Consider the following 57,671-nt stretch of genomic DNA (forward strand, 5'->3'; position numbering starts at 1 on the left):
CGCAGCCCGGCCCACAGCTCCCCGCTCACCGGGGCGTCGCTGATCCAGAACGCGGGCCGCGGGTAGGACTGCTGCGGCGCGTAGCCGGGGTCGGGCCACACGGGCTCCCCGGGCGGGAGTGCGACCCCGAGCACCCGCCCGGTCCCGCCGTCGGCGAACAACTGCCCCAGTTCCGGCGGCAGGCTCTCCCGCTCACGCTCGTGCATCCCAACCGTTCCGTCGACCGCCCTCCGCCGGATCTCGGCGCGTTCGAGATGTTAGTCGCGACCGCTCCGTGAGGGGAGGACCAGTGGCCTGATCCGGGCGATGAAGACTGGATTGCGGCAAACTAAGGGCATGAAGTGGACCTTCACGCATGATCCATCGAATTTACGGACTCCATGCTCCAGTGGCTGGAACGCGATCCGGTGCTGAACACCGTGCCCCTGACGGTCCTCCACCGGTTACGCCTCGGGCAGTTCAGCGACGGCGCGCTGCTGGGCCGGCTCACGGACGACGGCGTCGTCGCGGGCGTGGCCATCCGGACCCCGCCCTATCCGCTCCTGCTCGGCGCCATCCCCGAAGGTTCCGCGAAGGCGCTGGCGGAGACCCTGCGCGACCACGACCTGCCGGGAGTGAACGGCCCGCTGGCCCAGGCCGACGCCTTCGCCGCGAGCTGGCACCGGCCGGAGACGGGCAGGATGTCGCAACGCCTGTACTTCCTGGACACGCTCACGGCGCCGGCGGCCGAGGGCGAGGCCAGGGTCGCGGTCGCCGGCGACATCGCGTTCGTCGTCGAGTGGTACTCCGCGTTCCTCGCCGAGGCGGAGCCCGCCAACGCGGGCGACGACCCCACGAGCCAGGTGACCGTCCGGATCCGCGCGGGCGAGATCCTCCTGTGGGAGGCGGACGGCCGCCCGGTCGCCGTGGCCGCGTTCTCCACGCCGCTCGCCGGAATGTCGCGGATCGGCCCGGTCTACACCCTGCCGAACGCCCGCGGCAAGGGGTACGGCTCCGCGGTGACCCACGCCGCCAGCCGTGCCGCCCAGCGAGCCGGGGCCGGGCGGGTGCTGCTCCTCACCGACCTGGCCAACCCGACCTCGAACTCGATCTACCAGGCGATCGGCTACCGCCCGGTCTCCGACTACGCCTCCGTCAGGTTCTGATCCCCCGCCGGGGACGCACCGCATGTCCGATCACCGACACGCGCCGGTGCTGAAGTCGGTGACCTCCCAGGCGGCGCCCGGGTACGGCGACATGAAGTGTGACAACAGGTCGATCGCGTAGTCCTGCACCTGGCTGCCCGGGTCGATCAGGCTCACCATCTGCGGCCCGTCCTTGCCGTACAGGGTGATCGCGTTGGTGCCCCTGGCCGCCGCCAGGCCGGGTTTGGTGCTGATCGTCAGACAGCCCTCGGCGGGGCCGGCCTTGACCGGCCGCTTGGTGCTGATCGGGCGCATCCGGCCGTCGTAGCGGCGGAACTCCAGCGACTTCGCCGGGCCGAGCTTCAACGTGTCGCTGTAGGCGTCGGGGCCGATCTTCCGGTCGAGTTTGACGTTGAGGTTCACGTCGGGTTTCAGGTCGATGCCCGAGGCCCCGAGGTCGATGTGGTCGTAGGCGCCCTCGAAGCCGGGCGAGACGAAGCCGAGCGCCTTGGGCGCGTCCATCTCGAACGGGATCTTGCCGGGCCGGATCTTCATCCAGGAGACGCCGTGGATGCCGAGCGCCAGATTCTTGATCGTGCTCCGCCGGAAGCCGAAATGCCCGTCGAGCTGGAAGGCGAACAGCCCGGTGGTGTAGGGGAGGTCCGCGCGCGAGTAGATCTTCTGAGGCTTGATCGGCTCGACGGTCAGGCCGGCGTGGAGCTGGAGCAGCTTGGTCGGCACCGGCCGTGACACCAGGTCCGCCGACAGGTCCGGGTTGATCTTGATGGTGGTGTCGGAGGCGAGGTCGGTGACGCCGAAGGAGGCGTCCAGCAGCCTGCCCTCCTTGGGGCGGTAGAACTGCTCGATCAGCGCGCCCTGGACCGCGAACAGACCGTCGAGGGTGTTCTCCCCGCCGGCCGCCCGGTAGCCGAACGTCGGCACCCGCAGGCCCGTCCCGGCGGCGTCGGCGCCGACGTCGAACTTCGCCGGCACGTCGGTGAACCGCACCAGCCCGGTGCCCGCCGCCCGGTCGCGCGGGATGACGGTCACCTTGGCCAGCAGTTCGTCGATGACCGCGGAGTTCTGGACGCCGATCCTGGTCTTGTTGCCGTAGGTGCCGTTGATCGCGACCGCCGCCGGGACCGGGTGCACGGCGACCTGGCCGCGGACGGCGCCGACCGGGGTCATCGCCTCCGCCTGGGCGTCCAGCGAGGTGATCGTCGTGGCCGGGTCGATCCGGTAGTTCGCCTTGACCACCGCCGCGGCGCGGCCGTCGGGGTCCTTGCCGTCGCCCACCTCGAACGGGCCGAACGTCATGGCGGTGATCGACTCGGGCAGGCCGTCCAGCGTCGCCGACACCTTGATCGGCACCGGCGCGAGAATCCTGCTGTCGAGGTAGACCCCGAGCTTCTTGTCCTTCGGGCGGAAGCCGGCGAAGGCGAACGTCTTCTTGGCCAGGTCCACCGTGACCTTGGTGGGCAGGCCGGTGAGGCTGATGAAACCGCGCACACCGAAACAGCCGCGATGGTCGGTGCAGAACGGCCCGGCGTCCCCGGCGCACCCGGGGGAACCCGCCTTGCAGCCGCTGTCGACCATGGACAGCCCGCTGGCGAACGCGGGGGTGTCGCGGGAGCCCTGCAGCGCCGCCGTCTTGCCGAGCCACACCTTGGCCTTCAGGTCGAGGTGCGCGCCGCCGGTGTCGTAGGTGATCGGCCCGCCCTTGGCGACCGAGACCGCGATCTTGCCGGGGACCGGGCCGAGCGTGCCGAGGGCGCCGAAGCGCAGGTCGCCCGCGAGGGAGACGTCGGTGTCCAGGGCGATGGTCTGCTTGCCGCTCTGGAAGTCGGCCGTGAAGTCGGTGCCGCTGCCGCTGAACTCCACGTTGGACAGGCCGTCGATCCGGACGCTGGCGTCCATGTCCTTGGTGGACTCGCGGTAGTGCGCGGCGAGGTGCGGCCCGGTCGGCGCCTGCGCGCCGTCGTGGTTGGTGACGGCGAGTTGCGCGGAGCCGATCGGGCCGGAGACGCCGCGGAAGCGGTAGGACCCCCGGTTCCAGCTGGCGTCGAAGTGCGCGGGGACGCCGGTCACCTTCGCGGCCACCCGGAAGTCACGGCCCTCGGACCTGATCCTGGCCAGCGCGGAGACGGCGGTGACCGGTTCGTCGGCGGTCCAGTCGAGACTCCTGGCCGCGAGGTCGGCCACGACGGCGACGCGCCGCCGTACGTCCTGCAAGGAGAGGTCCAGGTCCTGGCCTGACTTGGGGTCGATCCTGGTGACGTGGGCCCGGTTGACGTAGAGGCCGAACTTCTTGAGGCCCGATCCGGCCGTCACCCGGGCCTCGGTCTTCTCGCCCATCTTCCACGAGGCCCCGACCGTCGACCGGACGCCGTGCATGGTGCCGTCGATCGTGGGACCGGTCCGGGTGTTGGCGTACGCCGCCCGCAGCCTCTCGATCACCCCGCTCGCGGTGTACTCCGCCTTCTTCGCGGCCGGGTCCACGTCGACCTGCACCTTGGCGGGCGTGTTGGAGATCTCCATCCGGGTGAGGTGCGTGCCGTCGATGCTCGCCGCGCCGAGGAAGGACTGGCCGCTCGAATCGAGACGGAGTACGGCACGCGGCTTGGCGCCGTAGGTCACGTCGAACCCGGCGAGCCCGGACAGGCGGCCGGAGACGCCGAGCCGGCCGCCGTCCTTGATCATCGTCACGTGCCCGCCGTCGGGGACGGACACGGCTCCCTCGTTGCGCTGGAGCGTGGCCTCGAACCTGCCGATCTCCGAGCTGGTCCGGTGCGTCACCTTGTGCGTGACGGTGTCGTTGACGAGTTCGACGCGGCCGGGCAGGTCGGTCAGCTTCGCCGAGAGGACCGTCTTGGCCGCCGCCCGGTCGAAGTAGACGACGTCCACGGCCTTGGCGTGCGGGGCGCCGGTCTCCACGGTCAGCCCCTGTTTGGCTCCGGCCGTCTGGTAGCGGGCATGGAACCGGGTGGGCAGCCCGCTGAGCGTGAAGGCGGCCACCTTGGCCAGTTGTCTTCCCTGGTAGACGTAGTTGTGCAGGTCGGCCTTGGGGATCGGGTCGGCGCCGGTGAGCCGGATGTCGGCCGCGCCGTTCTTCGCCGGGCGGGTCAGCTTCGCGGTGAGACTGGCCCGCAGTCCCTCGACGACCATGTGGGTGACCTGGCTCGTGGCCCGCTTGCTGGTGAGCACTATCGCGTCGAGCCGGGCCGCATGGGAGGCCGTGATCTTCAGCGTGCTCTCCAGCTTGGCCGTGTCGAACTTGACGTCGGCGGTGAACTTCTGGGGCACCGGTGACTGGCGGAGGCTGACAAGGGTCGGCGAGGTGGCTTGGCCGTTCGTGATGGTGGCCAGGCTCGCGACCGTGGCGATCGACCCGCCAGGTTCTGACCTGCGCACACTCGCCTTGACGTCCACGACGCCGTCAACGGCCTTGCCCACGGTGAAGACGCCCCAGTCGGTGCCGGACAGCGACGTGCCGCGCCGGTGGCCGTCGAACCCGATCGCCATCCGCCGGGAACCCGGCAGGTCGTACTCCGCCCAGACCTGCGCCTTCAGCGGGCCGTCGCGCCGCTCGCTCCCCGGCAGCCGGGAGACGGTCAGCCCGACCCCGGCGGACAGCGCGCCCGACTTGCTCGTCAGGCCCTTCATGTCCTTGACCACGGGGACCACGTCGCCCATCACGTCCGGGGTGCCGTCGCCGGTGACGTCGGCCGCCATGGGTTTGAGCAGCGGCTGGGGGATCGAGCACGACGCCTTGAGGGTGGGCGACTCGGCGCACAGCCGGTAGGTCAGCAGCGGGATGCCGCGCGGGCTCGCCCGGTAGAGCGCCTGCAGGTCCACGCCGGAGAGCCGTTTGACCCCGTCGGCCACCTTGCCGATCTGGTCGGTCAGCGGTTTGGACACGGTGAGGACATCGGCCTCGCCGGTGGGCGGCAGGAGTTCACTGGCGTCGGGGCCGTCGAGCCCCTGGGACTTCAGCCTGGCCTTCGCGGTGTCCGCGATCCGGTTGATCAGCGTCGGGCCGGCCGGGATGGTCACCTGCGGAGCCTCCGGCCCCACCTGGCGTGCCTCGACGGGCTGGGCCGCCAGCGACGGGGCACGCGGCACCTCGACCGTGCCGGCAGGCGGAGCCTGCACCTTCGGCACCGGGACGATCTTCGGTTTCGGCGCGACCACCGGCGCTGCCCAACCGGCGCTCGTGTCGCTCGTGTCGGCCTGTGCTCCCGACGGCACGACCGCCATGGCGCATGCGATGGACGCGGCAGCAATGACACGCGGCAGCACGTGTCGTTGGAGACGCGACATGTATTGCTTCCCCCCGGTGGTCGGATCGACGGCGACCGGCAATCACAGAAAGGGAGAGCCTTCTACAGGACCGCGGCCTAGTCAATGTGAGACTGACATCACGTCACGACGATCATGATTGACAAAGGCGCCGAATCGAAACCCCCGGCCGTACGGCGACGCCCCGGGCAGGTCCAGTGGATCACCTCGACCGCAACGCCCGACAAGTCCATGCTAGTTACGATAAATCCGGGCAGCCGAAACCCCCCAACCACCCCACCCACGTACGGCCCGCACACCCCGAAACAGCGCCCTGAGCAGCCGCTCCATCAATTTCCCGAAAACGGAATCCCCTTGACGAAGCCGCCCGCCACCCCATTGCGGCCACATTCCCGGCACCTTTCCGAAACGGCCGGCCGAGCGCAGGAAAGGCATTAAAGAAAGCACCGCCAAGGCCGGCGGCACGCCATTTCCCGGCCACCGGGGACCCGGTCGCCGCGCCACCGGGAACAAAACAACCTTCTTCCCGGATGCTGAGACTGCGGATGGTCACCCCTTGGTCACCCACCGATACGGTACTGATCATTCTCGTTTTGAGCAAGATCGGAGGTATCGTGGAGGCATGCCGACCCGCGCCCGTGCCCGTCTCGTCCAGACCGCCGTGGACCTCTTCTACGCCGAGGGGATCCGCGCCGTCGGCGTGGAGCGGCTGCTCGCCGTCTCCGGGGTTGGCCGAGCGTCCTTCTACCGGCACTTCAGCAGCAAGGACGACCTGGTCATGGCCGTCCTGCGGGACCGCGACGAAGACTGGCGGCGGTGGCTGACCGAGGAGGTCACCGCGCGGGGCGGCGCTCCGCTGACGGCCTTCGACGCGCTCGCCGCGCGGTTCGAGCGCGACGACTTCCGCGGCTGCGCCTTCGCCAACGCCATGGCGGAGATCGCCGACCCGGCCAGTCCCGTCCACCAGGTCGCCGCCCACCACTCCCGCCAGGTCGCCGCCTACCTGGAGAGCCTCCTCACCGCCGCCGGCCACACCGACCCGGCCGCCCTCGCCCGCCAGTTCGTCCTGCTGATCGACGGGGCCAACGTCGGCGCTCTCCGCGAACACAGCGCCGAGCCCGCCCGCCGCGCCAGAGCCGTCGCCGCCGCCCTGCTCGCCCAGCCGGACTCGGGCCGGAACCGCTAGGACCCGATCCCGCCTGCTCCCTCCGCTCCCCCGCCGAGCCGCCCTCCCGCGCCCAGCGGGGACGTGATCTCCGGTTCGAGGCCGAGGTCGTGCAGGACCGCGAGCGCGCGTTTCCGCCACCAGTCCGAGCCGAGCCGCTCGAAGATCGCGAGAGCCTGCCGCACACTGCGCCGCGCCTCGTCCGGCTGCCCGGCTGCGGCCTGCACCCCGCCGACGATCGACAGGACGCGCCCCTCCGCGTGCGGCTGCCTGAGCTCCCTGGCCATGATGAGGGCCCGGCCGAGGTAGGCGGCGGCCCGGGCGTCGCCCGTCGCGACGAAGCACTCGGCGAGGCCCGTCAGTACGTGGAGCTGGCCGATCCGGTCCTCGGTCTTCGCCAGCAGGTCCAGCGCGTCGGAGAACGCCCCGGTCGCCGCCGCGTACTCCTTCCCCGCGAAGGCCACCTGGCCGAGCCGGTGCAGCGTCATCGCCCGCATCAGACCGGTGCCGATCTCATCGCAGATCGCCAGCGACCGCCGGACGCAGGCGTGCGCACCGGGCAGATCTCCCCTTTCCAGATGGAGCTGGGCCAGATCCCGCAGGGCGTCGGCCTCGGCCGCCCGGTCGCCCACGGCGCGGAGGTCCTCGATCGCCGCCTCATAGCGGACCAGCGACCGTCGCACATCTCCTGAAATGCGGTCCTGGTTCGCCAGGCTGCACAGGGTGAGGGCGTATCCGTGCCGGTCGCCGAGTTCGTCGAAGATCTCGGCCGCTCGCCCGACCAGGTCACGGCACTCGCTGTACAGGTTCTGGATGCAGTGCATGACTCCGAGCCTGCGGAGCAGCGCGGCCTCGCCCCGGCGGTTGCCCGCGGTCCTGATGGCGGCCAGCGCCCGCACATGGCTCGACCGCCACTCGTCGGCGTAGTTCCTGGCCTCGAAGAGCGTGCTGGCGGTGACGGCGAGATCCCAGCAGAGTTCGTCGAGGCCGTGGTCGGCCGCCAGTGAGACGGCGGCGAGCAGGGTGGCGCGCTCGCTGTCGAGCCATTCCAGGGAGTCGTCGCCGAGCAGGCCGTCGACCACCGGGGCGTCGATCGGCCAGCGCGCGCCCTCGCCGTGCAGGATCCCGAACGCGCCGCCGTACAACCTGTTGTGGGCCTCCTCCGTGAGGAACAGGGCCGCGCCGACGACCCGCGTGAGCATCGCGGTGCGCCACTCCTCGGAGTCCTCGGCGAGCACGCGTTCCCTGGCGAAGGCCCTGATCAGGTTGTGACAGACGTATCGCTGGTCCCTGATCTCCAGGAAGTGGGCGTCGAGGAGTTGTTCGACGATCTCGGCGGCGCAGCGAAGGTCGCGGTCGAGGATCGCGGCGGCCGACCACAGGGGGATCTCCGAGATGGTGAGCAGGCCGATGCCGCGCAGCAGCTCCCTGGCCTCGCCGCTCAGCCCGCGATATCCGACCTCGAGGCTGGTGCGTACTTCGAGGTCCGCGTAGGAGAGCTCGTCGAGCATCAGGCGGGCGTCTCCCAGCCTGGCGGCCACCGTCTCGATCTCCAGGTTGAGTCTGGCGGCCAGGCGCGCCCCCGCGACACGCATGGCCAGGGGCAGCCCGCCGCACTGCGCGACCAGTTCGCGCGCCGCGACGGTCTCCCTGGCGACGCGCTCCGGGCCCACCTCCTGAGCCAGCAGTTCGAGCGCCGCGTCGGGGGCCAGGGCGTCGAGCCTGATCACCGACGACTCGGGGATGCCGGCCGGTCGCCGCCTGCTGGTGATGAGGACCGCGCAGGGCCCGCCGCCCGGAAGCAGCGGACGGATCTGCTCGCTCGAACCCGCGTTGTCGAGCACCACGAGCACCGCGCGATCGGCGACGATCGACCGGAACAGGGTGGCGCGCTCGTCGAGCGACGGCGGGACGGCGCTGCCGTCCACGCCGAGGGCCCGCAGGAACCTGCTGAGCACGCTGCCGGGATCCAGGCCGGTTCCCTCGTCGCCCCGCAGGTCGATGTAGAGGTGGCCGTCGCCGTAGGTCTCCGACATCGCGTGCGCCGCGTGCACCGCGAGCTCGGTCTTGCCCACGCCCGACCGCCCGGTGATGACGGCGAGGGGCAGCAACGAGGAGCCGAGCGGACGGTCCAGGATGGCCGGGATCCGGGCGAGTTCGGCGTCCCTGCCGTTGATCGCGGACACGACGGGCGGAAGCTGCCGGGGAGCCTGGAACGCCGGTCCCGCGGGCACGCTCAGCGAGGCGCGCCCGGGCGTCTCCAGCTCCTTGAGCCCGCTGTCCTGGTTGAGTACGGCACGCTCGAGCTTGCGGAGTTCGTCGTCCGGTTCGAGGCCCGTCGTCTCGGCCAGCATCGATCGGAAGTCACGGTAGGCGGCGAGCGCCTCGGCCTGCCGGCCCGCGCGGTACAGGGCCAGCATGAGGAACCCGCGCAGTCGTTCCCGCAGCGGATACTCGTCGATGAGCGGAAGCAGTTCGCCGATCAGGCGCTGGTGACGGCCCAGCGAGAGTTCGAGTTCGATGCACTGCTCCTGGGCGAGCAGCCGGTGCTCGTCCAGGTGCGGCGCGTTCGCCCGCACGAAACCGCTGTCCACGTCCTGGAGCGCGGCCCCCTGCCAGAGGGCCAGCGCGGCGCGCAGGTCCTGCACCGCCCGCACGGGGTCGCCGGCGCGCGCGGCGTCGGCCGCGCTCGCCCGGAGATCGTCGAATCGGAGGGAGTCGAGCTCGTCGGGCCCCACCCGGAGCATGTAGCCGGAGGAGTGGGTGACCAGCGTGCGATTCGGCTGTTCGGTGTCGAGCAGCGCACGACGGAGCTGCACGACGCAGATCTGGATCTGGTTGTGAGCGGTCTGGGGAACGTTCTCTCCCCAGACGGCCCGCATGAGCGTGGTGATGGGCACGACCCTGTTGGCCTCCAGCAGCAGCGTCGCCAGGACGATGCGCTGGCGGCGCCCCCCGAGAGGGATCTGTGCGCCACGGTTCTCCACTGCGAGTGGACCGAGAATTCGAAACTCCATTTCATCCCCGTACATCTTCAATCGAATCCCTGTTGGGACGCTGCCCCCGTACGGCACTCCCCAGCACCGCACCATACGTATGGATAAAATAGCCCAAACAGCCGATTCGGGAAAGCTTTCCTACCCTGTAGGGCAACAGAGTTCCCAGCGACATGGCCCCTGACCTCGTACGTTATCGATTTCATAAGCCGCGAAAGCGAGTATAAATCGTTTCGATATCGCCCTAATATAAGCTGCTTCAGTTCGTATACTTAAATAGGAGACTTGATGCGAAGAATAGTCATCACGATCGGGATCATCGCGGTCTTCCTCTGGGGCCAGGCTTCGGCGGCCCAGGCGGTCCTCGAGGACGACCCGTGTCCCACCAAATTCGAGCACTCCTGCGACATGCCATGGACCGGGGACCCGCCCCCGCCCGGCGTCTAGGGGGTCAGGAGGCCGGGCGGCGTTCCATCGCGGCGGACGCCTTCGCCCGCAACGCCTCGGCCCCGATGTCCGTGAAGATGGCGTGCGCCGCCGTCAGATGACCGGCGGCGCTCGCGTCACCGCGCTCCGCGTACAGGAGCCCGATCGTGAGCCGCGCGCGTGCCTCGATCAGGCGCTCCCCGATGGCGTGCGCGAGAAGCTGGGCGGAGACCAGCGTCGACTCCGCGGCCGCCACGTGGCCGAGGGCCAGCCTGGCCTCGCCGAGCCCCTGCAGGACGTACGCCCTGCCGATCCGATCTCCCATGGCCCGCACGATGTCCAGGGCACGCTCGTAGTTCTCGACGGCCGCGCCGGGATCGCCCTGCTTCATCGCCATGTCGGCCATCCGGTTGAGCGCCTGGGCCTCGCCCCGCCGGATGCCGATCTCTCTGAAGATCCGCAGCGCCCGCTCCAGCAGCGGCCGGGCCCGGTCGGGGCGATCCCGCTCGACGTGGATGCCGGCCATGCCGATGAGCACGTGGGCCTCAGCCGCGCGGTCGCCCGCCGCCCTGAGTAACGGGACCGACTGCTCGTACCGCTCGAGTCCGGCCTCGAGATCGCCGTGCATCCGATCGACGATCGCGATGTGCCGCAGGGCGAGCGCCCGGCCGTGGTCGTCGCCGACCTCTTCGAAGGCGGCGATCGCACCGGTCAGGTGCACCCGGGCCTCGGTGTAGCGCTGCTGGAAGACCCCGGCCGAACCCAGCGCGTAGAGCATGGCCCCCTCGCCCCGGCGGTCGCCCGCCTCCGCGCAGACCCGTACGCCGAGCTCGCCCGCAGCTCGCCAGTCGTCGAAGTAGCCGTAGTTCTCGAACAGGGTGAGCGCCGTCATCGAGAGTTCCCAGCACAGCTCGGAAAGACCCAGGCGGGCCGACTGGCGGATGGCCGCGAGCAGCACGTGGCGCTCACCGTCGAACCAGGCCAGGGGATCGTCGCCGAGCACCCGAGGATCCGTGCTCCGGCGCGGCGCCGTACCGCGCAGGACGGTGAAGTCGCCGCCGTACAACCGCCGGTGGACATGCTCGCCGAGGTAGAGGACGGTGGCGCAGGCCCGGGTGATCGCGAGCGTCAGCTCGGAGCCGTCGGCATCGGTGTGCTCGGCCGTCTCGGCGCTCTCGGCCGTCTCGGCCGTCTCGGCGGCGAAGGCGCGTACGAGGTCGTGCCAGCCGTACCCGCTTCCCCGTCGCTCCAGGAGTGAGGCCCGGACCAGCTCGCCGAAGGCGTCCTCGGCCTCGGCGGGTTCCAGGTCCAGGATCGCCGCTCCCAGCCAGGTGGCCATCAGGGAGCAGCCGAACACGCCCAGGCCGTGGAACAGCATCCGGGCCCGCGGGCTCAGGTCCCGGTAGCCGATGGCCAGGCTCGCGCGCACGGCGAGATCGTCGTAGGTCAGCTCGTCGAGGACCGTGCGGGTGCTTTCCAAGCGCTCGACCATGGCCCGCACGCTCCAGTGCGGTTTCGCGGCCAGCCGCGCGCCGGCGACGCGCAGGGCCAGCGGCAGCCCGGCACACTGCGCCGCGAGCGCCGCCGCCGCCTCCGGCTCCGCGCCGACCCGGTCGGCTCCCACGTCATGGGCGAGGAACCGGACCGCGTTCTCCCCGTCGAGCGGGTCGAGCCGGACGACGGCCTCCCGCTCCAGCCCGGGCGGCTCGTGACGGCTGGTGATGAGCACGCCGGCCTCCGCCGCGGGCGGCAGCAACAGGGAGAGCAGATCGTCCGAGCCCGCGTTGTCGAGCACGATCAGGATCCGGCGGTCGGCGGCGATGGACCGGAACACGCTTGCCCGGTCGGCGAGCGAGTGCGGCACGGTCATCCCGAGGGCGCGCAGGAACCGGCCGAGCACCTCCGCGGGCTGCGCGTCCCCCCGCAGGTCCATGTAGAGCTGGCCGTCGCCGTACATCCCGGCGAGCCGATGCGCCGCGTGCAGCGCGAGCGCGGTCTTGCCGACGCCCGACCTGCCGACCACGGCGGCCGTCCGTACGCCCCCGGCGAGCAGGCGGTGGACGAGCCCGCTCTCCTCCGTCCTGCCGACCAGGGGCGAGATGAGCGCGGGAAGCTGGTGGGGGACCGCCGTCACCGGCCCGTGCGACGGGGCCGTCAGGGTCACCGGCCGCCGGGGTTTGAGGCTCTCCTCCTGGCCGACGATCGCGTGCCTCAGCCGGCGCAGTTCCTCGCCCGGCACCTCGTCCAGCTCCGTCAGGAGGGTCCGGTGGTAGGCGTCGTAGACCTCCAGCGCCTCGGCCTGCCGCCCGCAACGGTAGAGGGCCAGCATGAGCTGGCCGTGCGGCCGTTCGCGCAACGGGTCGGCCGCGACGACGCGCCGCAGTTCGCCGATGACGTGCTGGTGCTCGCCCAGGAACAGCTCGGCCTCGACGCACTGCTCGACGGCCGAGGCGCGGCGCTCGTCGAGGTGCGCGGCCAGTGATCGGACCAGCTCGCTGTCGATCCCCGCCAGCGCCGGCCCTCGCCACAACGCCAGGCCGGCGCGGAAGGCCCGGACCGCCCGCCGCAGCGCCCCCTCCCTGGTGGCCGCCAGGGCTTCGCCCACATGCTCGTCGAAGGCGGCGAGGTCGAGCGTCCACTCCCCCGGCATGATCGCGTAGCCCTGACCTCGGGTCACCAGCAGCCGGTGTGGCTGCTCGGTGTCTCCCAGTTTCCGGCGGAGCTGGGAGACGCAGATCTGCACCTGGTTGCGCGCGGTTCCGGGAGCCTGTTCACCCCAGACGGCCCGCGCCAGCCTTTCCCGTGGCACCTGGCGCCCCGCCTCCAGGAGCAGCACCGCGAGGATCGTGCGCTGCCGCTGCCCGTGGAGGTGTACGGCCTGCCCGTCCCGCTCGGCGGCCAACGGCCCGAGGACTCCGAACTCCATGGACCGCTCCCCGCTCAACGACACACCCTCCGGGCGTGCGTACGCCAAGGAATCATAGATCAAACCGGGCCCGCGGCCGCCCGCCGAGCACCGCCGGACCCTGGCGGCCGCGACGGCGGGCGCCGCGCGCTCTCGCGATCAGGCCGGTCACCCGCATGGCCGACGACGAGTTGCCGGAGCCGGGCCGCGGAGTCACGGCTCCGCGACCCGGTGTCCTGTCACAGCAGTTGGAGCCGGACCGGACCGGTAGTGCTAGCCGCAGTGCTCCAGCGGGCTGTCATAGACGGAGGAGCCGGCCTTGCCGCCCCAGCGGACGCACTTGCCGGCCGCCGAGGCTCGGACGGGCCCGGCGTAGTAGGAGAAGTTACCCGAATCGGTGATCCGGGTCTGGCCTTCCACCTCCAGGTAGGCGGAGACGGCGGTCGCGGTGCCCAGCGAGGTGCTCTTCATGGTCGCCACGCAGTTGCTGGTGCCGTTGTAGAGCAGGTAGACCGTGCCCGAGGAACCCAGCGCCGCCGAGTCGATCACGTCGTAGCCGGTGCCGCAGACCTGCTCGGGGGTGTGCGGGTTGCCGCTGCCGGAGCCCGTGACGAACTGCATGTACTTGGACCAGTTCCAGTTCGGCCCCGGGTCGGTGTGGGTGGCGCCGGGCACCTGGTTGTGGCCGACGATGTGGGTTCGGTCCTTGGGGATTCCGTACCGGTCGGCGATGTTGCGGGTGAGCGCCGCCGAGGACCGGTACATCGCGTCGGTGAACCACGAGGCGTTGGCGACGTAGCCCTCGTGCTCGATGCCGACCGAGCGCCGGTTGTAGTCACCCGCGTGCCAGGCCCGGTCCTTCTCGCGGACCATCTGGGTGACGTCTCCGTCGGAGGAGCGCACGACGTAGTGGGAGGAGACCTTCGCGGCCGGGTTCTGGAACCAGGAGATCGTGCCCGCGTAGGACCCCTGGGCGACGTGGATGACGATCCGGTCGATCCGGTCGCTGCCGGGCCGGCTGGAGACGGCGTAGTTGCTGGTGCTCGCCGGCACCCAGTGCGCGGACGGGTAGTCGACGGCCGCCGCGGCGAACTTGGAGTCGATGTCCCGCGTCTTCTCGTACTTCCCGCGGTCCGGCTGTACGGCGCGCGCCCCCACGGTGACCGTCTCGCCCGCCGGGGTCACGGCCTTGATGCCCGTGTTGATCATCTCGTAGACGGTGTCGGCGTACAGCCGGGCCACCTCGGCGGAGGACGCGCCGCCGTACGCGGCCACGGCTTCGTACCACCGGGCGGTGTCGGCGCGGGCTGCCGCGTCGAGGCCGAGCCGGTCCGCGTGCGCCCGCAGTACGGCGGCGCCGCCCGCGATGTTGGCGGCGTCGTCGGACTTGAGCGCGGACACCGGCGTGCCGGTCAGCTCGGCGGCCCGCTCCAGGGAGCCGTTGGCCGGGCTGCTGACGAGGTGCAGCATGCCGTAGCCGCCGCTCGCGCTGGGCTTGCCGCCGTGGCCGTCGAGGTGCGTCTCGGCGTAGGCCAGGGCGACCAGTAGGTCTCGGGGGACCTCCTGGCCGGCGGCGGCCTTGGCGAAGGCGGCGGCCACCGGTCCCGCGGACACGGCCGCGGCGGCCGCCGGGGATGTCGCGGGCGCGGCGCTCGCCGGGCCGCCCGCCAGGCAAACCACGACAGTGAGGGAGCCGGCCAGCAGCGCTGCCGCGCGACGGGGCCGGTGCGTACGGTCTGCCATCAATCCTCCTGGGGAGTGTCCGGAAATACGGAAGGACGGCTGCACCGTAAATTGAGATTTCAATCTTTGTAAACCATATTGACAAGAATCGATCTATAACCGAAAATCCCGGGTTTCGCGGTAACAGACGGTCAGGTGGCGGCGGACAGCTGGTGCTGGAGGGCGGAGGCCTGGTGCAGGTAGCCCTTGGCGAGGTCGGCGTCGCCGGCGGCGTGATGGAGTTCGCCGAGCAACCGGACGGCGCCGGCCTCGCCCATCCGGTCACCGAGGTGCTTGAAGATCGTGAGGGAACGTTTGAGCTGGGCGGAGGCCCGGCGCAGGTCACCGCGGACGGCCTGGAGGCGGCCCAGGTCGCGCAGCGCGTACGCGGCGCAGTGGCTGTCGCCGAGGTCCTCGAAGATGTCGAGGGCCAGCCCCTGGAAACGCATCGCCCCGTCGACGTTGGCGCCCAGGTCGTGCAGCCGGCCGACCTGAATGGAGACACACCCCTCGCGGTGCCGGTCGCCCAGCTCTCTGGCCAGGCGCAACGCCTCCGCGAGCCAGTGGGCGGCGGCGGGCAGATCACCGGAGTCCAGGCAGACCCGGCCGAGCGCCTGCCGGGCGAACGCCTCGCCGACCGGGTCACCGAGATCCAGGAACATCGCCAGAGCCTCGGTGAACCGTCCCAGCGCGCGGGTATGGTCACCGCTGAACTGGTTCACCGCGCCCAGTCCGCAGACCGCGACGGCCTCGCCCCGCCGGTCGCCCACCTCGCGGAAGATCATGTGGGACCGGGTGAACATCTCCGCCGCCTCGCCGTACGCGTCCTGGTAGAGGCTGACCTGGGCCAGGCCGCGTAACAGCGCCGCCTCGCCGCGCCGGTCGCCCGCCGCGCGCACCGCGTCCAACGCGATCCGGTGGGTGGTGCGCCAGTCGTCGTAGTGGGAGCGCAGATCGAAGTAGGGGACCAGGGAGGCGGCCAGCTCCCACGCGGCGCCCGGCAGTCCGGCCGCCGCGGCCAGCCGTACGGCCTCGGACAGGGTGTCGCGCTCGACGTCGAACCAGGTCAGGGGGTCGGCGGTCAGGCCGGTGAGGACCTCCTGTGACGGGATCCAGCGGGGCGCCGCCGTCGCCGTCAGGCTGAAGACCCGGGTCGGCAGCCGCTCCGTGGCGTGCTCGGCGACCGCGAGCCAGGCGCCGAAGACACGCGCCAGCGCCTGGCCGTCGGCGGGCCCCGCCCGCTCCCGCGCGCCGAATCCGATCAGCTCGGACAACCGGTAGCGCGGCTGCCCGGCGAGGTCGCTCCCGGCGAGCTGCACCAGGTTGGCGTCCACCAGCGTGTCGACCACCTGGTCGGCCCGGTCCCGGTTCAGCGCCGCGTCCACCACCCAGCCGGGGAAGGACTCCGCGCCCAGCAGCCCGAGCGTGCGCAGGGCCGCCGCCGCGTCCCCCGGCAGTTGCCGGTAACTCAGCTCGAAGCTCGCCCGAACCTCCAGGTCACCGACCCGTAACTCGCCGAGCCGGTGCGACTCGTCGCGGAGCCGCCGTTCCAGCACCCGCAGCGGCCAGTCGGGCCGCGCGGCCAGCCTGGCGCCGGCGATCCGCACCGCCAGCGGCAGATGTCCGCAGGCCCGCAGGATGGCGGCGGTCGCCTCGCCCTCCGCCGTCATCCGGCCAGCGCCCACGATCCGGCCGAACAGCTCCGCGGCCTCGCCCGGCGGCAGCACGTCCAGCCCGACGTGCACCGCGCCGGGCAGTTCGGTGATCCGCCGCCTGCTGGTCACCAGCACCGGGCAGCCGTCACCGGGCAGCAGCGGGCGCACCTGCGCGGCGCTCGCGGCGTCGTCGAGCAGCAAGAGCATCCGCCGCTCGGCGAGCAGCGAACGGTACATGACCGCACGCTCGCGCATCCCGTACGGCACGGCTCGCACGCCCAGCGCGCGCAGCACCTCGGCCAGCAGTTCCGCGGGCTGCGGCGGAGCGGCCGAAGTGCCGCCGAGGTCGAGGAAGAGCTGACCGTCCGGGCACTCGGCCCGTACGGCGTGGGCGCAGTGGACGGCCAGCGCCGACTTCCCCACACCGGGCCCGCCGGTCACCACGACGACGGGCGGTCCCTGGCCCGACAAGGTGCCGGTGAGCAGGGCGACCTCGGCCTTCCTGCCCGTGAAGTCGGGGATGTCGGGCGGGAGTTGGTGGGGTGACGGGACGGGCCCGTCCGCCGAAGGCGCCCCATGGTGGTGTGCCGTGCCGGGGGCCGGGTCGCCGGCGAGCACCGCCGCGTGGGCCTGGCGGAGTCCCGCGCCGGGTTCGATACCCAGCTCTCCGATTAATCGCTCCCTGATCGTGGCGTAGGCGGACAGCGCCTCGGCCTGCCGTCCGTCGCGGTGCAGGGCGGCCATCAGGCGTTGCCACAGACCCTCCCGGAACGGATGGTCCACCAGCAGGCCGCGCGCCTCGGCGACGGCCTCGGCCTGCTGGCCGCACGCCGTACGCAGGTCGAGGAGGTGTTCGGCGGCGGTGAGCCTGGCCTCGCGCAGTGGTTCGAGCCGGGCGTCCCAGAGCGGGCTGCCCGGCAGGTCGGAGAGGGGGTCGCCGCGCCACAGGGCGAGCGCGCGGCGGAGCAGTTCGAGGGGTTCGCCGCCGGGCTGGGCACCGCGGGCCCGGACGGTGAGCTCTTCGAAGATCAGGAGGTCGAGGTCGCCGGGCTGAAGCTCGATCATGTAGCCGGAGCGGCCGGCGTGCAGCCGGGTCCCCGCGTCGCCGAGGGCGCGGCGCAGGGAGCTCACGTAGGTGCGCACGTTGGCGGCGGCCGAGCGCGGCTGGCGGGCCGGCCACAAGGCCTCGACCAGGAGTTCGGCTCCGACCATGCGGTTGGCGTGGAGGAGCAGGGTGGCGAGGAGCATACGCGGCTTGGTCCCGCCCAGGTGCCCGGTGGACCGGACGTCCAGCGGGCCGAGCACGTTGAATGTTGGCCGATCAGCCGTCATGCCCGCTTCTTTCGTCAGAGAGGCATCTGAACTGTTTATCGGGATTTCTCAGCGTCAGGCTATTTGTATCGGTTTTGGACAGGTTTTATGCAGGTTTTCCGGACGCTGGTCGGCACGAGGGACAGCGAAAGGATCCGTATGAAACTCAGAAGTCTCGTCACGGCGGGGTGGGCCCTGCTGTTCAGCCTCGCGGGCGCCGTCGCCCTCGCTCCAGGAGCGAGCGCCCTCTCCCAGGGAGCGAGCGCGGCGGCGGCACCCGCCTTCCAGCTCCCCTTCCCCTGCAACCAGAGCTGGACCGGCAACTCCAGCGGCAGCAGTGCGCACACCTCGTATGAGATCGACTTCAACCGGGGCAGCACCGCCGACGCCGATCTGGGCGACGCCGTCGTCGCCGCCGCGGCCGGCACCGTGGTCATCTCCGCCCACCAGGGCTCGACCAACGGCTTCGGCAACCTCGTCAAGATCGACCACGGCGGCGGCTACTCGACCTACTACGCCCACCTGCGCGTGCGTTCGGTGACCGCCGGCACCGTGGTCGCCCAGGGCCGCAAGATCGGCGAGGTCGGCAACACCAGCCGGCCGGGCAACAACATCAGCCCGCACCTGCACTTCGAGGTGCGGACCAACGACGTCTCCTACCCGGCCAACGTCAGGAAGGCCGTGTTCAACGGGACCACGTTCGGCTACCCGAACCAGACCCTGACCTCACGGAACTGCGGCGGCGGCGCGACCAACCCGCACACCCCCGAGCAGGTCTGCGGCACCGGCTACGACGTGATCGACTCGGCGGCGCTGGGTTCCTCGGGCACGGTCTACCTGCTCTACAACGGCACCAGCAACTGCGTGGCGACCATGAAGAGCACCTCGCTGGGCACCGCGACCGCCGTCTCCGCCTACCTGGAGGTGGAAGGCCAGACCCGGATCACCGATTCGGGTAACTTCTCCTACTACGCCGGGCCCGTCCGAGCCTCGGCGGCCGGCAAGTGCGTCCGCTGGGGCGGCAAGGCCGGAACCTCCGTCTACGACAGCCCACTGGAACACTGCGGCTGAGACGATCGAAGGCCGCGCCCTGCCGGGGCGCGGCCTGAATTAATGTGGGACCACGATCAGTACGCCAAGGGGGATCGTGGGCGACCTGCAGCGGCTCCGTGAGCTGAACTCCCTCGCCAGCCTGCGCGTGCTCAGGGGCGAGGAACCACTGACCCTGAGCGAGCTGGCCCGGCGGACCGGCATGTCCAGGGCGTCGATCGGCGACGTGGTGGCCGGGCTGCTCACCCGTGGCTGGGTCGACGAGCTGGAGCCCGCGCCGGGCGGCATGGGCCGTCCGGCCAGGCGCTACCGGTTCAGGGCGGACGCCGGCCACGTCCTCGGCCTCGACATCGGCAAGCACGAGGTGCTCGCCGGGCTCGCCGATCTGGAGGGCGCGGTGGTCGCCACCGCCCGCGAGCCGATGCCCGCCGTACAACCCGGCGGCCTGCCCGGCGCCCGGTCCAACGACGACCGGCTCGCCGTCGTCGACGCCGCGGTCACCGCCTGCCTGTCGAGAGCGGAACTCGCCGCCTCCGACATCTGGGCCGTGGGCGTGGGCAGCACCGGGGTGGTCGACCGGCACGGGCACGTCGTGCTGGCCGCCGCGCTGCCCGGCTGGTCGGAGGTCGACCTGGCCGGCCACCTGCGAGCGCGGTTCGACTGCCCCGTGCTGGTCGAGAACAACAGCAACCTGGGCGCGCTCGCCGAACACCGGGTGGGCGTGGCCCGCGGCGCTCTCGACGTCGTCTTCCTGCACGCCGGTCTCAGCTCGGGCGCCGGTCTGATCATCGGCGGCCGGCTGCACCACGGGTTCAGCGGCGCGACGGGCGAGGTGGGCGCGCTGGAGGCGGTCCGCTGGAAGTCGATGACCGGACATCTGGCGACGTATCCCGTGCCCGAGGGCACTCCCCCCGACCGGATCGCGGGAGAGGTGTTCGCCGCCGCGCGCGCCGGTGACAGCGAGGCCGTCGCGGCGGTCGGGCGTTACGCCGCCGACCTGGCCGTGGGCACCGCCGCCATGGTCCTCACCCTCGATCCCGAACTGGTCGTCCTCGGCGGCGGCTACTCACGCGCCGGCGACGTGCTGCTCGGCCCGCTCCGGCAGGCCCTCACCCCGCTCTGCCTGCGCCCGCCGGAGATCCGGGTCTCGTCCCTGGGCGAGGAGTGCGTGGTCGTCGGGGCCGCCCACCTGGCCCTGGACCACCTGGAACGCGAGATGCTCTCCCCCACCGGCCCACTCGCCGACCCGGTGGCCCCCCGCGAGGCGGGCTGAACCCTCCCGCGTCCGTGAGCCGCGCCGTTCTCGTCTACATCGAGGCACGGGCCGGCCCCCCGGCACCCGGTGGGGTGCGCACGCGCGGTCGCCGCGTCAGCCGGTCGGATGGTCCTCCAGCAGGCGGGCCAGGGCCGCATGCTGGTGTGGCGGCAGGGCGGGATCAGCAGCGGCGTACGCGCGCCTGGCCAGCTCGGCCGCCGCGGCGGCTCGGCCGAGGAGCGCCAGGGCACGGGCGGCGTAGTACAACACGGTGGCGTCGTCGGAGTGCGGCCCGCCGGGGCCGGCGCTGTGGGCCGGAGCATGGGTTTCCAGAGACTCGGCGGAGAGGACCTCCGTCAGGGTGGCGGCGGCCGCCTCAGTTAGGCCGAGGTTGGCCAGAGCGAGCGCGCGGGCGGCGCGAGTGGTCGGGCGCGGGGGGCGGCGCAGGCGGTCGAGATCGCGTAGCGCGGACGCGGGGTCACCGATGTCGGCCCGGATCTCACCGCGCAGCCGTAGTGCCTCCTCCAGCATGCTCTCGGCGGCGAGCACCCCGTCGAGCACCGCCATCGCGGCTTGGGGATGGCCGCTACCGAGCAGGGACACGGCGAGCTCGGTCTGCACGGTGAGGTCGTTGGGCACCCGCTGAACAGCCGACCGGAGCTGCTCGACGGCGGCCTGGGCGCGGCCGCGGCGCAGGAGCAGGCGGGCGATCGCGGCCAGTAACCGCCCCACGGCGGGGGCGTCCTGGAGCGCGCCGTACAGGTCGGCGGCAGCGTGGTAGCGCTCCTCCGCACGCTCCCACTCACCACGATCGTGGGCGATGTTGCCCAGGAAGGACTGCGTCTCCGCGCGCAGCCGCAGCTCGTCGTCGCGGCAGATGCCTAGAGCCTCCTGGGCGCGCTGCTCGGCCAGGTCGAGTTGTCCGTCCGCAAGAGCCAGGGAGGCCGCACGCAGATAGTCGTGCGCATCGGCCTGGTGGGGGGCCAGGCGTGCACCGGGGGCGTCGGCCTCGCCGAGCAGGATCGGCTGGATCAGGCGATCGTGCTGGAGCTCGCACCAGCGCGACCCCGAGCGCATCTCGGTCTTCAGGATGTGGCGGTCGATGAGTGCGTGCACGACCGGATTGGGCATGCCCGCGGTGCTGCTCATGCCCTCGTAGGCGGTGTCGCGCCGGCCCATCTCGGTGATGAAGGTCTCGCGCAGCCAGGACCAGAGCCTGGCGGCGGGCACGCCGTACGCCTCGGACACCTCGGCGAGGGCGCGTTCGCAGAACGCGGCCAGCGTGTGGTCGACATCGGCGTGGCGGGCGATGTGCTCCCTGGTGATGACGCGCACACCGGCGGGCAGCGACTCCCAGAGGGTGGAGCAGATGACCTGGAGCTGGGTCGGTTCCACCTCGTCCGTGCTGATCGTGCTCCGCTCTCCGAGGGCGCTGGTGACCGTGATGGTGCTCAGATCGCGCACCAGGCTGCTGGCGGCGCCCGGCGCGAAGGAGCGCCCGGTGCCGGCGAGTGGGCCGCTGACGGCCTCCAGCCCGGCGGCCGGACTGAGCATGGCGAGTTTGAAGCGGGCGCGGAGACCACGGCCGAGCAGGCCCTCGTAGGGCAGCACCTCGGCGATGTAGTCCTGCCTGACCGACACCAGCAGACGGACGTCGGGGCACTCCTGCAGAGCATCGGCGAGCTCACGGATGAACGGGTGGCGGTAGCGCTCACGGTGCCTGAAGTCGCTGAAGATCTCCTCGAACTGATCAATCGCCACCAGCACGGGAACCGGGTCGCCGTAGCGGTCGAGGCGCATGGCACGGCGGCGCAGAAAGTCGGCGATGGTCAGGCCGGAGAGCTGGATGGGCGACTCCGCCGGCGACCACGACGACAACAGCGCGAAAGTATAGGGGTTGTGCTCGGGAAGCGCGGCCGTCGGGAAGGCGGATCCGTGCGAGACCCGGCCGGTCGGCAGCACGTCGTAGCGCGCGGGGTCGATCGCGGGCAGCACTCCGGCGTGCAGCACGGAGGTCTTGCCCACCCCCGACGGGCCGAACAACACGGTCAGCAGGTTTCCCGACCACAACGTGGAGATCTCCTGCGACTCCCGTGTCCGGCCGAAGAACCGGGCCCGGTCGTCCGCCGAGAAGGAGCGGAGTCCCACGTAGGGTCGCGCTTGCTCTTCATCGGGCGTGGTCGGGGGAATCAAGGGACCGCCGTTGATTAGGGGACCGACACGTGGATCACTTTCGGATCCGACCTTCATCATTTTAGATGCTGGACAAGCGAAAGGTCATGCAATCACCACCGCCTCCATGGCCGAAATTCCGGGGTCCTGGAACCATCATTATGGACCGGCTGAAAAACATGAAGAATCATTTCTCCATTCCGTGGCCGGGCGAGTGCGTATGCTCGGGCCATGCCTCGTAGGGTCCGGGCCGCCACACGTCCGGCAGGCCCGCGGCTGTTGTCCATGTGGGCCGCGTTCAGCCTCGCCACCCTGGCGTCCGCGGCGGCCCTGACCGGTGTCATCCTGGTCGGTGTGCGGGTTCTCGGCGTCACCGCCGTCAAACCCGAGGCCCAACTCTCGGGCGCCACCATGTTCGACCTGCTGAAGATCGCCTTCGCGGTGGTGGCGGGGGCCGGCGGCCTGGTCGCACTGGTCACCACCTACCGGAGGCAGCGGGTCAGCGAGGCGGCGGAGTCACGCGAGGCGACCGCACTGTTCAATGAGCGGTTCTCCACGGTGACCGACAAACTCGGCCACGACAGGGCGGCGGTACGACTGGCGGGCGTGCACGGCCTGGCCGGGCTCGCTGACGACGCGCCGAACCACGAACTTCGCCAGACATGCATCGACGTGCTGTGCGCCTACCTTCGTATGCCGCAGGAGCATGACGAGGACGGCGCGAGCGGGCGGTCCGACCGGCAGGTGCGGCACACGGTGATCCGGTGCATCGCGGCGCACCTGCGAACGGGCGCGGCCGTGCCGTGGCGGAAGCACGATTTCGACTTCACCGAGGCGGTGTTCGACGGCGGTGATCTCTCCGCCGTGGTCTTCGATGGCGCGGTCGGCTTCACACGCGCCGAGTTCCGGTCAGGACGGACGAGTTTCGAGGGAGCGATTTTCCGGGGTCCTCGCACCGATTTCGACGGTGCCGGGTTCGGCGGCGGGGATGTCCGATTCGACGGGGCGACTTTCTCCGGCGGCCGAGTGACGTTCATCGGCTCGGATTTCCGCCATGGACGCGTTTCCTTTGCCGGTGCGAAATTCGTCGGAGACTTCGTCTCCTTCGACGGCGCGTCCTTCTCCGGAGCGGAGGTGGACTTCCGTGCCGCGACGGGGACTCCCCCGGCCGGCGTGGTCACGGTAGGACGGTCAAGCCCTGACGTGAGCCTCCCCCGGGAGTGGCTCACGCCTGGCGGCTGAGCCGTTTGCGCAGATCGTCCTGAAGCCTCCGCACCTCCTTGGCGACCACGTGGTCGGGGGCGAGCGCGGCGGCCGACTCGGCGGCCTGCAGCGCTTGAGGGTAGTCAGCGATGGCGTCGAGGGCTTTGGCGCACTCCAGCAGCGCCTCGAAGCTGTCCGGATCGATGGCGAGGCTGCGCCGGTAGGCGGCCAGGGCCTCCTGCGGCCTGCCCGCTTCGGCCAGACACGCACCCAGCGCCCTTATCGGGGTGGGGTCGTCCGGGCTCAGCTCCACAGCCCGAGTGTGCAGACGGACGGCCTCGCCGTACCGGTCGGACCCGGCTTGCGCGCGGCCGACCGCGTCGTGCCGGGCCACGCCGGCGGCGAGTGTGCCGAGCGCGGTGAGCATACCGCTCTGCCGGAATTTGTCGCCGGCCGCCTCAGCCTGGCCGAGCGCGATCCGATAGTGCCGTGCCGCCTGGTCGTCAACGCCCTCCACCTCGGCCATCAGGCCGAGCAGGGCGTGCAGGTCGCCGGCAGCGACGGTCTCCGGCACGATGTCCAGTCCCAGTTCGCACCGGTGCCTGGCCGCCTCGACGGCACCCTGCAGCCAGGCGTCCTCGGCGGCGAGAAGATGCCGGTCCATCGGGTGTGACACGCCCTGCTCGGCCGCCGCGGCCCGCTGCGCCGGCGCCACCAGAAGGCTGTGGTTGAGGCCGTACCACAGGCAGCCGAGATGGTGGTGGGCCGCGAGCACCTGGTGGTGAACGAGCGCGGTGAGGATGCGGTTGGGCATACCGCGCGTCGCCGCGGGGCCCCTGAGCGCGTAGCGAGCTCCGCCGCCCTGGTCGACGAAGGCGGCCGCGATCCAGCGCCGCAACGTCGCGGCGGGCATCGACAGGTCGGCGGCGGCCGCCTCGGTCCTGCGCCGGTACCAGGCGTAAAGGTCCGTTCTCGCCTCGCCGATCCGGGGCAGGTGGTGCGCCTCGATCTGCCGCAGATTGCCCGGCAGTTGATCCCAGCACGTGACGCAGACGGTCTGCAGCCGCATCGGCTCGACGGTGTCGGTCGGCACGGGCGCGAGGGAGCCCAGGCTGTCGTCGTAGTAGATCGTCGACAACTCGGTGGCGAGTCGCTCGTCGAGGCCGGTGGCGAAGAACCGGCCGTGTCCGTCGAGCGGCCCGACGATCGCCTCACGCGCCTCGTCACGGGTGAGCGGCAGCAGTCGCTGGCGCTCGTAGTGACGCTTGAGCAGGTCCTTCTCGTACGCGAGCAGGTCGGCCAGGTGCTCCTCGCGCAGCAGAATCAGCACGTGCAACTCGGGCAACTCGTCGAGGGCCGTGAAGAGCTGGTCGAGGAAGACCCCGCGCTGCTTCCAGTGGCTCGGGTAAGCGGTGAACAGTTCCTCGAACTGGTCGATGGCCGCGAGTATGGTGACGTTGTCGCCGTACTTGTCCTTGGGGCGCGAGACGCCGCGCAGGTAGTCGGTCAGCGTGAGATTGCGGAGCTGGGCCGCGGACTTCTTCGGGCACCAGTACGACAGCAGCGAGCAGGCGTGCACGTTGCCGAGTCCCTGCGCCGGGGCGGCGGCGCCGGGACCAAGGGCCACCCGTCCGACGGGCAGCAGCTCGACCGAGTCCACGTCGATCGCCGGGATGATCCCGGCGTGCAGCAACGAGGACTTCCCCGATCCGGCGGGGCCGTACACCGCCACTATCCGGCTGGCGGTCCACTTGTCGCGGATGTCGAGGATCATTCTGCGGGCTCGCCCGCAGAAGACCGAGCGGTCGCGCCAGCCGTACGGCCGCGGGCCGATGTACGGCTGGGCGCGGCCGGCGGGGAGGGTCACCTGTGGCCCTCCGTCCGAGCCCGAAGCTCGTCGCAGAATTCCGCGGCGGTTCCCCAGAATATTGATATGCGAAGGTCGCTGAGATAGTGCGCGAAATAGCGCTCCATGCTCGTTCGAGCCTCTGGCGAGGAGTTCGCGGCGGGCACGAAGACACCCACGTTGCGTCGTCTGCGCAGCTGAAGCGGGGCGTTCAACAGGCCGCGTAACAAGAACTTGAAAGTCCAGTCGCTCACGTTGTACCCGATGAACAGCAGCGGCTTGTCGATCAGGGCACGGCGGACACTCGCGGGTAACAGGCCGGTCCCCCCGGCGGCGCGGTCCTCGGTCACTCTGACCAGGAACTCGATGTAGTCGTCCTCGGTCAGCACGAGCGACTTCGGCGAACTCAGGTGGCCGTGCAGATGGTAGACGAGCGGCCGGTCGGCCCCTGGATCGCTGTCGTCGTCGCCGGCCCGCCAGGCCGCGCTCTCGAAAGGGAATACGATGTCCTCGTACCACCGGCAGACGTCCTGCCGAACACTTTTCCCGGCGGCCTCCAACGCCTTTACCATGAAATTGTCATAGTTTGTCGTCAGGTAGACGGATATAGGATAATTCGCCAGCGTTTCGTGAATACCCAGCGCATTCGCGGCGTCCGGCGAAGACTCGTCCTGCAGACTCAGGCTGACACCTTCCTTGATGAAGGTGGTGTCGTGCTGAGCAGCCGCGTACTGCATGACCCGGGCGAGGTTGTTCTTGTCCGCGAACGGATAGTCATAGGTGATGGCCCACCTGGCGGCGAGTTCGCCACCGGTGGGCAACAGACCCGCGGTCGAACCCGCCCCGATGAGCGGTGTGCAGTCACCGTTCCGCAACTGATCGATGAGCCGATGCCAGTCGCTCTCATCCATCGCGGGCTCCATATAGGGAAAGAGGTGTCCCCGATTATCCGCTGCTGGGAAGCGGTTCGGGAATAGTCACCGGCGGTGGGATCGCCGCGTACCGGGACGACGGGACAGGTACGCAGGAGCCCCTGGCCGAACCCCCGGTGGCCTGGGCGTTGTCAGTCGTTCGCGCCGGGGTCCGGCACGCGGTCGACGCTCTGGTTGAAGCCGGCGATGGGCTCCGTATCGCCCCGGCTCGGATCGAGCAGGCGGCGAAGCCCCAAGGCGAGGCTGGAGTCGTCGATCAAGGCAAGATCGCGAAGCGAAAGCCCGGAGATGTCGATGAGAATGTCGGCCTCGGTAGGATCATCTCTCATGCGAGCGGCTCCTTATCGCCATCATCGTGATTTCCGACCGGCCGCCGAAGTCGGACGCCAAGCACAGCCGTCTGACGCTGAGCCCGAATATCCGTGGTCGGCCAACCCCGCCTAACCGTTTCTTTACGGATACCCGGAATTAGGGATTAGTGTAACCCCGCCACCTTCCTCCAGGCTACCTTTTTCCGCATTCCCTGAGAAATAAAAGGCTAGATGTCCTCTATGCATGCCCCCATGCCGGTCAACCTTTAGGATGTCGGTACAGGGGGGCTGTGTCACGAGGAAACGCGGAGGCGGAATGTGACCGTTTCACAGTCGGCCGAGTCGGCGCGGCCACCCGGAAGGGCGCCCGTGGTCTGGGGAAAGATCCCCACCAGGAACGTGAACTTCACGGGCCGACAAAGACTCTTCGAACGATTGCGCGAGAGCATCGCCACCGACGTGACCGCCGTGCTGCCACACGCCCTGCACGGCATGGGCGGCGTCGGCAAGACCCAGGTGGCGATCGAGTACGCCCATCGCTACCGCGACGAGTACGACGTCGTCTGGTGGATCTCCGCCGACCAGTCCCTCCTGGTGAAGTCCTCGCTGGCCGCGCTCGCCAAACCGCTCGGCCTGCCCGACGCCGGTACGGCGGGCGTCGAGGACGCCGCGAGCGCCGTGCTCGATGCTCTCCGCCGCGGCGAGCCGTACGCGCGGTGGCTGCTCATCTTCGACAATGCCGACCAACCCGAGGACATCACCGACATCATTCCGCACGGTCCCGGCCATGTGCTCATCACCTCGCGCAACCATCGCTGGCAGGCCGTCGTGGACACGGTCGCGGTCGACGTCTTCAGCCGCGAGGAGAGCCTGAAGTTCCTGCACAAACGGGTGTCGAAGGCCATCGACCTCGACGACGCGACCAGGCTGGCCCAGGAGTTGGGCGATCTCCCCCTGGCCCTGGAGCAGGCCGGCGCCCTCCAGGCTGAGACCGGCATGTCCGTGGACGAGTACCTCCGGTTGCTGTCCGAGCGGGCCGACCAACTCCTGGCCGAGAGCAAGCCGATGGAGTATCCGCTGTCCATGACCGCGGCCTGGGCGCTGTCCGTCTCCCGGCTCACCGACCGGCTGCCCGAGGCCGTCGAACTGCTGCGTTGCTGCGCGTTCTTCGGCCCCGACCCCATCCCGCGCGACGTCTTCCTGCCGGGTGTCAAGGTGATGAGCCCTGGCCTGCGCGCCATCCTGTCAAACCCGATCCTGCTCAGCCGGGCCATCAAGGAACTCGGGCGTTTCGCCCTCGCCCGAATCGACGGCACCGCGCGAACCATCCAGGTGCACCGGCTGATCCAGGCCCTGCTGCGCGCCGAGTTGCCCTTCGAGGAGCAGGAGTTGTACCGGCACGAGGTGCACCTGCTACTCGCCGGCGCCTCTCTCGGAGACCCGAACGACGCGGTGGCCTGGCCGAAGTACACCGAGTTGCTGCCCCACATCACGCCCGCCGGGGTCGCCCAGTGCAACGACGCCTCGGTGCGTTTGCTGGGCCACAACATCGTCTACTACCTCTACCGGTCGGGCAGCTACCAGCTCTCCCATTCCTTCCTCAACGCCTTCCTGCAAAAGTGGACCGAGGACTCCGGGGCCGACCACCTCGACGTGCTGATCGCCCGCCGCCACCTCGGCAGCGTCCTGCGCGAGATGGGCGACTACGCCGCCGCCTATGAGATCGACCGGGCGAACCTCGACAGGATGAACGAGGTGCTCGGCCCCGACCACGAACAGACGCTGGTCCTGTCCCAAGGGCTGGCGGCCGACCTGCGGGCCAAGGGCGACTTCCAGGCCGCCCGCGAACTCGACGAGGAGCTCTGCCTCCGGCACGAGACGGTCTTCGGCAGGGCGCACGGCGAGACTCTTCGCGCCATGCACAACCTCGCCATCGACCACGGCCTCAACAGCGACTACCGGGCGGCCAGGGACTTACACGAGGCCACCTACCTGCGGCAACGGGAGGGCGGCAAGAGCATCTTGCAGATCGACGTGCTGACGTCGTGGAACGCCCTGGCCCGCGCCGTACGGCTGTGCGGCGACTACGCCGAGGCGCGCGACCTCGGCGAGGACGCCCACGCCTACGGGGTGCAGGAGTTGGGCGCCGAGCACCCTTGGACACTGCGCACGGTCAAGGATCTATCCATCGCGCTGCGCAGAGCCGGCTCCATCAACGAGGCGAAGGAACTCGCCCGCGACGCCTACACGAGGCTGGACAGAGTCCTGGGCGCCGACCATCCCGACACAATGGCCGCCGCGATCAGCCTGTCGAACGCGCTGCGGGGAATGGGCGAGATCGACGAGGCCATGAGCATCGTGAATCAGACGCTGTTGTTGTGCCCCCACGTCTACGGTGACGACCATCCCTACACTCAGGGGTGCATCGGCAATCTCGCGCTCCTGCTGCGCGCGCAGGGCCAACCCGACCAGGCCCACGCCAGGAACACCGGGGCGCTCGCGGTGCTCGACGGGCGGCTCGGGCGCGACCATCATCTCTCCCTGACCTGCGCGATCAACCTCGCCAGCGATCTGGCGGCGCTGGGCCGCACGGCTGAGGCGTTGCGCATCGGAGAGGACACTTTGCCTCGGTTGCGGGCGCTGCTGACCCAGAACTACTCGCTGACCCTCGCCTGTGCCGGCAACATGGTGCTCGACCTGCGGGCGGAGGGGCGGACGGACGAGGCGGACGAGCTCTTCGAGGAGACCAGGAACGCCTTCGACCGGACAGTCGGACTCGGCCATCCAGACGCCGAGGTCGTGCTCCTCGGACACCGCTTCGACTGCGACTTCGACCCGCTGCCGATCTGACCGGCCGAGCCGGGCCGCGCGTCACGGGCCCGCCATTCGGCCCGGTGGCGGGTGGCGTCCGCGCCAAGCGCGTCACATCGCGTTACGGGCCCGCCATTCGGCCAGGTGGCGGGCGGCTTCCGCGCGTCCGCGCGCCGTGGCGTCGGCCGGGACGGGGTCGTCCCGCCAGGACCTCAGCATCTCACCCATACCCGCGACGAACAGTTTGCCACGGTCGGTCAGTCGGCCGCTTTCCGCTATGAGGTCGACGACGGATTCGGCGGCCGTGCGCCAGCGAGAGAACTCGGCGTGCATGTGCAACGCCGTATCTCCCTGTTCCAGAAAACGCTGCCTGCGCAGGTATCCGCTGACCCCGAGGAAGGCGTAGGCCCCTTGCAGCAACCCGCCGAGCGGGCGGGGATCACTCCGCCAGGGGGCGTAGTAGCGGCGCCCGTCGTCGGAGAGGAGCAGCGGGACGACGTCCAGCAGAGCGGACAGTTTCGCGTGCTGGATCTCGTGGGCCAGGGTGACACCGAAGGCCAGCGCGTTCTCCGGCGTGGAGAGCGCCACACAGCCGAACGCTTCCCGTGAGCTGCCGCTGATCTGGTCGCCGGGCGTGGAGGCGAGTGGGGTGAGCACCCGGGAGGCGACGGTCAGCTCCTCAGCCGTGGTCCGGTGGTGCTCGGCGAGCACGGCCCACGCCTCCCACAGGTGTGAGCGCCATACGGCCAGCTCCTGCTCGGCGAGACGGTGGCCGGTAACACGGCCGCCCGGCATGCGGAAAGGGTCGAGGTCGTCGACGATCAGCGTGATGGTCAGTCCGCCGGCGGTCGCCGACAAGCGACGCAGCGCCTGCCAGTGCGGAGTGTCGCCGCGCCCGGCCATCGGAACGCCGGTCGTGAAGCCTCCCACCGTGACGGTGGCCGCCCCGCCGTCGCAACTGACGTGGGCGCGGTCCGCCCCAGCGGGTAGCACCACCTGGCCCAGCGAGGGCAGCATGACGCGAGCCCCTTCGGCGGGTACGGCGATGGCGCAACGCGTGCCCGCGGCGATCGCGGCAGCGGCGGCGACCGAGCACAGCCGGGCCGGGTCCTGCGCCGCGGCGCGGCCGTCCGCGTGCAGTGCCCGCAGCGTGCGCCATGCCCATGCGCCCACCGCCGGATGGCGGAGCACGCCGTCCACCGCCTCTGGGCTCTCCGCCTGCACACCTGCGAGCAGGTCGTACCCCTCCCTGGCCCAGGTGGCATGCGGGTGCCCCGCGTCCGTGGCCACCTTGACCACTCCCCTGATCAGCAGTAGGTGCTTGCTGTATTGCGCGGAGGCGAGAGAGCTAACCGCCGCACCCCCGCCGCCTCCCGCGGCCAGCGCGTGGAATGCCTCATCTGTCACCTTGTGGTAGTCGAGAGTCATCTGCGCCCTTCCAGCAGGTCGGCGACGTCGCGCCCGACCACATGGTGGATATAGGTGATGAGGTGGAACATGTCACGGCAGAACACCGAGGGTCCGTCGAAGCCGCGTTCCCCGTGGTAACGGTGGGCGTACAGTCCGCCACCGCACACCCGCCTGACCGGGCACGTCAGGCACGCCCCGCCCAAGGCGCGCTCACCGATCTGCCGCACCACGAGAGACGGGTGCAGCAGCACGTTGTCAAAGGTGTCATGAGCCACGTGGAACCCGGTCGCCGGCGCACCCTGGTATGCGGCCTTCAGCGTGTCGGACTGCTCGATCCCGCCATCGGTCTCGATCACGACCATCCGGGCCGGAGCCAACCCCACCGCCTCCCCCGCCGACTCACCGCCCAGCAACAGGTGGATGATGTCGGCGAACAGCCGGATCTCGGTCTCCTGGCGACGCGCTCCGTACCAGCGGTCAAAAATCGCGATCAGCCAGTCGGCGTACGGCGTGGCCGCCGGGTCGGGGAGGAACGGCGGCGGGTGGACCCAGTTCCCGTGTGGGAGCAGGAAGTCGACGGCGGGCGGCTGGAAGCCGAGCAGCGCCTCGTAGGTGCGCACCGGGTCGTTCCGAACGTCAATGGTGCACAGGATGCCGCCGAACAGGTGTGGATACTCGGCTGAGAGCAGCGAGAGCCCGGTGACCACGGCGGAGTGGCTGCCCCGGCCGTCGGGGCGGCGACGGTGACGGTCGTGGCCGGTGGCGGTGCCGTCCAGGCTGACCCCTACGCGGACCCCCAGGTCGTCGAACCGGCGCAGGAAGGCCTTGTCGAGACGTACTCCATTGGTCTGGACGCTCGCACCGACCGCCACGCCGGGGCCGACGGCCTGCCTGACCGCAGCGACGGTGTGAGCGATGAGTTCCGGCCCGGCGAGCAGGGGCTCGCCCCCGTGCAGAATCAGCTGGATCGACGACAGGCCATGAGCCTCGACGTGCTCCGCTATCCGGGCGGACAACTGGCCGACCGTGGCCTCGGACATCTTGCGCGGTTGATTCCGCCAACTCTGGTCGGCCATTTCGTACATATAACAGTAATCGCAGCTCAGATCGCATCTGCTATGGATCTTCACGATGAACTGGCGGAACGAGCTGGGCCGCCAGCCCTCCGCCTGGAGCGCCCTGATATCCAGCCGCGCACGTGGGGAGCGCTCCGGTGGCCCGATAGCCACTGACAAGCCGGACCAGCCCCCCAGCCACGCAAGAAAGGAGGGGCTTGAGCGGACCCCTGCCGTGTGATAGACGCAGAAATGATAACGCCCGAGCGACCCTTCCCACCCGATGACACGTCACGAATTAGCACGCAGCTGGCAGGCGCCCCAGGGCGACTGGGGACATTCTCGAACTTCTCCGAAGCCCTTCCCGCCGACCGGCGGTCGTAGTACCAGCCGTGACGGCCAGGGCCGGGAGCTGGGCAGCCGGCGCCCAACTACCGGGTGCGCGAGATCGGTGACGGCCCTTGCCGGCTGCTCATGCATCGTCCTCGGGCCGTCATCGCCGCCCATCGCGCGGCGCCGGCGCGGTAGATGACCCGCGGACACCGGGCAGTGCGGTGGCTGGACCTTGCCGTAGACGAGTCAGCAGAAGTCGATCAGCACTATCCAGCGATCCGCGCCATCGAATGATGATCGCCAAAGCGCGACATTCAAGACACATCTGGGCACTATCGCATCATTAGTGACGTTTGCGGAGCTACTCGCGAGTAAAACCAGCCGACATTTCAGCACCATGCATAATGCTCGCTACTGACAGCCCGCCCATTTGCCGCGTTTGATGGGTTGCTTTGTCTGAACCTTGACCCCCGCACTACTGTGTGTCCTCACACACACCAGAACCTAGTGGAAAGGAAGGGCATATCAGGTATGTCTGATCAGACAACGGCGTCGACCAGACCCTCTCCCATGAAGATCCTCTGGCGGAAGGGGTGGAAAAAGTTCACCGCCTTCGCGATAGTGGCGGGACTCGCCATCTCGGTGATCCAACTGGTAAAGGACATCGGCTTCACCGATCCGGCGGCAGCGGAGCCGTCCGCGATCATCGAGCCGGTGGAAGACGGGAGCCAAAGCCTTGAACCGTGCACCTTCGTGCGCGGGACAGGAGTTCCGGCCTCCGGGATGACGTTGGTCTTGGCGGTTATTCCGCCTGCCCATGTGAGGGCGCGGGCAGGAATCAGGTTCATCCCACTGTCACCCCTCGAGGGCCAGTGGAGCACCGTCGCCTCACTCACGGCCGACATCGACATCCCCGGCAAGTTCACCATCATGTTGATCGCGATGGAGACCGCGTTGGTCCATTTCGCGGGCGACATCGCCGGGCACTCGTGGTGGATCGCCCAGGCGATGCCGCCCGATCATGAGCGTGCGCTCATCTCGCGGACGGTACAGCGGGGACCAGGCAAGGCATCCTGCTGAACCATCGATGAGTTCTGGGCGGAGGTTAGGCCCCGCCCGCCCAGAACGTCGTGCGAAGACGAGCATAAGGAAATGGCTTGGCTTGTTGTCACCGCACGATGAACCGTTATACGGATGTATCTCGCGCGCAAGCACCAAAGCGCCATAAATGAAAACATCTTTACCTAGAAAGCCGGAGTGGTGGCTCCAAACCAGGTCAAAGCCCCAGGCCCCCATCGCGGGATGAACTGGGTGTCCTTCCTGCGATGGCTAGCCCCTGATGTTGCGGGTGATCTCGGCTATGCCGGCCTCGACGTCGGCCCGGTCGCGGGGGTTGCCCGGGGCGTCCGGTCGGGTCTGCCAGGGTCGGGGGCCGTCCTGCCGGCGATACTCCACGCCGAGGGCGTCGAGCCTGCGCTCGTGTTCCGCCAGCCGTACCAGGAAGTCGTCGTAGTCGCGCTCGGGGCCGCTCCACAGGGCCTCCGCCAGGGCCGACACGCGGGGGAAGGCCATGTAGTCGAGTACGCGGGGGGAGTCCATGTACTCGGTCCACAGGTTGGCCTGGCCGCCGATCACGCGGGCGGCGTCCGGGGTGCCTGCCAGTTCGGCGGGGACCGGCTCGAAGTCGTAGACGTCGCGCAGGGAGACCACGCTGCCGACGGGGGTGGGCTCGTCGGCGCGCTCCGACTGGCGGTAGTCGAGGTAGACCTCCGTGTTGGGGCAGGCCACCACGTCGTGCCCGGCCCTCGCCGCGGCCACCGCTCCGTAGTTGCCACGCCAGGAGGCGATCACCGCGCCGGGAGGGGCGCCGCCCTCCAGGATCTCGTCCCAGCCGTACAGCTTCCGGCCACGGGCGGTGAGGAAGTCGGCGAACTGGCGGATGAACCAGCTCTGCAGGCCGTACTCGTCGCCGAGGCCGAGGTCGCGGATGCGCCGCTGGGCCACCGGGCTCTCGCGCCACTCCTCCTTGCGGGCCTCGTCGCCCCCGATGTGGATGTGCGCGCTGGGGAACAGGTCGAGAACCTCCTCGAAGATCCCCTTGTAGAAGGCGATGGTGTCGTCCTCTACGTTGAGCACGTTCTGGGTGATGTGCCAGGAGGTCGCGACCTCCAGCGGCTGGTCACCGTGGCCGAGTTCGGGGTAGGCGGCGATGGCGGCCCTGGAGTGGCCGGGCAGTTCGATCTCCGGGACGACCGTGACGAAACGGTCCGCGGCGTAGGCGACGATCTCCCTGATGTCGTCCTGGGTGTAGAAGCCGCCGTACGGGCGCCCGTTGAAACGGCCCAGCCCCCGCCAGCCGACGGAGGTCTCCCGCCGCCACCCGCCGACCTCGGTGAGCTTCGGGTAGCGCTTGATCTCCAGGCGCCAGCCGGGGTCGTCGGTCAGGTGCAGGTGCAGGACGTTCAGCTTGTGGGCGGCGAGCAGGTCGACGTATCTGAGCAGGTCGGGCTTGGGCAGGAAGTGCCTGGAGACGTCGATCATGCATCCGCGCCAGCCGAAGCGGGGGGCGTCCTCGACGGTCACCGCGGGGATCGTCCACGGCCCGTCGCCGACCCGCCCGGCGCGGAAGACCGAGGGAGGCAGGAGTTGCCGCAACGTCTGCGCGCCGTAGAAGGCGCCGGCCGGGTCGGCCGCCTCGATCCGGACCAGGCCGGGCCGTACGGTCAACCGGTAACCCTCCGCCGGCAGTCCTTCGGCCTGGACGATCTCGATGCCGCCCGGACCGGCTTCGAGGCGGCAGCCGGTGGCCGGTCCGAGCGCGCCGCGCAGCCAGGCCGCCGCCCGGTCGAACGCGGGCACAGCGGCCAGCGGCGTCGTCCCGTCGAGCGTGAAACGACCCTCGGCGGTCTCCAGTACGGCGGGCTTGGGCAGCAGCACGAGATGTCCTCTCGACATACGATGGAGTCCATAATTTGTATGCCTCAATTAGCCACTGGAGTGACCGGTGATGTCAAGAGGTGTTCCATCTGCTGGATCTTCTCCGTAATGTCCGGAACATGGAGCGGGAGATCCTCATCGCCGGAGGCGGCATCGGCGGCCTCGCCACCGCACTCGCCCTCGCCGCGTCCGGGCACGCCACCCGGGTTCTGGAACGCGCGCCCGCGTTCGAGGAGGTAGGCGCCGGCATCCAGCTCGCCCCCAACGCCACCCGCCTGCTGGACCGGCTCGGCGTCCTCACCGCCGTCGTCGCCGCCGGGGTCCTGCCGCGCAGGCTCGTCCTCGCCGACGCGCTCGACGGTGACGAGCTGACCGCCCTGGACCTGACCGACTTCCCCGAGCGGTACGGCGGGCCGTACGTGGTCATGCACCGTGCCGACCTCCTGCGGATCCTGCACCGGGCGTGCCGGGAGGCGGGGGTCGCCCTGGAGACGGGGGCCGAGGTCGTACGGCTGGCCGACCGCGGCGACCGGGTGGTGGCCGAGTGCGCCGACGGGCGGACCTTCGAGGGCGCGGCCGGCCTCGGCGCCGACGGGCTGCACTCCACGATCCGGACGGCCTTCAGCGACGACTCCCCCGTCTTCTCCGGCTACGTCGCCTACCGCGGCGCCGTCCCCGTCGTGCCACCAGGACAGCACCCCGACCTTCCCGCCGAACCGCCGGGACGACTTACGAACCTCCACCCCGAACCGCCGGGGCGACACCCCAGCCCGCACCCCGAACCGCCGGGGCAACACGCTCACCCGCACCGCGAGCCGCCCGGCCGGCACTCCGACCCGCACCCCGAACCGCCCGGACGGCATCTCGACCTGCACCGCGAGCCGCCCGGACGGCCTGCCGACCTGCGGGACGTGGTCGCCTGGGTGGGGCCGGGGCTGCATCTCGTGCAGTATCCGCTCCGCTCGGGCGGCCTCCGCAACCTGGTCGCGGTCTTCCGCAGCGAACGCCACGAGCGCGGCGAGGACGACTGGGGGAACCCCGCCGAGCTGGACGAGCGGTTCGCCCGGTGCTGCGCGCGGGTCCGCGAGGCGATCCCCCTGCTCGGGCGCGACAACAGGTGGCCGATGTACGACCGCCCGCCCATCGCCGCCTGGGCCCGCGGACGCGTCGCGCTGCTCGGCGACGCCGCCCACCCCATGTTGCAGTACCTCGCCCAGGGCGCCTGCCAGGCGATCGAGGACGCCGTCACCCTCGCGGAGTCCCTCACCGCCACCCGCGACCTCCCCGCCGCCCTCGCCGCCTACGTCACCCGCAGATCCCCCCGAACCGCCCAGGTCCAGCGCAGAGCCAGAATCTGGGGCGACATCTGGCACGCCGACGGCACAGCCAGACTCCTCCGCGACGAACTGCTCCGCACCCGCGCCCTCGACGACCACCGCCACATCAAGTGGCTGTACGGCTGACCTGGTGGGGGGTGGCCGCCCACCGGGGGATGTCCTCCCACCCGCGCGAACCGGCGCGAGTCCTGCTCGACGCGGTCCTCGCGTGAGCGTTCGCTGACGCCGGGCGCGTGCCCACCTCCACGCCGAGGGTGGCCGACCCTTGCCCAGGTCGCGCCCCGCCCGCATCCACACGCTTGCGGCCCCGGCTTGTGCCTCAGCTATTCAGTGTTGCTAGATACCAGTAGTCAGTGTTACCGTGTACTGGTAGTCAGCAACATTGAGTAGCTGAAAGGAGGTGTCCCATGGGCAAGCAGGTGACGGAGATGCTCAAGGGAACGCTGGAGGGCATCGTCCTCGCGATCCTGGCCATCCGGCCCGCGTACGGCTACGAGATCACGGCGCGGCTGCGGGATCAGGGCTTCTCCGACATCGCCGAGGGCACCATCTACGCGCTGCTCGTCAGGATCGAGCGGCGCGGCCTGGTCGACGTGGAGAAGATCCCGTCCGAGAAGGGGCCGCCACGCAAGGTGTATTCCCTGAACGCTCAGGGACGCGAATATCTCGAAGAGTTCTGGAGGACCTGGAGCTTCCTCGCGGAACGGCTCGAACAGCTCCGCGAAGGAGGTAACTAGCCATGGACACAGGATCGAACGAGCCGAAGAGCCGCTATCGGCAGTACCTGGAGGTGGTCACCGGACCGCTCGAGGACAAGAGGCGCTGGCGGCAGTACAAGGCGCGCATCAGAAACCTTCCCGAGAACTATCGCACGGCAGTCGAAGCGCTGGAGCGGTACCTGATGCACTTCGGGCCGGGGGACGGCGCCGACGCGGCTTTGATGTTCGAGGACCTCGCCGATCTGTTCGAGCAGAGCGCGGCGGACGGAACCCCGATCCGCGAGATCTTCGGAGAGGACCCCGTGGAGTTCGTCGAGGCGTTCGTGCAGAGCTACTCGGTGGGCCGGTACATCAGCCGGGAGCGGGACCGATTCACCAGCGCCATCGCGCGCGCCGCCGGCGAAGACACCGGAAATGAAGAGAGGACCGTCTGATGACGGCACAGCAAGCCCAGGCGATCCATGTGCAGGGCCTGAAGAAGTCGTACAAGGAACTGCAGGTGCTGCGCGGCGTGGACTTCGAGGTGGCGCGGGGCAGCATCTTCGCCCTGCTCGGCTCGAACGGGGCGGGCAAGACCACGGTCGTGAAGATCCTGTCCACGCTGCTCAAGGCCGACGCGGGGACGGCCCGAGTCAACGGTTTCGATGTCGCCACGCAGGCCGCCGACGTGCGGGAGTCCATCAGCCTCACCGGACAGTTCGCGGCGGTCGACGAGATCCTCACCGGGCGGGAGAACCTCGTGCTGGTCGCCCGGCTGCGGCACCTCAGCAATCCGGGCAAGATCGCGGATGACCTGCTCAAGCGTTTCTCGCTGACCGACGCGGGCGCGCGGAAGGCGTCGACGTACTCGGGAGGCATGCGCCGCCGCCTCGACATCGCGATGAGCCTCATCGGCAATCCGCCGGTCATCTTCCTCGACGAGCCGACGACCGGGCTCGACCCCCAGGCGCGCATCGAAGTGTGGCAGACCGTCAAGGAACTCGCTCACCGGGGTACGACGGTGCTGCTCACGACGCAGTATCTGGACGAGGCCGAACAACTCGCCGACCGGATCGCGATCCTCCACGAGGGCCGGATCATCGTGAACGGCACCCTCACCGAGCTCAAGCAACTGCTGCCGCCCGCCAAGGTCGAATACGTCGAGAAGCAGCCGACCCTTGAGGACGTCTTCCTCACGCTCGTCGGTGACGACGGCAAGAACGGCACGCCGGCCATGACCGCAACGTCGGCACGGACGAATAGGGAACAACGATGAGCAAGCATTTCTTCGGCGACACCGCCACCCTGCTGGGACGATCCCTGCGCCACATCTCGCGCAGCGTGGACACCATCGTCACGACCGCGATCATGCCGATCGCCATGATGCTGATGTTCGTCTACGTGTTCGGCGGCGCGATCAAAACAGGGTCGGATTCGTATGTGAACTACATGCTGCCCGGCATTCTGCTCATCACGGTTGCCTCGGGCATCGCCTACACCGCGTTCCGGCTCTTCACGGATATGAAGAGCGGTATCTTCGAGCGCTTCCAGTCCATGCCGATCGCGCGGTCGTCCGTGCTGTGGGCGCACGTGCTGACCTCGCTGGTCGCCAATCTGATCTCGCTCGTGGTCGTCGTGCTCGTCGCCCTGCTGATGGGCTTCCGCTCGAGCGCCGGAGTGCTGGCGTGGCTCGCGGTCGCCGGCATCCTGATGCTGTTCACCCTGGCGTTGACGTGGCTCGCCGTCATCTCCGGTCTGTCCGCGAAGTCCGTGGACGGCGCGAGCGCGTTCTCCTTCCCGCTCATCTTCCTGCCGTTCCTCAGCTCGGCATTCGTGCCCACCGACACCATGCCCGGCCCGGTGCGCGTCTTCGCCGAGTACCAGCCGGTGACGTCCATCGTCAACACCATCCGCGACCTGTTCACCCAGCAGCCGGTCGGCACCGACATCTGGATCGCCCTCGCCTGGTGCGTCGGCCTCCTCATCGTCGCGTACATCTTCGCCATGACCACTTACCGCCGCAAGATCTCCTAGAGCCTGCGCAAGGCAGACACAGACAAGATCGTGCTCGAGGCGCCCCCGACCTCGAAGACGGGTTTGAACAGCCGGCGCAGATACCAGGCGGTCGTCCTGCGGAGTACCGCCGACCCCTGCCGTAGCCGCTCGCACGCCCGCAACCGGTCTCGCTTCGTTCCAGGCGTTTGATACGGCCCCCACCTCGGTGAAATGCGGAAACGCCGCCAGCCTTCACCTGGCCGCCATTCATTGCAACGCGGCATTGCGTTCACGCCCAGCGTAATTGCATCAATTTGTCGCCATACACCTGGAAAAATGCCTTTCGGCCGATTGACATCGATCTGAATGCAACGTAGCTTTCGAGCAACATTAGACACGTACTATCGCGAGATGAAGGAAGAGCCATGAGTGAATCCCTCCACACCATCACGCCGATGCCGGCGTCGCGTCAGCCCGGCTGCCCCTTCGACCCGCCCAAGGAGCTGATCGAGGCCCGCGAGCACGGCCCGATCAGCCGCTTCCCCTTCCCCGACGGACACCAGGGCTGGCTGGTCACCGGCTACGACCTGGTCCGGGCGGTCCTGGCCGACTCGCGGTTCAGCTCACGCAGGGAACTCATGAGCCACCACCCGCTGGTCGACTACGGCGACATCGAGGTCCCTCCGGCGCCGCCCGGCGAGTTCCTCCTCATGGACGAGCCCCAGCACGGCCGCTACCGCAAACCGCTGGTGGGCAAGTTCACCGTCCGGCGGATGCGGCAGCTCACCGAGCGCGTCGAGCAGGTCACCGCCGAGCACCTGGACGCCATGGAGAAGGCCGGGCCGTCGGCGGACCTGGTGACCGCCTTCGCCAAGCCCATCCCCGCCGTCATCATCTGTGAGCTGCTGGGCGTGCCGTACGAGGACCGGGGCTCCTTCCAAGAGAACATCGACAAGTTCCTCGGCGGGGAGGTCGGCGACGAGGAACTGATGGCGGCCTACACCGCGACCCAGCACTACCTCGCCGAGCTGGTGGCCGCCAAGCGCGCCAACCCCACCGACGACGTGCTCAGCGACCTGTTCGACAGCGATCTGACCGATGAGGAGCTGCGGGGGATCGCCCTGATCCTGCTGTCGGCCGGGTTCGACACCACCGCGAACATGCTCGCGCTGGGCACCTTCGCCCTGCTGCAGAACCCGGCGCAGCTGGCGGCGCTGCGCGCCGACCCCGCGCTCACCGACGGGGCCGTGGAGGAGCTGCTGCGGTATCTGAGCGTCGGCAAGCAGTTCGCGAGGGTCACGCTTGAGGACGTCGAGCTGGGCGGCCAGACCATCAAGGCCGACACGATGGTCATCCTGTCTCTCAGCACCGCCAACCGCGACCCCGAGCGCTTCACCGACCCCCACGTGCTCGACCTGCGCAGGCAGGACGGCGGGCACCTGGCCTTCAGCCACGGCATCCACCAGTGCCTGGGCCAGCAGCTGGCCCGCGTCGAGATGCGCGTCGCGCTCCCCGCGCTGATCAACCGCTTCCCCACGCTACGGCTGGCCGTACCGGCTGAAGAGGTCGCCCTGCGCCCGGAGACCGCCGACATCTACGGGGTCAAGAGCCTCCCGGTCGCCTGGGACGCCTGACCACGAGCCGGTGACGGGCGCGGGCGCGCACCACCGCTGTGGCTGATCGCCTGCGGTGCGCCCGTGGCGACGTCGCCGTCACGGGCGCACCCGGGCAGCGCCACAAGGAGGGACCGATCACCTGGGTCAGCCGCTACGAACGGCCGCTCCAGGGCGGGCAAAGAGACGCCAAAGCCATGCTCTAACGTGATCGCCATGAAGACGGCGGCTCGGTATCTGTGCTGGCTGGCCTGGGCGCAGAAGGGCCGGGTCGCGCTGGGCGCGACGCTGGGAACCCTCTGGATGGTGGGCCTGATGCTCCCGCCGTACCTGCTGTCCAGGGCGATCGACGACAACCTGGCGCCCGGCTGGGTGCTGGCGCTGCTCGGCGCGGGCCTGGTCAACGCCTGGCTGGCGATGGTGCGGCACCGCACGATGACCAAGATCCGGATGGACGCCAACTTCCGCACCGTGCGCGCCCTGGTCGAGCAGATCAACAAGCTGGGCGCCGACCTGCCCAAGCGCGCTTCGACGGGCGACGTGGTGACGATCGGCATCGGCGACGTCATCACCATCGCCGCCTCGCTGACGGTGACCGGCCCCGGCGTGGGCGCGGTGATCAGCTACGGCGTGGTGGCGGCGCTGCTGCTGCAGGTCTCCGTGGTGCTGGCCGTGGTGGTGCTGCTGGGCGTGCCGCTGCTGGCGATCCTGCTCGGCCCGCTGCTCGGGCGGCTGATGAAGGTGCAGAACGACTACCGCGAGAACCAGGGCAGGCTGACCACCCGCCTGGTCGACCTGATCGAGGGGCTGCGGGTGCTCAACGCCTTCGGCGGCAAGGGCACCTACGCCGAGCGGTACCGCGCCGACTCGACGAGCCTGCGCGAGCAGGGCTACCGGGTGGCGTCGCTGACGAGCTGGATCGGCGCGCTGGGCGTGGGATTGCCCGCCCTGTTCCTGGCCGCCGTCACCTGGCTGGGCGCCCGGCTGGCCGCCGAGGGGACGATCACGGTGGGCGAGCTGGTCGGGGTATACGGGTACATCGCCGTGCTGGTGGTGCCGGTCTCCTCCTTCATCGAGGGCAGCTTCCAGATCAGCCACGGCCTGGTCGCCGCCCGCCAGGTCACCCGCTTCCTCGCGCTGCGCGCCGAGGAGCGGCCCCGGCCCGCCGGGCCGGAGGTCGCGCCGGGGAGCCTGGTGGGGCTGGTCAGCGCCCGGCCCGAGGAGAGCGTGGCGCTGCTCGAAGGGCTGGGCGGGTTCGACGGCACCTCCCTGATCGCCGACCACGACGCCGCCCTGTTCGCGGGCACGCTTCGCGAGGTCCTCCAGGGCCGGGGCGAGGCGGACGACGAGGCCATCCACCGGGCCGTGCACATCGCCGCGGCGCAGGACGTGGTCGCAGGGCTGCGCCACGGGCTCGACTCGATGATCGAACCCGGCGGCCGCAACCTGTCGGGCGGCCAGCGTCAGCGGGTGCGCCTGGCCCGGGCTCTGGTGGCCGAGCCCGAGGTGCTGCTGGCCGTGGAGCCCACCTCCGCGCTGGACGCGCACACCGAGTCTCTCCTCGCCGGGCGGCTCCGTACGGCACGCGCCGGCCGTACGGCGGTCGTGGCCACCACCTCGCCGCTGCTGCTCGCCCAGGCCGACCAGGTGCTGTTCATCGAGGACGGGCGGGTGGCCGCCTCCGGCACCCACCGCGAGCTGATGGAGTCCACCCCCGCCTACCGATCGGTGCTCGGATGAACCGCGACCTGCCCATCGCCGACCGCCGGCAGGTACGGCGGGCCGCCCTACGCCTGGTCAGGCGCGACGTGCCGGGCTTCACCGCGACGCTGCTGCTCAACAGCCTCGCGGCGGCCGCGGCGCTGGTCAGCCCGTGGTTGCTGGGCCGCATCATCGACTCCATCAGCGCCGGGGACACGGTCGACCTGCTCGCCGCGATCGCCGTGGGCGCGGCGCTGGCCCAGTTGGTCCTGTCCAGGTACGCCGAGAAGATCGGCACCCGCTTCAGCGAGCGTGTCCAGGAACACATCCGCGCCGAACTCCTGGACCGCGTGCTGGCCCTGCCCGCCGCCACGGTCGAGCACATCCGCACCGGCGACCTGACCGCCCGCGGAACCACCGAAGTGGCCGTCGTCGGCCGCACCCTGCGCGACGCCGCCCCCGCGATCCTCGTCTCGAGCCTGCAGGCGCTCTTCCTGATCGTCGCCGTCTTCCTGGTCGACCCGGCCCTGGGCGCCTGCGGCCTGCTCGCGCTGGCCGGCATCGGGGCCGCCTCCCGCTGGTACCTTCGCCGCGCCCGCCCCGCCTACCTGGAGGAAGGCGCCGCCCGCTCGGAGCTGGCCGAGCACCTGGCCGCCAACGCCGCGGGCGCCCGCACCATCGAGGCCCTGGGCCTGCAGGCCAAGCGCACGCGGGCGGCGGAACGGGTGATCGAGCGCAGCCGGGCCGCCCAGCTGCGGACCCTCTTCCTGCGCGGCGTGCTCTGGCCCTCGGTGGAGGTCTCCTCGCTCCTGCCGCCCGTGCTGGTACTGCTGCTCGGCGGGGTGCTCCTGGACCGCGGCCAGGTCACGCTGGGCGCGGTCGTCACCTGCGTGCTCTACCTTCGCCAGCTCGGCCAGCCGATCGAGACGATCCTGATCTGGCTGGAGCAGCTGCAGAGCAGCGGCGCCTCCTTCGCCAGGATCGAGGGCCTCGCGACACCGGCGCGGGAAGAGGTCGCCGCCGCGGCGCCGCAGGGCGACCGCATCGAGGCGTGCGGCGTGCACTTCTCCTACGAAGACACCGACGACGTGGTGACCGGCGTCGATCTGACCGTACGGCCCGGCGAGCGCCTGGCCGTCGTCGGCCCCTCGGGAGCCGGCAAGTCCACCCTGGGCAAGCTGCTGGCCGGCATCGACCGCCCCCGCCTGGGCACGGTCACCGTCGGCTCGGTGCCCGTCGCCGACCTCTCCCCCGCCCAACTCCGTGAGCACGTCGTCCTGGTCACCCAGGAACAGCACCTGTTCCTCGGCACCGTCCGCGACAACCTGCTGCTGGCAGATCCGACGGCCGGCGACGACCGCCTGGGCAAGGCGCTGGCGGCGGTCGGCGCCGACTGGGTCGCCTCGCTCGACGATGAGCTGGGGTCCCAGTCGTCCGGCGCCACCCTCGGCCCGGACCGGGTCCAGCAGCTCGCCCTGGCCAGGGTCATCCTGGCCGACCCGCACACCGTCATCCTCGACGAGGCCACCGCCATGCTCGACCCCCGCACGGCCAGGCGCGCCGAACGCTCGCTCGCCGCCGTCCTGGAGGGGCGGACCGTCATCGCGATCGCCCACCGCCTGCACACGGCCCGCGACGCCGACCGGGTGGTGGTCATGGACGACGGCCGGGTGGTGGAGGTCGGAGCGCACGACGAGCTGGTCGCGGCGGGCGGGGTGTACGAGGCGCTGTGGAGGTCGTGGCACGGCTCGCGGAGTGTCGGCGCCGAACACGATTCTGCGCAGCGCTGACCGGTGAAGCCGGGGCACGGTCAGACCTCGGCGCCGGAGGATCGGGACGCGGGCGGTTCGTGCTCCCCGGCGAACAGGCCGAAGGTCCACGCGGCACCCGACCGACCTCCGTGGAGCCGGACTCAGGTGATCCGCCAGATTCGCACGTTGCCCTCGCCCCCGCCGGTGATGGCGAGGAGACGGCCGCCGGACTCCGCGACCACGACCGACTCCACGTTGTGATCATGGTCCTTGAAGGGCCGGCCCAGTGTCTCGCCCGTGGCCAGGTCGTGGACCCGGGCCGTGCCGTCGTTGCCGCCCGACACCACGACCACGCCCTTGCCGGCGCGCACGACCGCCAGCGCGTAGATCCACCCCGTGTGCTCCGCGTACGGCTCGCGGGCCTCGCCACCGGTGATCGGGTCCTCCACGCGCACCTTCCGGTCCCCGCCTGCGGAGAGCACCACGGTCGTGCCGTTCAGCTCGGCCGTCGTCACCGCCGAGACCTGGCTGCCGTGCTGGGTGACCTGCTGCCCCTTGCCGTCCTCGATCCGCCACTTCCGCACCTGGCTGTCGGCGCCCGCCGTCAGCACCACCGTCTCCCCACGGATGTCCGCGAACGCGACCCCGAAGACGGCTCCCTCGTGCGCCCTCCGGCTGCGTCCGATCTCCTTGCGGGTGGCGAGGTTCCACACGCGTACGTCCCCGTCGCGTCCGCCGGTCACCGCGATCGGCTTCCCGTCCACGGTGGCCGCCGTGGCCGAGAAGACCGGGCCGCCCGTGTTGATCTTTCCCATCGCCTTGCGCGCCGCGAGGTCCCACAGCCGAACGCTCCCGTCGTCGCCCGCCGAGACCGCGCCGGGCTTGCCGTCCAGCTCGATCGTCGCGACGGAACGCACCCAGCCGGTGTGGCCGGTGAGTGTGCCGAGCGGCTTCCGGGTCGCCAGGTCCCACAGCCGCAACGTGCGATCCCTCGACCCCGACACGATCACCTGCGCCTTGCCGACCCGGGCGACGGCCACCGCGTTCACCGCGTCGGTGTGCCCCCGCAACGGTCCGCCGACCGCCCGTCCCGTGACCTTCCCGATCCCGGCCGGCTCGGTGGTCGGCGGTGTGCTGGGAGTCGGGGACGGGGTGCCGCTCGGCCCGGCGCTGACGACGGTGACCGGGTCGGCTCGGACCTCGCCCCGCGTGGCCGGCCACGTGACCGCCAGTACGGCGACGCTCGCGACCGCCACGGCCACCGCCCCCGTCACCAGCCCCCGCCGCCGCACCCGCCACGCCCGCTCCTCCCGTCCCATCGTCCGAACCGGCCCCCGAGCCGCAACAGGGCCCGACGCCGCAACAGGACCGGGACCTGGATCTGCGCCTGGAGCCGGATCGTGCACCGGCGGCTGAAGCGGCGTCGGATCCGGTGGTCGGAGCGGGTCCGGGACCGGTGCGTGAGCCGGGGGTAAGGGGATCGGGGGTAAGGGGTGGTCGTCGGCGGGCGGCGTGTGGGTGATGAGCTTGAGAAGCAGCTCGGCGGCCGTGGGCCGGGACTCCGGGTTCTTGGACAGGCACCGGGCGAGCAGCGGGCGGATGCTCTCCGGCACCTCCGACAGGTCGGGCTCCGCCGACAGGATGCGGTGCAACACGGCGGGAATGCTGTCGTCGCCGAAAGCGGGCCGCCCCGTGGCGGCGTACACCATCGTGATCGCCCAGCTGAACACGTCGGACGCCGACCCGACCCGCTTCCCGCCGATCTGCTCCGGCGACATGTACGTCGGCGTGCCGATCGCGCCGCTGGTGATGGCGGCGGACGCGTCGAGCGCACGGGAGATCCCGAAGTCGATCACTCGGGGTCCACCGGGCCCGAGCAGGACGTTGCCCGGTTTGAAGTCCCTGTGCACGATGCCCGCCTGGTGGATGGCCGCCAGCGCGGTCACCGTGCCGACGGCGATGCGCTGCAACACCGCCCCGGCCCGCGGCCCCTCCTCCTCGATGCTCCGTTGCAGCGACACCCCTTCGATGTACTCGCTGACCACATAGAGGGAGTCGGCGGTCTCACCGGCGTCGAGCACGCGGGCCGTACAGAACTCGGCGATCTGCCTGGCGACCTCGATCTCCTGGATGAAGCGCCGCCGCGCGTCAGGCCGCTCCGCGTGACTGACGTGCAGGACCTTGACGGCGACCGGCTCGCCCGTCCGTCCCTCACCGAGGTAGACGACCCCCTGCCCGCCCTGCCCGAGCCTGCCCACGATCGGGTACGGCCCGACGAGCGCGGGATCTCCCGGCCGTAACGGAGAACCAGGCATCGACTTCCTTTCCACCCGGGGGACGACCGCCCCGGCGCACAGGCCTCATCCTGCCCGCCCGTGCTTTCAGTCGCCTTGAAGTGCCTCGTGCGGGGTAGGGGAACGCCAGTGACGGTAACCGGAGAGGGGAGACCCATGGCTGACGATGCGACCGGTCGCCTCCGCGAGATCGAGCAGGAACTGTCCGTCCTCCGCGACGAACTGGGCGAACGCAACGACGACCCCAAGGACGCCGGCGACGCCGGCGCGGAACTCACCCGCATACAGGAGCAAAGCGCCCTGATCGAGTCCCTCGAATCGGAAAAGCGCCGCCTCCTCGAAAGCTCCTGACGCCACCGGCACTCCCGGTACCGCGCCACAACCTGGGTTGCGTCGTGTCCCCCGGCCGCACCGCGCTGACCGAACGCGGCCACCATTCCCCGAAGAACATGGCCAACGGCCGGGTCATACGACGCGCAACCACGCACACCTCCGCGATGGGAACCCGCAGAGCCCCGCCGTCGACGGCGGGGGGGCGCCAAGGTGGCTTGCCGTACGACACAAAGATGAGGTCAGGGGTTGGCTACGTGGCGGAGCGGTTGGGACTGGGTGTAGCGGGCGACCTCTTCGGCGATGATCTGGGCGGCCTTGGCGGCCGTCTCGCGGCTGGCGCCGGCCAGGTGGGGGGTCATCACCAGGTTCGGGGTGGTGAGGAGGCGGGAGCCGGCGGGGATGGGCTCCTGGGGGAAGACGTCGAGGGCGGCGGCGAAGAGGTGGCCCGAGTCGAGGGCGTCGCACAGGGCCTCGTAGTCGAGCAGGGCTCCTCTGGCGCAGTTGACGACCACGGAGGCGGGCGGCAGCGCGGCGAGTTCGGCGGCGCCGATCATCCCGGTGGTCTCGGCGGTGGCCCTGGCGTGCAGGGAGAGGAACCGGGAACGGGCCAGCAGTTCGTCCAGTTCGACCTTCTGGACGGCGGGGTCGAGCCCGCCGGGGTTCACGTAGGGGTCGTAGACGAGCACGTGGGCGCCGAAGCCGCGGAGGATCCTGGCGACCCTGATGCCGATCGCGCCGTAGCCGACCAGCCCGACGGTGTTGCCCTCCAGTTCCGGCCCCACCCGGTCGTAGCTGTAGTAGTCGCTGGACCAGGTGCCCGCCGCCAGGTCGCCGTGGGTCGCCGGGATGCGGCGGGTGGCGGCGAGCAGCATGGCGAGGGTGTGCTCGGCGGTGGCGGCGGCGTTGCGGCCGGGAGCGAAGGTCACCGCGACCCCGGCCCTGCTCGCCGCCTTCAGGTTGGCGTTGACGGGCCCGCCCCTGCCGACGCAGAACAGCCGCAGGTCGGGTGAGGCGGCGAGCACGCGCTCGGTCAGCGGAGCCATCTGGGTCACGCAGATCTCGACTCCGCGCAGCGCCTCGATCAGCTCGTCCTCCACGTCGGACGCCTCGTCCACCTCGGCCACCCGGCCGAAGGGCACGATCGGCCAGGGCAGCGTGAGCTCCCGCACGTCCAAATCAACGGACACCTCGCGCCTGAGCGCGTCGATGAGGAGCCGGTTCAGGACGAAGTGGTCGCCGGCGGCTAGGACTCGGATCGTCACAACGGGTTCCAATCAGGAGGTCGGAGAATTGAACTGCAGGATCGCGGCCCGCCCGTCCCGCAGGCGGATCTCGGTCACTCCGCAGTTGTCCAGTCGGGGGAAGACCCGGCGATACTCGCCCAGCGGCACCCCGATGAGGTGGCACAGGGCGAGCCGGATCGCGGTGGTGTGCGCGACCACGAGGATCCGCCCGTCGTCCTGCCCGGCGGCGATGTCGGTCAGGGCGGCCACGAAACGTTCGGCGGCGGCGTGGGGGTCCTCGCCGCCCGGCAGGGGATGGGCGGCCGGATCGCGCTCGAAGGCGGCGCGGGCCTCGGGGAACCGTTCGCGCATCTCGGCCGTGGTGAGCCCGTCGCCCTGGCCGAAGTCGAGTTCGCGCAGCCGGTCGTCCGTGCGCACCTCCCGGCTGACGGCTTCGGCGGTGATCCGGGCCCGGCTCAGCGGGGAGGCCCACACGCCGGTCAGCCCGGCCGTGCTCGCCCAGACGGCGAGCCGTTCGGCCTGCTCAAGCCCGCGCGGGGTCAGCTCGACGTCGGTGAGCCCGGTGTAACGGTTCTCGGCGTGCCACACGGTCTCCCCGTGTCGCGCCAGCACCAGAGTCGTCAACGTGCCGTCCTTTCGTGGGCGTGGCCGGCCGCCTGGTCGGTCAGCCAACCTCGGTCGTTCAGCTCGTCGACGAAACGCAGGTAGTCGCCGTCGAGGTCGTGCCCGGCGCGCGGCGGCACCACGGCACGGGTGCGGATCATGTCGTCGGCGACCTGCGGCAGCCGGCCGCCCTCGGCGGCGGCGAGCAGGGCCATGCCGAGGGCGGGTTCCGCGTTCTCGCGCAGCGTCACCGGCCGCCGCAGCACGTCGGCCCGCAACTGGTTCCAGTACGGGCTGCGCGTCGCGCCGCCGGTCAGGATGATCTCGCCGTCCACCGGGGCGCCGAGCAGGTCCAGGTAGTCGAAGCAGAGCCGCTCGATGAAGGCCGCGCCGCGCAGGAACGCCGCGTAGCGTTCGACGTCGTCGGCGGGGCTGCCGAGGGTGAACGACTCGGCCTGCGGCGCGCTGAAGGGGAAGCGCTCCCCGGTGGAGAGCAGCGGGTAGGTCGTCGCGGTGAGATCACGGCGAGCGGCGGCCTGCCGGCCGAGGTCGTCGAGGTCACGGCCGTCGAGGTCGCGGGCGAGGACGCCGGCGCCGGTGCTCGACGCGCCGCCGGGGAGCCAGCCGCCGTCCGGCGCGCGGTGGGAGTAGACGACGCCGAGCGGGTCGTGGATCAGCTCCCGGCTCGCGCCCTTGAGCACCAGGGTGGTGCCCAGCACGCTGTTCCAGCTGCCGGGCCGCATCGCGCCCGCGCCGAGCTGCGCCGCGCACCCGTCGGTGGTGCCCGCGATCACCGGGGTGCCCTCGGGGAGGCCGGTGGCCGCCGCCGCCTCGGCGCAGACCACGCCGAGCCGGGTGCCCGGCCGTACGAGGTCGGGGAGGAGGCGGGCGGGGACGCCGAGCGCGTCCATGACGGAGGCGGGCCAGGACTCGGCGATCAGATCCGCGCCGGTCTTCAGCGCGTTGCTGAGATCGGCCGGGACGTCGTGGCCGATCAGCCGCCGGTTGACGAAGTCGTTCTGGTGGGTCAGCCGTGCTCCGGGGACGACGTCGGCGTGCTCGCGCAGCAGCCACAGCAACTTCGGCAGCGCCCACATGGCCTGCATCCTGCGGTAGCCGAGCCGGGACCAGACGGCGTCGCCGACCTCGTTGACGCGCTCGACCTCGGCCGCGGCGCGCCTGTCGTCGTACATGAGGGCCGGGGTGACCGGGTCGCCGTCGCGGTCGGTCAGCAGGACCGTGCCCGAGGTGGCGGTGACGGCGACGCCGCCGACCAGCTCCGGCGGCACGTCACGCAACGCCTCCCTGGACGCGGCGGCCAGCTCCCGCCACCACTGCCCCGGGTCCTGCTCGTGCCGGGGCCCGTCCCTCCTGCTGGTGAGCGTACGGCCGGCCGCGCCGAGGACCTTGCCCTCACCGGAGACGGCCATCGCCCGCACGCTCTGGGTGCCGAGATCGAGCCCGATCCAGATCTTCACGAACCGCTCCTGTCACGCATCTGGGCGAGCAGCGGCCAGGACACCGCGTTCGCCTCGCGCAGGGCGAGGAAGTCGCCGTACATCTGGGCGTATCGCTCACTGGCCGCCGGATCCGGGTCGACGGCGTCGCCCAGCCGTACGTGCTCGTGTGCCGCGGCCGGCACGTCCGCGGCGGCGCCGGTGGCGACGAGGCCGATGAGGTACGCGCCCCGGGCCCCGACTTCGGCGTCGCGGGATCGGAACACCGGCACGCCGGTCACGTCGGCGATCATCCGCAGCCACGGCGCGCTGGCCGCGCCGCCGCCGCTCACCCGCAGCTCGGGCGGCCGGCTCCCGGACGCGACCAGGCAGTCCTGGACGACGAGGGTGAGCCCTTCGAGGATCGCGCGGGCGACCTGCTCGCGGCCGTGTTCGAAGGACATGCCGAGGAACGCGCCCCGGGCCAGCGGGTCGAAGAAGGGGGCCCGCTCGCCCGCCGGGGAGAAGTACGGGAGGAAGGCGAGCCCGCCCGCGCCCGGAGCGCTGCGCTCGGCCAGTTCGCCCAGGTCGGCGGGGTCGGCGAGGCCGAGCAGGCGGCACGCCCACTGGACCACCTCGACGCCGGCGAAGGTGGGGAACGCGCGGAGGAACCTGCCGGACACGCCCGAGGCGACCGTGATCCCGGCGGGCGGGCCCGCCGTGTCCGGGCGGGCGACGACGGTCTGGGTGCACAGGGTGGTGCCCAGGATGCTGCACGCCTGGCCGACGTCCACCGCGCCGACGCCCAGCGCGGTCGAGGCGATGTCGTAGGGGGCCATGACGACGGGGGTTCCGGGTGGGAGGCCGGTGAGCCGGGCCGCGTCCCCGGTCAGCCCGGCGACGCGCCGGGTGTCCTCGCGCAGTTCCGGCAGCAGCCGCTCCGCCCAGTCCATGCCGAACAGTTCGAGCAGCTCAGGGGAGTATCTGCGGGTGCTCAGGTCCATGAAGGGCGCGGACGCGTCGGACTCGTCGCAGGCGATCTCGCCGGTCAACCGGGAGAAGATCCAGCCGCCGCAGGTGAGGAACGAGCTGGATCGTTCCAGCCGGGAGGGGTCGTTCCGGCCGAGCCAGGCGAGGATGGCGTGCGGCAGTCCCGAGGCCGTCAGGTTGCCGTTGAGCCTGAATCCGCGCTCCACGATCCCGGCCCGGGTCCACTCGTCGATGATCTCGGTGGCCCTGCCGTCGTTCCACAGGATGGCCGGGCCGGTCGGTGCGCCGGTCTCGTCGACGAGCCAGCAGCCGTCGCCCTGGGCGGTGATCGAGACGAAGTCGACGGCCTCGCCGAGTCGCCCGGCGACCTGCCGTACGGCCTGGACGACCGCGTCCCAGACGGCGGGCATGCTCTGCTCGGCCCAGCCGGGCGCGGGGCGGGCCACCCCGGCCTCCCGGCGGGCGACCGCGGCCTCCGCGCCGCTCGCGTCGTAGGCGACCGCCTTGATCATGGTCGTGCCGGCGTCGACACAGATGACCGCCATGGTCAGGCCCTGCCGTGTGAGGTACGCGATCTGCGTGAGACCGAGTCGACGATCACGGCCAGCAGCAGGACGCCGCCGGTGACCACGAACCTGATCGAGGAGTCGAGGTTGAGCAGGGTCAGGCCGCTGGAGATCGACTGGATCACGATGATGCCCAGCAACGCCCCGAACGCCGTGCCGCGGCCGCCGAACAGGCTCGTCCCGCCGATCACGGCCGCGGCGATCGCGTTGAGGTTGATGTCACCGCCGCCGCTGCTCGGGTTGACGGCGGCCAGCCGGGCCGCGGCGAGGATGCCGCCGATCGCGGCGAGCGTGCAGCACAGCACGAAGGCGGAGCTGTAGACGGCTTTGACGTTGATGCCGGCCCGGCGCGCGGCTTCCACGTTGCCGCCCACCGCGTACACCGCCCTGCCCCACTTCGTCCGGGACAGCAGGTAGTGCATGATCAGCACGAGCGCCACGAAGAAGACGAACATCCAGCCGAGGCCGCGCGTCTGGTTGAGGTACCACAGCACGAAGCCCAGCACCACGAGCAGCGCCCCGCTGCGGGCCAGCAGGGCCGTGAGGCTGCTGGCCGACAGTCCCGCGTTGCGGCGGTCCCGCGCGTGGAAGAAGCCGCTCGCGAAGAGCGCCCCCGCCGCGACCACGGCGAACACGTACGACAGCCACGGCGGCACGAAGGCGAACTGGGCGAAGGTCACCAGCCCGGAGTCGAACGGCAGGTTGATCGAGCCCCGGGAGCCCAGCACGTAGAGCTGCAACCCGAGGAAGGCCAGCAGGCCGGCTAGCGAGATGACGAAGCTGGGCACGCCGAACCGGTTGTAGATCTGGGAGTACAGGTAGCCGATGGCCATGCCCATCACGACCGCGACGGCGATCGCGATCCAGGCGGGCAGGCCCTGGCCGACGAAGAGCACGGCCACGACCGCCGCCGACAGCCCGCTGACCGACCCGACCGACAGGTCGATCTCGCCGACCAGCAGCACGCAGACGATGCCCAGCGCGATGACGCCCACCGCGGCGGACTCCATCGCCAGGTTCACCAGGTTCGCGCTGGACAGGAAGACCGGGTTCAGGATCTGGAGCACCGTCCAGATGACCACGAGCCCGACGACGACCGGGATCATGCCGAGGTCTCCGCCGCGCGCCCGGTCGATCACGGTCGTGAGCCCGCCGCGCAGGCCGGCGCGGGCCTGCAGGCGCTCGTCCTGCAGGTCCGTCGCGACCGCCTCGGGACTGTCGGTCAGCTTCACTGGCGGGGTCCTTCCTCGACGGTCGCGTCCCCGGGTACGGCACGGCGGGCCGCGCGCTGGGTGACCACGTTGTCGCTCGCTCCGGTGATGGCGGCGACGATGTCCTCGCTGGAGACGTCCCGCACGTCGAACACGCCGTTGTTCCGGCCGAGCCGCAGCACGACCACGGTGTCGGCGACGGCCTTCACGTCGGCCATGTTGTGGCTGACCATGATGACGCCGAGGCCGTTCTCCCTCAGCCGCTCGACCAGGTTGAGCACCTCGGCCGTCTGGGCGACGCCGAGGGCTGCGGTCGGCTCGTCCAAGATGATGATCTTCGGGTCGCCGAGCAGCGACCGGGCGATCGCCACGGTCTGCCGCTGGCCGCCGGACAGCGAGGCGACGGGGACCCTGACGGTCGGGATCTTCGCGGAGAGCTGGCGGAGCAGGTCCCAGGAGCGGGTCTCCATCGCCACCGTGTTCAGCCGCAGCGGCCGCAGTTCCTGGCCCAGGAACAGGTTCTCGACCACGTTGAGGTTCTCGCACAGGGCGAGGTCCTGGAAGACGGTCGCGATGCCGAGGTGGTGGGCGGCGGCCGGGGTCGGGATGTGGACCACCCTCGACCCGAAGGTGATCGTTCCCGAGTCGGGCGGATGCACCCCGGAGAGGATCTTGACCAGGGTCGACTTCCCCGCGCCGTTGTCCCCGACCACGGCGACGACCTGTCCGGCGGCCACGTCTAGGTCGATGTCCGTGAGCGCCGCGACCGCGCCGAACGTCTTGCTGATGCCCCGTAGGGTCAGCACGCTGTCGCGGCCGTCCACCGGTTGCTGAGGGGACAATTCCACTCCCTGAGGTCGATGGGTGATCCGCTACTTGATGCCCAGCTCGGCGCAGCCCTTGGCGTACGGGGCGGTGCACACCTCGGCGGCCTTCATGATCCCGGACTGGAACAGCACCTCGTTGATGTTCTCCTTGGTGACGACCGTCGGGACGAAGAGCTGGGAGGGCGTGTTGAAGAGCGTCGCCTTGCCGACCGGCTTCTTGCCCTGGACGAACTGGAAGGCGACCTCGGCGGTGGCCTCGGCCACGATCTTGATCGGCTTGGAGATGGTGTTGAACTGGTCTCCGTTGATGATCCGCTGCGCGGCGGCGACCTCGGCGTCGTTGCCCGTGACCGGGGGCACCGGCACGTCGGCGGCCTTGAAGGCGGCGATGCTGCCGCCACCGGTGCCGTCGTTGGCGGCGACGACCCCGACGATCTCGTCACCGAACTGGGTGATCTGACCGCTCACCCAGCCCTGGGCCTTCTCCGGCTGCCAGTCGGGGGTGTCGAACTCGGCGAGCAGCTTGAAGCCGCTCGGGTCCACCGCGCTGTGGATGCCCTTCTTGATCAGACCTGCGGCGGCGTCCGTGGGCGAGCCGTTGACCTGGAGGATCCCGCCCTTCGCGTTCTCCGCCTTGAGGTGATCCACGAGCGACTGGCCGATCATCGAGCCGATCTTCTCGTTGTCGAAGGAGACGTAGTAGTCGGCGGGCGTGGCCGGGATCGGCCGGTCGTAGGCGATGACCGGGACGCTCTGCGCCTGCGCCGTCTTCACGATGGTCGCCGCCGCGGCCGAGTCGACCGGGTCCAGGACGATCGCCTTGACGCCCTGCGCGAGGGCCGAGTTCGCCTGCTGCTGCTGCTTGGCGGCGTCGGAGTCGGCGTTCTGGTAGATCACCGAGCAGGTGGAGCACAGCGCCTTCATCTTGGCCTCGAACAGAGGCTTGTCCGCCAGCTCGTACCGGGTCGAGGCGAGGTCGGGCATCAGGAACGCGACTTTGGCGTTCTCCGAGCCGCCCGCCGGCGCACCTTCCTCCGGGGTGGATCCGGACGCGCACGCGGTGAGCACCGAACCTGCAAGGACTGCTGACGCGACGATTGCGGTCGCCCGTACCTGAGCTCTGTTCACGGATTCATTCCTTTACTCGCCGCGTGTGCGCGGACGATTCCGAACGCTCGCCGGCCACCGGAGCTCGAAACGCTCCCGCTGCCTCGAATGCGATGAGGCGCACGGCCGCGCCTGTCTCCTTGTGAGGCACACGCTAGCGCGGGGCCAGAATATTTGTCCAGCAAAAGTGTTCAGGGATTTCAAACATGCCTTGACCAGGCATTCTGCCCGTGGGCGAGGACTACACTCCTTGGTGCGAGGCCGCGAGGAGCCCTTCGGCGGTCGGAGTGTCGGTCACGAGCTGGTTGAAGTAACCGCCCCGCGCGCCGGCGATGATCGAGATGAGCTTCTCCACACCGACCGCGACAGCGATCGACACCGGGATCCGCCGGAGGTCGTCAAGGCTCGCCGCGACGAGACGATCGCTCCCCGGATATCCGACCGGCTCGCCGTCCCGGTCGTAGAAGCGCGAGCACACGTCTCCCACGGCGTGGCGCAGGCTGGGCGCGTCGGAAGGCACGAAGGCCGGGGTCACCTGGCGGGCGAGCGGGGCCGACCCGACGCCCACGATCGCGCACTTCGCGTGCGCCCACAGGTCCATCACCCGGCGCACGGACGGCTCGTGCTGCAACGAGTCGAACAGCGCGGGTCCCGGCAGGGCGGGCGCGTAGAGATAGCTCGGCACACCGCCGACCCGCTCGGCCAGGATGCGCGCGGTCTCGTTGGTCTGGAACCAGGGCTGCGGCTCCTCCTGCCCGCCGACCGCCGGCGCGATGGTGACGCCCGGCAGCCGCCCGAACCCCTCCTGGGCGCACTCGTACACCGTGCTCCCCGACGAGACGAGCACGATGTCGCCGAACTCCAGCCCCGCCGTGGCCAGCGCCCGCGCCAGCCCGGGAGCCAGCCACGGGCCGAGCCTCGCCCCCGCCGCCTTGGGCACCAGATAGACCCGCCGCAACCCCAGCGCCTCCGCCACCTCCGTCGCGAGGGGCCCGTCCTCCAGGCTGAACGGCCGGTGTACTCTGATCTCCACCAGCCCCTGCCTGCGGGCCTCGGTGAGCAGGCGGCTGACCGTCGCCCGGCTCACACCGAGCCTCTTGGCGATGTCGGCCTGGGTCGCGTCCTCAAGGTAATACTGTGATGCCGCCGCGTACATCAGCTCCTGAGGGAAACGCGCCGGGGCCTCCGCGGATTCGGAGACGGAAGCCTGCTGCGGATCGGCGGCATTCATCGCACGTCCTCCTGATCCCGGACTGCTGAACATTTGTGCTGAACGGATGCACAGACTATATCCCGGCACCCTCGTATCCACCCCCCGGCGTCCCGGCGTTTCGAGGACCGCCCACGACGGCCAGGCCGTACGGCCCGCGTCCCCGGCTCAAGGATTCAGCAACGCGACGTGGCGCCGAACGTAGCCGCTGCCAGAGCCCTTCACGGGATGCGCGCCAGAACCGCACCCGCGATGTCCGGATCTGTGGGCTAGTGGTCCTTGTGGACATCTCCGGGGGCCGCGAGGCTGGTGGGGTGAGAGATGTGGTCGTGGCCGTCTATGACGGAGTGGTGCTGCTGGACGTGGCCGGTCCGGTGCAGGTTCTGCACGGGTCCGGCGGCTACCGGATCCGGCTCGCCTCGGTCGACGGACGCTCGGTGCGTACGGACATCGGTGCGCCCTTGGGGGTGGACCTGGCTCTGGGCGAGGTGGAGGGATCGGTCGGCACCTTGCTGGTGCCGGGTTACGCCTACCCCGACGGTGACCGCCCGGCCGAGCCGTTCCTGAGCCGGCTGCCCGATCTCGCCCGGCGCGCGCGTCGGGTGGCCTCGGTGTGCACGGGAGCGTTGCTGCTGGCGGAGGCCGGGTTACTGGACGGGCGGCGGGCCACGACGCACTGGGCCGCCTGCGCCGACCTGGCTTCCCGGTTTCCGCGGGTCGCCGTGGAACCCGATGCCATCTTCGTGCGGGACGGACCCGTGGTGACCTCGGCCGGCGTCACCGCCGGGATCGATCTGGCGCTCGCCCTCGTCGAGGAGGACTGCGGTCCAGACATCGCGCGGGCGGTGGCCAAGCACATGGTGGTGTTCCTGCAACGCCCGGGCGGCCAGTCGCAATTCAGCGTTCGCGCAGCCGTCGCCACGCCCCGCCACCCCGCGTTGCGCCGGCTCCTGGACGCGGTCGCGGCCGAACCGGCGGCCAACCACACCCTCGCCGCGATGGCGGACCGCGCCGCGGTGAGCGAACGTCATCTGACCAGGCTCTTCCGCCGTGAGGTCGGCCTCACCCCCGGCCAGTACGTCGAGCGAATCCGGGTCGAGGCGGCGCAGGCTCTCCTGGAGACCAGCGCGGCCGGCGTGGACTCGGTCGCCCGCAGTTGCGGCTTCGGGTCCGACGAGACGATGCGCCGTGCGTTCCTGCAGGTCCTGGGCACGACACCGACCGCCTACCGCCGGCGCTTCCGCACCTCCCATGCCAACCCCTGATGTGACCGTCTCAAAGGAGATCACATGAGCTCGTCCCTGCCCCGCCGCACCTTACTGGGAGCCGGCCTCGCCGGTGTAGCCGCTCTCGCGGCCGGCACACCCGCCGCGTCCGCCAAGACCACCGAGTCCGCCGACCTGTCCTTCCCCGCCACGCCGATCGCCCGGGCGGCCCACCGGCTGGTCACGGACGCCCAAGAGCCGTACCTGCGCAATCACAGCCTGCGCAGCTTCCTGTTCGCCCGGGCCGCCGCCGCGCAGGCCGGCCGCCGGCCGGGCCGGGACTACGACGCCGAGGTCATGTTCCTCATCTGCGTGCTGCACGACATGGGACTGACCGCCCGCGCCGACACCGGCCAGCGGTTCGAACTCGACGGCGCCGACTTCGCCGCCCGGTTCCTGGAGGAGCGCGGCATCACCGACCGCCGCGTCGACACCGTCTGGGACGGTATCGCCCTGCACACCTCCTACGGCCTCCACCGGTCGCCGGTGTTCGCCCGCCGCCGCCCGCCCGAGATCACGATCGCCCAGGACGGCATCGGCATCGACCTGACCGGCGGCCCCGACGCGCTTCC

Annotated in this window: 41 protein-coding genes (2 of these 41 running past the window's edge); 19 read left to right on the forward strand and 22 right to left on the reverse strand. The window is 70.6% G+C overall.

All coding sequences use genetic code 11. The features are described from left to right. Positions 1-206, reverse strand: partial view of a DUF4253 domain-containing protein gene (locus MBA17_RS07685; RefSeq protein ID WP_238495576.1) — the start only. 622 nt of this gene lie to the left of the window's left edge; only the first 206 of its 828 coding nucleotides appear in the window; its start codon is at positions 204-206; its stop codon lies off the left edge, out of view. Positions 207-380: 174 nt separating this feature from the next. On the opposite strand from MBA17_RS07685, the gene MBA17_RS07690 reads away from it, so the two are divergent. Then, complete coding sequence (locus MBA17_RS07690) at positions 381-1,145, forward strand: GNAT family N-acetyltransferase (RefSeq protein WP_238495577.1); 765 nt, start codon at positions 381-383, stop codon at positions 1,143-1,145. Between the two features lie 30 nt (positions 1,146-1,175). On the opposite strand, the gene MBA17_RS07695 is transcribed toward MBA17_RS07690, so the two are convergent. After that, on the reverse strand, positions 1,176-5,381 hold the full coding sequence (locus MBA17_RS07695; protein ID WP_238495578.1) for a hypothetical protein: 4,206 nt from the start codon (positions 5,379-5,381) through the stop codon (positions 1,176-1,178). A gap of 664 nt (positions 5,382-6,045) precedes the next feature. On the opposite strand from MBA17_RS07695, the gene MBA17_RS07700 reads away from it, so the two are divergent. After that, positions 6,046-6,609, forward strand: a complete 564-nt coding sequence (locus MBA17_RS07700) for a TetR/AcrR family transcriptional regulator (protein ID WP_238495579.1) — start codon at positions 6,046-6,048, stop codon at positions 6,607-6,609. Here MBA17_RS07700 and MBA17_RS07705 read toward each other — a convergent pair. Next, entirely contained in the window at positions 6,606-9,605 is a 3,000-nt protein-coding gene (locus MBA17_RS07705) for an AfsR/SARP family transcriptional regulator (RefSeq protein WP_238495580.1), read from the reverse strand. The two genes, MBA17_RS07700 and MBA17_RS07705, sit on opposite strands and share 4 nt — an antisense overlap. Before the next feature lie 267 nt (positions 9,606-9,872). Here MBA17_RS07705 and MBA17_RS07710 point away from each other — a divergent pair, with 267 nt between their 5' ends. After that, positions 9,873-10,031 (forward strand): hypothetical protein, encoded by a 159-nt coding sequence (locus tag MBA17_RS07710; RefSeq protein ID WP_238495581.1) that lies wholly within the window; start codon positions 9,873-9,875, stop codon positions 10,029-10,031. A gap of 4 nt (positions 10,032-10,035) precedes the next feature. Here the strand turns inward: MBA17_RS07710 and MBA17_RS07715 are convergent, their stop codons facing one another. The 3 genes from MBA17_RS07715 to MBA17_RS07725 all read right to left on the reverse strand — a co-directional run bounded on the left by MBA17_RS07715 (position 10,036) and on the right by MBA17_RS07725 (position 17,624). Beyond that, on the reverse strand, positions 10,036-12,936 hold the full coding sequence (locus MBA17_RS07715; protein ID WP_238495582.1) for an AfsR/SARP family transcriptional regulator: 2,901 nt from the start codon (positions 12,934-12,936) through the stop codon (positions 10,036-10,038). Positions 12,937-13,188: 252 nt separating this feature from the next. Then, positions 13,189-14,658: an N-acetylmuramoyl-L-alanine amidase gene (locus MBA17_RS07720; RefSeq protein WP_238495583.1), complete on the reverse strand. Its 1,470-nt coding sequence runs from the start codon at positions 14,656-14,658 to the stop codon at positions 13,189-13,191. Positions 14,659-14,789: 131 nt separating this feature from the next. Beyond that, positions 14,790-17,624 (reverse strand): AfsR/SARP family transcriptional regulator, encoded by a 2,835-nt coding sequence (locus MBA17_RS07725; protein ID WP_238495584.1) that lies wholly within the window; start codon positions 17,622-17,624, stop codon positions 14,790-14,792. Positions 17,625-17,762: 138 nt separating this feature from the next. Between MBA17_RS07725 and MBA17_RS07730 the strand changes: the two genes are divergently transcribed. After that, positions 17,763-18,674 (forward strand): M23 family metallopeptidase, encoded by a 912-nt coding sequence (locus MBA17_RS07730; protein WP_238495585.1) that lies wholly within the window; start codon positions 17,763-17,765, stop codon positions 18,672-18,674. Between the two features lie 76 nt (positions 18,675-18,750). After that, entirely contained in the window at positions 18,751-19,926 is a 1,176-nt protein-coding gene (locus MBA17_RS07735; protein WP_238495586.1) for an ROK family protein, read from the forward strand. Between the two features lie 96 nt (positions 19,927-20,022). On the opposite strand, the gene MBA17_RS50300 is transcribed toward MBA17_RS07735, so the two are convergent. Further along, entirely contained in the window at positions 20,023-22,056 is a 2,034-nt protein-coding gene (locus MBA17_RS50300) for a tetratricopeptide repeat protein (RefSeq protein WP_238495587.1), read from the reverse strand. Between the two features lie 255 nt (positions 22,057-22,311). On the opposite strand from MBA17_RS50300, the gene MBA17_RS07745 reads away from it, so the two are divergent. Next, a complete protein-coding gene (locus tag MBA17_RS07745) occupies positions 22,312-23,322 on the forward strand; it encodes a pentapeptide repeat-containing protein (protein ID WP_238495588.1) in 1,011 nt (336 codons plus the stop codon). Here MBA17_RS07745 and MBA17_RS50305 read toward each other — a convergent pair. The 3 genes from MBA17_RS50305 to fxsA form a co-directional block, all read right to left on the reverse strand. Beyond that, positions 23,306-25,150 (reverse strand): nSTAND1 domain-containing NTPase, encoded by a 1,845-nt coding sequence (locus MBA17_RS50305; protein WP_238495589.1) that lies wholly within the window; start codon positions 25,148-25,150, stop codon positions 23,306-23,308. The two genes, MBA17_RS07745 and MBA17_RS50305, sit on opposite strands and share 17 nt — an antisense overlap. Beyond that, entirely contained in the window at positions 25,147-26,040 is an 894-nt protein-coding gene (locus MBA17_RS07755; protein ID WP_238495590.1) for an SIR2 family NAD-dependent protein deacylase, read from the reverse strand. Before MBA17_RS07755 ends, MBA17_RS50305 begins: the two co-directional genes overlap by 4 nt. 152 nt (positions 26,041-26,192) lie before the next feature. Beyond that, positions 26,193-26,390 (reverse strand): FxSxx-COOH cyclophane-containing RiPP peptide, encoded by a 198-nt coding sequence (gene fxsA / locus MBA17_RS07760; protein ID WP_238495591.1) that lies wholly within the window; start codon positions 26,388-26,390, stop codon positions 26,193-26,195. Between the two features lie 351 nt (positions 26,391-26,741). On the opposite strand from fxsA, the gene fxsT reads away from it, so the two are divergent. Beyond that, on the forward strand, positions 26,742-29,222 hold the full coding sequence (fxsT, locus tag MBA17_RS07765) for an FxSxx-COOH system tetratricopeptide repeat protein (protein WP_455432718.1): 2,481 nt from the start codon (positions 26,742-26,744) through the stop codon (positions 29,220-29,222). 72 nt (positions 29,223-29,294) lie between these two features. Here fxsT and MBA17_RS07770 read toward each other — a convergent pair whose 3' ends face one another. Together MBA17_RS07770 and MBA17_RS07775 are read right to left on the reverse strand one after the other, a co-directional pair. Further along, positions 29,295-30,611 carry an HEXXH motif domain-containing protein gene (locus MBA17_RS07770; RefSeq protein WP_238495593.1) on the reverse strand — a complete coding sequence of 439 codons (1,317 nt, stop codon included), beginning with the start codon at positions 30,609-30,611 and terminating at the stop codon, positions 29,295-29,297. Then, positions 30,608-31,822 (reverse strand): FxsB family cyclophane-forming radical SAM/SPASM peptide maturase, encoded by a 1,215-nt coding sequence (locus MBA17_RS07775; RefSeq protein WP_455432719.1) that lies wholly within the window; start codon positions 31,820-31,822, stop codon positions 30,608-30,610. The genes MBA17_RS07770 and MBA17_RS07775 overlap by 4 nt, the downstream gene beginning before the upstream one ends. A 729-nt stretch (positions 31,823-32,551) precedes the next feature. On the opposite strand from MBA17_RS07775, the gene MBA17_RS07780 reads away from it, so the two are divergent. Beyond that, complete coding sequence (locus tag MBA17_RS07780; RefSeq protein WP_238495594.1) at positions 32,552-33,061, forward strand: hypothetical protein; 510 nt, start codon at positions 32,552-32,554, stop codon at positions 33,059-33,061. 249 nt (positions 33,062-33,310) lie between these two features. Here MBA17_RS07780 and MBA17_RS07785 read toward each other — a convergent pair whose 3' ends face one another. Further along, positions 33,311-34,936 carry a beta-N-acetylhexosaminidase gene (locus MBA17_RS07785; protein ID WP_238495595.1) on the reverse strand — a complete coding sequence of 542 codons (1,626 nt, stop codon included), beginning with the start codon at positions 34,934-34,936 and terminating at the stop codon, positions 33,311-33,313. 101 nt (positions 34,937-35,037) lie between these two features. On the opposite strand from MBA17_RS07785, the gene MBA17_RS07790 reads away from it, so the two are divergent. The 8 genes from MBA17_RS07790 to MBA17_RS07825 all read left to right on the forward strand — a co-directional run bounded on the left by MBA17_RS07790 (position 35,038) and on the right by MBA17_RS07825 (position 44,052). Next, entirely contained in the window at positions 35,038-36,381 is a 1,344-nt protein-coding gene (locus MBA17_RS07790) for an FAD-dependent monooxygenase (protein WP_238495596.1), read from the forward strand. A 281-nt stretch (positions 36,382-36,662) separates the two neighbouring features. Continuing rightward, on the forward strand, positions 36,663-36,992 hold the full coding sequence (locus tag MBA17_RS07795) for a PadR family transcriptional regulator (protein WP_238495597.1): 330 nt from the start codon (positions 36,663-36,665) through the stop codon (positions 36,990-36,992). A 2-nt stretch (positions 36,993-36,994) separates the two neighbouring features. After that, the gene (locus MBA17_RS07800) at positions 36,995-37,408 is read left to right on the forward strand and encodes a DUF1048 domain-containing protein (protein WP_238495598.1); all 414 of its coding nucleotides are present in this window, start codon (positions 36,995-36,997) and stop codon (positions 37,406-37,408) included. After that, positions 37,408-38,229: an ABC transporter ATP-binding protein gene (locus MBA17_RS07805; protein WP_238495599.1), complete on the forward strand. Its 822-nt coding sequence runs from the start codon at positions 37,408-37,410 to the stop codon at positions 38,227-38,229. The genes MBA17_RS07800 and MBA17_RS07805 overlap by 1 nt, the downstream gene beginning before the upstream one ends. Next, on the forward strand, positions 38,226-38,987 hold the full coding sequence (locus MBA17_RS07810) for an ABC transporter permease (RefSeq protein WP_238495600.1): 762 nt from the start codon (positions 38,226-38,228) through the stop codon (positions 38,985-38,987). Before MBA17_RS07805 ends, MBA17_RS07810 begins: the two co-directional genes overlap by 4 nt. A 386-nt stretch (positions 38,988-39,373) precedes the next feature. Further along, positions 39,374-40,582 carry a cytochrome P450 gene (locus tag MBA17_RS07815; protein ID WP_238495601.1) on the forward strand — a complete coding sequence of 403 codons (1,209 nt, stop codon included), beginning with the start codon at positions 39,374-39,376 and terminating at the stop codon, positions 40,580-40,582. 195 nt (positions 40,583-40,777) lie between these two features. Continuing rightward, on the forward strand, positions 40,778-42,301 hold the full coding sequence (locus MBA17_RS07820; protein WP_238495602.1) for an ABC transporter transmembrane domain-containing protein: 1,524 nt from the start codon (positions 40,778-40,780) through the stop codon (positions 42,299-42,301). After that, positions 42,298-44,052, forward strand: coding sequence for an ABC transporter ATP-binding protein (locus tag MBA17_RS07825; protein ID WP_238495603.1), 1,755 nt, complete (start codon positions 42,298-42,300; stop codon positions 44,050-44,052). The genes MBA17_RS07820 and MBA17_RS07825 overlap by 4 nt, the downstream gene beginning before the upstream one ends. Positions 44,053-44,174: 122 nt before the next feature. Here MBA17_RS07825 and MBA17_RS07830 read toward each other — a convergent pair whose 3' ends face one another. Then, a complete protein-coding gene (locus MBA17_RS07830) occupies positions 44,175-46,328 on the reverse strand; it encodes a WD40 repeat domain-containing serine/threonine protein kinase (protein WP_238495604.1) in 2,154 nt (717 codons plus the stop codon). 135 nt (positions 46,329-46,463) lie between these two features. Between MBA17_RS07830 and MBA17_RS07835 the strand changes: the two genes are divergently transcribed. After that, positions 46,464-46,658, forward strand: coding sequence for a hypothetical protein (locus MBA17_RS07835; protein ID WP_238495605.1), 195 nt, complete (start codon positions 46,464-46,466; stop codon positions 46,656-46,658). Between the two features lie 221 nt (positions 46,659-46,879). Here MBA17_RS07835 and MBA17_RS07840 read toward each other — a convergent pair whose 3' ends face one another. The 8 genes from MBA17_RS07840 to MBA17_RS07875 form a co-directional block, all read right to left on the reverse strand. Continuing rightward, entirely contained in the window at positions 46,880-47,902 is a 1,023-nt protein-coding gene (locus MBA17_RS07840) for a 2-hydroxyacid dehydrogenase (RefSeq protein ID WP_238495606.1), read from the reverse strand. Positions 47,903-47,914: 12 nt separating this feature from the next. Next, positions 47,915-48,508 (reverse strand): histidine phosphatase family protein, encoded by a 594-nt coding sequence (locus MBA17_RS07845; RefSeq protein WP_238495607.1) that lies wholly within the window; start codon positions 48,506-48,508, stop codon positions 47,915-47,917. Then, the gene (locus tag MBA17_RS07850; RefSeq protein ID WP_455432714.1) at positions 48,505-49,965 is read right to left on the reverse strand and encodes an FGGY-family carbohydrate kinase; all 1,461 of its coding nucleotides are present in this window, start codon (positions 49,963-49,965) and stop codon (positions 48,505-48,507) included. The genes MBA17_RS07845 and MBA17_RS07850 overlap by 4 nt, the downstream gene beginning before the upstream one ends. Further along, positions 49,962-51,458, reverse strand: a complete 1,497-nt coding sequence (locus tag MBA17_RS07855; RefSeq protein WP_238495608.1) for an FGGY family carbohydrate kinase — start codon at positions 51,456-51,458, stop codon at positions 49,962-49,964. The genes MBA17_RS07850 and MBA17_RS07855 overlap by 4 nt, the downstream gene beginning before the upstream one ends. A 2-nt stretch (positions 51,459-51,460) precedes the next feature. Continuing rightward, complete coding sequence (locus MBA17_RS07860; RefSeq protein WP_238495609.1) at positions 51,461-52,711, reverse strand: sugar ABC transporter permease; 1,251 nt, start codon at positions 52,709-52,711, stop codon at positions 51,461-51,463. Next, positions 52,708-53,532, reverse strand: coding sequence for an ATP-binding cassette domain-containing protein (locus tag MBA17_RS07865; RefSeq protein ID WP_238495610.1), 825 nt, complete (start codon positions 53,530-53,532; stop codon positions 52,708-52,710). Before MBA17_RS07865 ends, MBA17_RS07860 begins: the two co-directional genes overlap by 4 nt. Positions 53,533-53,562: 30 nt before the next feature. After that, complete coding sequence (locus tag MBA17_RS07870) at positions 53,563-54,645, reverse strand: ABC transporter substrate-binding protein (RefSeq protein WP_238495611.1); 1,083 nt, start codon at positions 54,643-54,645, stop codon at positions 53,563-53,565. Between the two features lie 220 nt (positions 54,646-54,865). After that, positions 54,866-55,855 carry a sugar-binding transcriptional regulator gene (locus MBA17_RS07875; protein WP_238495612.1) on the reverse strand — a complete coding sequence of 330 codons (990 nt, stop codon included), beginning with the start codon at positions 55,853-55,855 and terminating at the stop codon, positions 54,866-54,868. Positions 55,856-56,148: 293 nt separating this feature from the next. On the opposite strand from MBA17_RS07875, the gene MBA17_RS07880 reads away from it, so the two are divergent. Both MBA17_RS07880 and MBA17_RS07885 read left to right on the forward strand, forming a co-directional pair. After that, the gene (locus tag MBA17_RS07880; RefSeq protein ID WP_238495613.1) at positions 56,149-57,099 is read left to right on the forward strand and encodes a GlxA family transcriptional regulator; all 951 of its coding nucleotides are present in this window, start codon (positions 56,149-56,151) and stop codon (positions 57,097-57,099) included. 24 nt (positions 57,100-57,123) lie between these two features. After that, positions 57,124-57,671, forward strand: the 5' portion of a protein-coding gene (locus MBA17_RS07885) for an HD domain-containing protein (protein WP_238495614.1). Its footprint extends 208 nt past the window's final position; the window shows 548 of its 756 coding nt (coding positions 1-548); its start codon is at positions 57,124-57,126; its stop codon lies beyond the right edge, outside the window.

The sequence above is a fragment of the Dolomitihabitans soli genome (assembly GCF_022213955.1).
Classification (GTDB): Bacteria; Actinomycetota; Actinomycetes; order Streptosporangiales; family Streptosporangiaceae; genus Streptosporangium_A; species Streptosporangium_A soli.

Coding starts and splice junctions, on each gene's coding strand:
- MBA17_RS07795 (WP_238495597.1), top strand. CDS start 36,663: ATGGGCAAGCAGGTGACGGAGATGCTCAAGGGAACGCTGGAGGGCATC.
- MBA17_RS07715 (WP_238495582.1), bottom strand. CDS start 12,936: ATGGAGTTCGGAGTCCTCGGGCCGTTGGCCGCCGAGCGGGACGGGCAG.
- MBA17_RS07805 (WP_238495599.1), top strand. CDS start 37,408: ATGACGGCACAGCAAGCCCAGGCGATCCATGTGCAGGGCCTGAAGAAG.
- MBA17_RS07830 (WP_238495604.1), bottom strand. CDS start 46,328: ATGCCTGGTTCTCCGTTACGGCCGGGAGATCCCGCGCTCGTCGGGCCG.
- MBA17_RS07695 (WP_238495578.1), bottom strand. CDS start 5,381: ATGGCGGTCGTGCCGTCGGGAGCACAGGCCGACACGAGCGACACGAGC.
- fxsA (WP_238495591.1), bottom strand. CDS start 26,390: ATGAGAGATGATCCTACCGAGGCCGACATTCTCATCGACATCTCCGGG.
- MBA17_RS07745 (WP_238495588.1), top strand. CDS start 22,312: ATGCCTCGTAGGGTCCGGGCCGCCACACGTCCGGCAGGCCCGCGGCTG.
- MBA17_RS07755 (WP_238495590.1), bottom strand. CDS start 26,040: ATGGATGAGAGCGACTGGCATCGGCTCATCGATCAGTTGCGGAACGGT.
- MBA17_RS07690 (WP_238495577.1), top strand. CDS start 381: ATGCTCCAGTGGCTGGAACGCGATCCGGTGCTGAACACCGTGCCCCTG.
- MBA17_RS07710 (WP_238495581.1), top strand. CDS start 9,873: ATGCGAAGAATAGTCATCACGATCGGGATCATCGCGGTCTTCCTCTGG.
- MBA17_RS07825 (WP_238495603.1), top strand. CDS start 42,298: ATGAACCGCGACCTGCCCATCGCCGACCGCCGGCAGGTACGGCGGGCC.
- MBA17_RS07720 (WP_238495583.1), bottom strand. CDS start 14,658: ATGGCAGACCGTACGCACCGGCCCCGTCGCGCGGCAGCGCTGCTGGCC.
- MBA17_RS07815 (WP_238495601.1), top strand. CDS start 39,374: ATGAGTGAATCCCTCCACACCATCACGCCGATGCCGGCGTCGCGTCAG.
- MBA17_RS07705 (WP_238495580.1), bottom strand. CDS start 9,605: ATGGAGTTTCGAATTCTCGGTCCACTCGCAGTGGAGAACCGTGGCGCA.
- MBA17_RS07780 (WP_238495594.1), top strand. CDS start 32,552: ATGAAGATCCTCTGGCGGAAGGGGTGGAAAAAGTTCACCGCCTTCGCG.
- MBA17_RS07785 (WP_238495595.1), bottom strand. CDS start 34,936: ATGTCGAGAGGACATCTCGTGCTGCTGCCCAAGCCCGCCGTACTGGAG.
- MBA17_RS07835 (WP_238495605.1), top strand. CDS start 46,464: ATGGCTGACGATGCGACCGGTCGCCTCCGCGAGATCGAGCAGGAACTG.
- MBA17_RS07855 (WP_238495608.1), bottom strand. CDS start 51,458: ATGGCGGTCATCTGTGTCGACGCCGGCACGACCATGATCAAGGCGGTC.
- MBA17_RS07800 (WP_238495598.1), top strand. CDS start 36,995: ATGGACACAGGATCGAACGAGCCGAAGAGCCGCTATCGGCAGTACCTG.
- MBA17_RS07730 (WP_238495585.1), top strand. CDS start 17,763: ATGAAACTCAGAAGTCTCGTCACGGCGGGGTGGGCCCTGCTGTTCAGC.
- MBA17_RS07820 (WP_238495602.1), top strand. CDS start 40,778: ATGAAGACGGCGGCTCGGTATCTGTGCTGGCTGGCCTGGGCGCAGAAG.
- MBA17_RS07725 (WP_238495584.1), bottom strand. CDS start 17,624: ATGACGGCTGATCGGCCAACATTCAACGTGCTCGGCCCGCTGGACGTC.
- MBA17_RS07875 (WP_238495612.1), bottom strand. CDS start 55,855: ATGAATGCCGCCGATCCGCAGCAGGCTTCCGTCTCCGAATCCGCGGAG.
- MBA17_RS07790 (WP_238495596.1), top strand. CDS start 35,038: ATGGAGCGGGAGATCCTCATCGCCGGAGGCGGCATCGGCGGCCTCGCC.
- MBA17_RS07700 (WP_238495579.1), top strand. CDS start 6,046: ATGCCGACCCGCGCCCGTGCCCGTCTCGTCCAGACCGCCGTGGACCTC.
- MBA17_RS07810 (WP_238495600.1), top strand. CDS start 38,226: ATGAGCAAGCATTTCTTCGGCGACACCGCCACCCTGCTGGGACGATCC.
- MBA17_RS07770 (WP_238495593.1), bottom strand. CDS start 30,611: ATGACTCTCGACTACCACAAGGTGACAGATGAGGCATTCCACGCGCTG.